This window comes from Amycolatopsis sp. NBC_01480 (assembly GCF_036227205.1).
Taxonomy (GTDB): domain Bacteria; phylum Actinomycetota; class Actinomycetes; order Mycobacteriales; family Pseudonocardiaceae; genus Amycolatopsis.
On the sequence record NZ_CP109442.1, the window covers coordinates 9,719,337 to 9,773,062 of the forward strand.

The window sequence follows — 53,726 nt, forward strand, 5'->3', positions numbered from 1 at the left end:
GCCTACCTGGCCCCCGAGCAGGTGGCAGGCGAGCCCGTCGGCCCGCCGGCCGACATCTACGCGCTCGGGCTGGTCCTGCTCGAGTGTCTCACCGGTGAACTCGCGTACCCGGGCACCATGGTGGAGGCGGCGGTGGCCCGGCTGAGCAGGTCACCGTGGATTCCTCCCGACGTACCCGCGGCCATGGCGAGCCTCATCCGGCGCATGACCGCCCGGGAGCCGGCTTCCCGCCCCACGGCGGCTGAGATCCGCGAGGCGCTCGTCACGTCGTCGCCATGGCCTCCTGCCACGACCGAACGCTCTGGGCGTCGGGCGAGGAGGCGCGTTGCGGCAGTTGCAGGCTCGTCGCTCGCCGTCGCGGCCCTCGCGACATCGCTTTTGATGGTTCGCGCGCCGGAAGCGACTCCGCCGCCGGGTCTCGTGCCATCGCCGACGACCTCGGCCGTCGCCGGGACGCTGCCGACCGCCCGGGCGACCCTGCGAGTGCTCCCTTCAGCCAGCCCACCGGCCGGGGTGGGGGCTCCGGCCAGTACGGCACCTGCGCCTGATTTCGACTCGCCCGGAAAACCGGTTGCGAAGCAAAAACCTCCGGACAAGTCAAAAAAAGCAAAAAAACCAAAGGCTGGGCATTCGTCCTGACCTGCCGGAGACCTGTGGCCACGTCGCTCGGTGCGGCCGACGTCCCGATTCGCCGTACGCCAAGAAGTTTCGTGGCATCGGGCCAGGCCTCCACCACCACTTCGCTTTGCCTGGCAGGAAACCTGCAGTGCGGCCGTCCGGAACCAGGACGCGCTGTCGGAAGGCTACTGGGACCGGACGATCGACCTTATGCCGCGGGAATCCAACCGGGATTTCCGGGAGCGTTTCCTGGTCGATCGGCCGAACGCGGTGCTGCCGTTGAGCACGACAGCGGCGGCCAGAAAGATCATCGAAACGCATACGATCTACTACTGAGTTCGCCCCCAAACGGTGGCGACTCCGGGGAACGGTCCGGGCTCTGCGCTCAGTCCTCGGCAGTGCCGGCCTCCGTAACTCGTCAAGGCGATCCGCGCCCAGTCGGCTCAGCGAGCCGCCAGGCTGCTTCGCTCGGGCAGAACTTGCCCGTGGGCTGCTTGATCCCAGGTGGTGTGCGTTGAGTCACGGCCGGGCCGAGCGCCGGCGCCACCACCGCCGCCGGTTCCGTGCTGGCACGCCGGACGCGAGGGATGGCGTTGTTCTTGGAGAACGCCCGTGGACCGCGATGCTGGCGACGGTCTGCTGCGAATGCGTCGGCGCTGACCCGCCGCGCGTCGAGGCTGAGGATGAGGCGCACCACTCGGACGACATTGGCGTCGGATGCGGCCGCCATCGACGGCATCGACTTCGCGAATGCCGTCATCGCCTCCTCGTCGTCCAGTTCCAGCTGTGCCGGCAATGCCACCCGGGCGCAGCTGAAAGCCCGCTTCGTCATCCGACGCGCCTTCGCTCGCCGAGCATCCGCCCGTCGGATTTCCGCGTCTGTCCTTATCGGAACGCATCCGCGACCACGTCGGCTTGTGATGTGTACCCGCAGTCGTCGCCACCTCGCTCCGCCCGGTCGCTCCGGTTGGACGGGACTGCCGCGAACCCGGTGTCACCGCTATCACTCGAAGGGAGATAGCGATAGGGGTAGGCGTCCTGCTTGAGGGGTGGGGGCCGTCTGGGCTGCCCGAACGAGCTGGGCTCTCGCCGGCGAAATCACTCGGCTCGGGCATTGTGGCGCGACGGCGGTACTGAGATCGTTCGAAATCGCGAACCCGGTATTTTGCGCTCGGCTGCGGAGGGAACTTTGGACGACGGCGAGCTCGGTCACCTGGGCCGGTCGGTGACGAACGGTGAGGCGTCATCCGACTTGTGTCCTGGTACGGGCGTCACCTACACCGCAGGAGGGCGCCGGGACGACGTGCCGGCGCGTCGGCACGGGACGGTCGCGGGCCGCGTGCTCCACGATCGGTTCTTGAACACGAGCTGGGTGCCGATCCGGCCGGATCGCAGCGCCGACGATATTCCGCCCCAGTGGGTACGCAGTCGTGACATCGTCGCGGTCGACCAGTGGCCCCATACCTGAGGCAAGACGCCGGCCTTCGGGATTCGGTTCGCGCTGCTCGCCCGCCGGATCGCGTGGTCAGCATCCCGCACTTCCGCAAGTGCCGGAGAATTCCGGTGGATGACACGATCCGGTGATCCAGCGAAGATCGGCACGGTTCTGCGGCACATCCGCTCGCCGATACATGATGATCTTGATGCGCGGGAAATCGGTGGATGCCGGTCACCCGCGTCGACAGGTATCCGGGGGCGAGCTGCCGTCGGGGGGCAATCAGCTCGACCTCGGATATCCTCGTACGCCACCCGCCGCGATTCGGCGTTGTTCCGAGGTGTTGCCGGGTGGCCTGCAGCAGGGCGGCATACGAATTGCGTTCGTGCTCCAGGTGCACGGAGGCTCGAGACAGTTCGCGCCCGGTTGGCTCGTGCCCGTAGTCCACGACGGCCGGCTCGGCACGCAATTCTGCTGCTGGCGCGTTGGTAAAGGATCAGGTCTCCGTGCCGAAGTGGCAGATGGAGTTGATTGCTTTGGTCAGCGTGCTCGCGGGTGTGTTGGCCTCCTGATGGTGACGCGTCAACCCGGTTTTCCGGGGCCGCGGGATCCGGCGGGGTGAGCCGAGCCGGCGGACGGAACAGGAGCGCCGGAGTGCGCGGCAGGGTTCGTATGTTTCTGGAGCCGGCCCGGGGTTCACAGGCATGACAATTCAAATGAGGCCCCGATGACGCGAGCGGTGGCCATTTATCCGGCTTCCGTTCGCCGCGTGGTCTCTGGCCAACCAGTCTCCTGAGCGGCAACGCGGCTATGTCAACAGCGACCGCGCCGGAACGTCGACGGGGTCGCAGCACGACGATGGTGTCGAGCTGTCGGTGCAAGGTGAACGCGTACGAGCACGGGTAGCCGCCGGGCAGCCGACCTGGGCGAGGAGTCGCTCTTTACCGCCTGTTCAGTGGGATCAGGAGCAGGTGGTGGGTGCGGGTCGCCCGGCGAAGCGGTCGCCCAGCCAGGCGAGCGCGGCGGGCAGTCCGGCGGTCTCGCCGGCGATGTGGTCACCAGGCACGAGAGTGAACGCGGCGCGGACGCCGGCGGCGCACCAGGCGCGGTTCAGGGCCCGCGCTTGGCCGAGCGGGACGATTTCGTCGAGGGCGGCGTGGTACTGGAACACGGGCATGGTCGGTGCCGGTCGGGTAATCAGGTTGTTCTCCGCGTACACGGCGGCGACGTCGGGGCGTGCGTCGAACTGCTGGATAGTTTCGCCGGTGGAGTAGTCGCTGAACTTCTTCAGCGGAAAACCGGCGAGGGTCTGCACCACGCACTGGGTCTTCAGGGTCGCTTCGGTGGCTTTGCCGACGGCGCTGAGGGAGCCGTCGAGGGGGAACCGGGCGGGGTAGGCCTGCTGCAGGCCGATCAGCGCGTACAGCTGCAGGCCCTCTCCGATCAGGCTGCCGTCGAGTGATTCGGCGACGTTCGCGATGTCGGCCGGCACACCGCCGGACACGTCGGTGATCAGCCGCAGGTCCGGCGCGTACGCCGGGGCCAGTGACGCCGCCCAGCTCGACGCGCCGCCACCTTGGGAGTAGCCCATGGTGGCCCACCGCGTCGCCGGGGAAATGCCCGTTCCCGGCACGGAAGCGGCCGCGCGGGCCATGTCCAGCACGGTGTGTGCCTCGGAGACCCCGGCGACGTAGGTGGGGGTGGACCCGGTGGTGTAACCCTCGTAGTCGCTGACCACGACGCCCCAGCCCTGGCCCAGCAGGAGCGTGACCGGTTCCAGTTCCTGCTCGGTGGAGGTGGCGAACTGCTTGGACGGCGCGCACTGCTGCCCAAGGCCCTGGGTGCCGACCGCGAGGTCTACCCACGGCCGGGGACCGGCGCCGAGCCAGGGCAGCCGAGGAGTGAACACCGTGCCAGTGACCGCGATGTCGGCGTCGCGGGCGTCGCGGGAGTGGTACATGACCGTGGTGGCCGTCGCGGTCAACGCGGTTGCCAGAGCCGGCATCGGCTGGGTGCGGATGACTGCGCCAGGCGGCCCGGCCGGCAGCGGCGAGAGCGGCTGGTAGAAGTCCACCGGCCCGGCGGACGCCGCGGTCGGCGACACCATCGCCGCGAGCAGCGCGGCGAGGCAGAGCAGGCTCATGACCACAGAACGACGCAACGTATCCCCATCTCACTCGATTGGCCGGCGACTGGCGGTCCCCGCTCGGTTCACCGTCACAACATCATGCGCTACGTCGGATCCGATGTCGCGGCTGGAGAAGTGCCAGCCGCGGCACGCTGCCGCGCGCCGAACAGGGCGGAGCTGTTCTTCAAGGCCCCGACGGCGACCTGGCTCAGGAAGAGCTGCTGCGGGCGCGGGTGCCGGTCGGGCGCCGGGAGAGGCCGAGAGCGCCGAATCGCTCCGCGCTCACGGCCGGTACGCGGACATCATGCGGATTCGAGGGGGCCCAGCAGCCAGCTGCCCGCGGAGCCCGGTGCGTCGTCGAAGTAGTACTCGCGGATTGCCTCCAGGAGGTCGTCGGTGGTGATGAAGCCGTCGGCGTCCCCGTCGAGCCGGCGGAACGCCTCCTGAGCGTCCGGTTCCGGGAGGTTCATCAGCCGACCGGTCCACCGCACGTGCTCGTCCGCGACCAGTTTGCCGTCGCGTCGACGTCGGCGATCTCCATGATCACGTCGAGAAACGGCCGGTACCCTGCGTCGAAGGACTCCGGGGTTTCCAGCATTCCCGCCGCGAAGGCCGCTTTGTACTCGGCCGGGCTGATCCGGCTGTCGTGGTCGGTGTCGGCGACCATGGCCAGGTGTTCCCACAGACCCAGGCACAACCCGTCCAGCCGCTGCCGGACGGGGGAACCCGGGCCGTGACCGAACTCTTCGGCCAGCCGGGTGGCTGCCGCGACGAAATCTGCCCGCGCGACGAAACCGTCACCGTCGGTGTCGTAGGTCTGGAACCGCCGAGCCAGTTTCCGGTCGAGGAACGCCGAAACTTCCATGGTCTTCCCGTCCGGAGCGCCGAGACATGATCAGGACGCGTCACAGCAAAGCCGAGTCCTGTGGCTCCGGGCAAGAGGCCAATCCGGCGATCTTGCCCACCTGGTACGACCCGTGCCCTGGTACCGGCGCACTTGGATCTCGCATCCGTTCGTGCCGGCTGTGCGCAGGCCGCGCGCGCGTCGCTGTTCACCGTCGGTCTCTGCGATGCTCCGCCGCGCAGTCCGAGTCGAAGCGCGAACGTGGACGCTACCCGCACCTGGTCGAATCGTTGATCGAAGCAGGCGCGGCGCAGGGAACCTTCGGCAAGGACCGCGGCGTCCGGCTCTCCGCGCTCGCCCGTTCGAGATGACCACCTGGTCATACCAGCGGTGGACCGGGCGGCGGGTACAGCTGTCACCGTGTATCCGACGAGCTGCTCGACATCTTTCCTGTGTGGGGCCGGACATCCAGGATCAGACGATTTCTTTGGGCATCAGCCGAGAATACTACAGGTGTGGGTCTCCGCCATGAGCCGGAGCGCCCGGAATCGGGAACACGATCTCGAGGGAAGGTGGTCGACATGGGCGGGATTGCTGCGGTGAAGGGACCGAATCGGGAGATTGCCGAGCACGCGGCCGAACACAACCAGCTGGCCTATGCGCAGGTGTACGCGACATTGAGCGTGGCCGCGGCGATTGACCGGCTGGCCTCCGTGCTGGCTGGTCGAGGTCCGGTGGCAGGCGAGCACGGATCTCACCCTGACACGGCTTGGACACACCGCTGAGAATGTCTCGTAACCCGGTGTCGGGCCGGCTGGGGCGATAGTCGATCACGTTGTTGTGGCGCGGGGTGACCACGCCGTCGCGACCGGAGTGGATTGCCCCGTTCACCTGACTGAAGCCGGGTCAGTCCCGCACGCTGGCGCCACCCGATCACGCCACGGCAAGGTCAACGGCCCCCGTCAAGTGAGCCTGGGTCCCGCGAACCCGGCCCACGAACCGCTGATCCCGAAATGGATGTACGACGAATTCGCCGCCCGCCGCAACGGCAGACAAGGATCCAGAGCCGGCGCAGAGCCAAACCCGCATCCCCAGACCCGGCGAACCCATCTGTTTCGCGGGACGGTTCTTCTGTCTCTGCGGCCGTCGCATGGTCGGCGAGCCCCGGCACGGCCATACCTACTACCTGTGCCGGCCAAGCAACAACAACCGCGGCAGGCCCGACAAGTACGTCGGCCACCCGAAGACGCTTTACCTCCGAAGACACCATCCTCGATGCCGTCGCCGGATTCCTCGCCGACCGCGTCTTCGGGCCCGAGCGGCAATCCATCCTCGCAGACCGGTTAGCGGGGATCGATGACCACGAGGCCCAGGAGCGGAGGGCGCACAGCGAGCGGATCGAGCAGAACCTGAACGACCTGGCCAAGAAGCAGAACTCCGTCCTGCAGCAAGCCATGGACGGCGACCCCGCCGATGCCTTCACCAAAGCCCTCCGCAGCCGCTACAACGACCTCGAAACTCAGCGCGTCGACCTGGCCGCAAAGCTGGCCACCGTGACCCAGGCGACCAGCGCCGAGCCTGACAAGCCGAGTTCGGAGGACCTGTCGCTGCTGGACTCGCTCCCCCCTACCTCGCCGTCAACCTGGCCAAGGCACCCACGAACCTGCTTCGGACGCTCTTCGAGGTGATCCAGCTACGCATCCAGACTCATGACCAGGGCGAACATGGCACACTGAGCATTACTTTGCCGCGGATCAGGTGCCTGAGATCGCGAGCACCGCAGAAAGGATCAGCGACCAGATGAACCCACAAGAGAAGCCCGGCACAGGCGCCGAGGAGCTTGTGGGGTTCTGATTGTGCCCCCGGCCCAGTCGGCGACCGGCCTCAGCACAGAACCGGCTGGCGGCCGAACCAGCGGGCGTGCCGTTCTACAGGTCCCGTCGAGGCAGGGGCCGAGCGGCGGGGCCTTCCAAGACGGCGCCGTCGACGTCGAAGCGGGAGCCATGACATGAGCAGTCCCAGCTGCGCTCCGCGCCGTTGAACCGTAGCAGGCAGCCGAGGTGGGTGCAGCGCAACGACACCGCGTGGACGCCACCTGCCCGATCCCGGTACACGCCTTTCTTGCCCGCCCCGTCGGGCAGTACCCGCGCGGAATCAGCCGCGAGGTCGTCGGCGCGGGTCCCCTCGGCCGGGAGCAACCGGTCGCCGATGAGGTCTTTGGCGACCTGCGCGTTCTGCTGCAGCAGCGTCGGCGCGCTCGACACGCTGACCCGGTGCGGGCTGAACAGGCCGGCATGCGGATTCTCGGCGCCGGTGATGCGGTCGGCGACGATCTGCCCGGCGACGGTGCCCATCGCCAGGCCCCACTTGGCGAATCCGGTCGCCACCCACAGTTTCGAGCTACCCGGCAGATACGAGCCGACCATCGGAAGCTGGTCGTAGGCCTTGGAGCCCTGCGCGGACCAGCGGTGGGTGATCTCGGCGACGTCGAAATGGGCGCGCGCGAACTCCGTGAGCGTCGTGTAGCGGTCGAAGTCGACGCCCGCTCCCTGGCGGGATGGCTCTGGCCTCCGACGATCACGTGCTCGCCGTGGTGGCTGATCGAGTACGACGGGCTCCCGGCGCTGATCGCCAGCTCCTCCGGTGGTGTGCCCGACGACAGCCGGCGGCCACGCAGTAGGAGCATTCGGCGTCGAGGCGGGCGAAGAACAGTCCCCGGTCGAGGATCGGGTAGTGGGTGGCCACCACGACGTGCCCGGCCTTGACCACCCCGTCGGCCGTGCGCACTCGATAGGGAGCGGTGACGGAGACGTCGCGGACGCGGCTGCCTTCGAAGATCCGCCCGCCCGCGGCCACGAACGCGGCCGCGAGCCCGCGAAGGTACTTTGCCGGGTGCAGCACGACCTGGTCGCGCAGCCGGGCGGCGCCCAAGGTGCGGAACGGCAGATCCAGCTACTCGGACCACTCCACCGGAAGACCGGCACGGCGGGCAGCGTCCGCTTCGGCGAGCACGGCGTCACGTTCCGCGGCTGCGTAGGCGAAGGTCGCGGCCGACGCCCTTTGCGCGTCGCACTCGATCTTTCCGGCTAACAGGGCGGCCCCGGCGCCGCCCATCCCGCGCGCCGATGGCCGCCGGCCCGCTTCGCGGGTGTGGTCCGTGAGCTGGCGGCGGCCGGGCACCAGGTCGTGGTCACGGGCAGCGCGGCAGAACGACCGCTCGCGGTGGAGGTCGCCGATCGGGCGGGCCTCGGCGAGGACGCGGTGCTGGCGGGGCGCACCGGCCCCGGCGAACTTGCCGCGCTGGTGGCGGCCGCGGCGCTCGTCGTCTGCGGCGACACCGGCGTGGGCCACCTGGCGACGGCCTTCGGCACGCCGTCCGTGCTGCTCTTCGGCCCGACGCCGCCCCGGTTGTGGGGCCCGCCGACCGAGGCACGCCAGCACGTCGTCCTGTGGGCGGGCGATGTCGGCGACCCGCACGCCGACCAGCCCGATGCCGGTCTGCTCCTGCTCCGCGAAGACCGGGTGCTCGCGGCCGCGAGGGCGGCGCTGGCGGAGCGGGTGGCCCATGGCTGAGCGGATCGGTGTGCTCGGCGCCGGCTACGTCGGGCTGACCAGCGCGGCCTGTTTCGCCCGGCTCGGACACCAGGTGACCTGTGTGGACACCGACGCGTCCAAAGTGGACTCCCTGCGGCGCGGGCAGGTCGGAATCGAGGAGCCCGGCCTGCCCGAGCTGGTCGTCGCGGGACTGCGGGCCTTCGCCCTCGACTTCACCACCGGCGTCGCGGACCTGAGCGGGTGCGGCGTCGTCCTGCTCTGCCTGCCGACGCCACCGGGCGCGAACGGCAGCCCCGACCTCGGGGTGCTGGAGGCCGCACTGCCCGGCCTCGGCGCCGTGCTCGCGCCGGGCGCGGTCGTGGTCACCAAGTCGACCGTCCCGGTCGGCACAGCGGAGCGGCTGCCGGCGCTGCTCGGCCGCGACGACGTGACCGTGGTGAGCAACCCCGAGTTCCTGCGGGAAGGCCACGCCGTGCACGACTTCCTGAACCCGGACCGGGTGGTGCTCGGTGCCGGGCCGGCGGACTCCGCCGCCGCGGATCGCGTCGCCGCGCTCTACGAGCCGACCGGCGCGACCGTGGTGCACACCGACCCCGCGAGCGCGGAGCTGGCCAAATACGCCAGCAACGCCTTCCTCGCGGTGAAAGCGTCCTACGCGAACGTGCTGGCCGAACTGTGCGAGACCTGGGGAGCCGATGTCCGCGAAGTGGGCCGCACCATGGGCGTCGACCCCAGGATCGGGCCGCACTTCCTCTCGCCCGGCCCCGGCTGGGGCGGCTCCTGCCTGCCGAAGGACACGCGGGCGCTCCTGCACGCGGCCGAGACGGCCGGGGTCGGATTCGACCTGGTACGCGACGCGATGCGGGTCAACGAACGCCAGTGCGCGCGGATGGTCCGGCTGGCCCGCCGAGCCGCCACCGGGACTGTCGACGGTTCACTCGCGGGCGTCCGGATCGGCCTGCTGGGCCTGGCCTTCAAGGCGGGCACCGGCGACCTGCGGGACTCCCCCGCCGTCGCCGTCGCCACCGAGCTCGCCCGCCGCGGCGCCGAACTGACCGCGCACGACCCCGCGGTCACGTCCGGTGTCGACGGCCTGCAGCTGGTCGACGACCCGTACCTGGTGGCGAAGGACGCGGCCGCGCTGGTGCTGCTGACCGAATGGCCGGAGTTCCGCGACCTCGACTGGCCCCGCCTCGCCGCGGCCTGCGAACGGCCGGTCGTCGTCGACACCCGCAACCTGCTCGACCCCACGATGCTCGCGCAGAGCGGTTTCACCTGCTTCGGGCTCGGCACCGCGCGCGACCGGTCGTAACGTGCCGGTCAGCGTTGTTCGAGCTGCTGCAGCAGGTGCCGCGCGGGCAGCGCCATGGCGCCAAGCCCCAACGTCGCGGTGACGCCGTCGTCCGACGCGACGAGCCGCTTCTCGACCTGTTCGAGCAATTCGCGGCAGCTGTCGAGGTCGACCGCGCTCGCCGGGTCCGCCGTCGAGCGGACCGCGTCAGCGAACCGGTCGAACAGGTCGGCGACCACCCGGCGGGCATCGGACCACGGGTAACCGAACGGCTCCCGGCCCTCGGTGACACCGCGGATCGCCGCCACGAGCTGCTCCGCGGGCAGCCACAAGCCGATCAGCTTCTCCAGCGGACGCTCACGGTCCCAGCCGGCCCACGGGCCGCGGCTACGCAGGTTGAGATAGCGGCCTTCCCTCGTCAGCCCGAGTGCGTCGCGGGCGGCCCCGACGAGGCTGCGCACGTCGCGCGCCTCCGCCAGCCACTCGTCGACGTCCTCGGGCGGCTCGTCCCGGCGGACCAGTTCGGCCGTGGTCTCCAGCAAGCCGGCGAGGGCCTGCCCGAGCCGGTCGGCCGCCGCCGCAAGCCGGTCACCGTGCAGCGGCGGGAAGACCAGCGCGTTCACCGCCAGCCCGACGGCGGCACCCAGCGCGGTCTCCAGCAGCCGGTCCCCGAGCAGGTCCAGGTTCTGCTCGGTGCCGTAGGAGACGACCAGCAGCCCGGTCACCCCGACCCAGACCCCGGAGCTGCCGAAGCGCCGCCACGAACCGGCCAGCAGCCCGGCGAACACGACCACCGCCAGGGTCACCGTGGGCCAGGGGACGAGTCGCGCGGCGACCCAGGCCAGCAACACTCCCGCGGTCACCGACCCGACCTGCTGCGCCCAGCTGCGCAGGGAACGGTAGACGGTCGTCTCGACCAGGAACACCGCCGCGTACGGCGCGAGGAACGGCTGGGTCAGCTGGAGGGCCCGGGTGGCGATCAGCCACGCCGCGGTCGCGGCCAGCGCCGCCTTGGCCGCCTGGATCAGGGTGTGCCGCTCCTGCCCCCGCACCCGGACGGCGCGGGCGAGCCACCCGGCCGGGGTGCGGTCGTGCCACCAGCTCACGCGGTCTCCGGCAAACCGAGGTGCACCACCTTGGTCTGGGTCATTTCGTCGAGCAACTCCGGTCCATAGCCGTACCCATTGCCGCTACGCCGCCGGGGCTGCGCGGCCCCGCCCGGCGCCCCGCCGAACACGGCGTTCACCTTGACCGTGCCGGCCGGCAGTTCTCGCCAGGCGTGCTGGGCGTGGGCCATCGAGGCGGTCAAGACGGTCGCGGCGAGCCCGTGACTGTCACTGCCCGCCTCGGCGAGCCCCTCTTCGAACGTGTCGACCACCTGGACCGGGGCGACCGGGCCGAAGGTCTCCTCCCGCATCACCCTCAGCTCACCCCAGCAGCCGGTGAGCACCGTCGCCGGGTAGTGCGCGCCGGGACCGGCCGGGATCTCCCCGCCGGTCAGCAGCCGGGCGCCGCGCTGGACCGCGTTCTCGACGTGCGAGTGCACATGGGCGCGGTGGCGGACGTCCGCCAGCGGGGCCAGGCGCCGGGAACGAGCCTGCTCGGTGAGAGCGGCGAGGAACCGTTCGGCGACCGCCTGGTGCACGTAGATCCGTTCCACCGCCACGCAGATCTGGCCCGAGTTCGCGAAAGCCCCCAGCGCGGCCTGGCCGGCGGCCCACTCCGGGTCCACGTCGGCGTCGACGACGAGCGGGTCGTTGCCACCGTTCTCCAGAAGGGCCTTCGCCCCGGTGGCGGCGGCACTGGCGGCGATCGAACGGCCGGTCGCGCTGCCGCCGACATGGGCCAGCACGTCGACGTCGTCCCGCACCGCGAGCAGCGCGCCGACCCGGCCGTCGCCCTGCAGCGTCTGCACCACGCCGGCCGGGTACACCCCGGCGAGCACGTCGCCCAGCAGCGCGCCGGTGTGGGGTGCGCGCTCACTCGGCTTGTGCACGACAGTGTTGCCGGTGACGGCAGCGGCGCCGAGCAGTCCACACGCGACAGCGACCGGGTCGTTCCAAGGCGTCAGCGCCACCACCACACCGCGCGGTTCCGGCACCATCAGGTCGGTGGCGGCGAAGTCCCCCAACAGGCTCCGTCCCCGGTGCACCGGCCCGAGCTCGGCGTACTGGTCCAGCGTCCCCGCCCCGGCGAGTACACCCTCCCGTGCTTCGTCCCGCGGGCGGCCCGTCTCGGATTCGTTGAGCGACGCCAGTTCATCGGCGTGCGCGCGCAGCCGTTCGGCGGCTGTGTGCAGCAGCACGCCGCGCTCCGCCGCCGGGGTCCGGGCCCAGCCCGGCTGCGCCCGGTGCGCGTACGCGAGCGCGGCGTCGATCTCATCCTGGCCGGCCATCGCGACCGACCCGACCCGGTCGCCACTGGCCGGGTCGCGGATCTCGATCACATCCGTCTGTACGTCCGCTGTGGTCGTCGGCATGCTCTCGGTACCTCCTCGGTCGTCTCCCTCGCCCGGCTACCCGAAGCGGCCGACCGGCACACGGGCCGTTTGACCGGAACCTCGGCGGGTAGCCGGATCCCGTGACTTCTTCCCCCGGCTACACCGTGGTGATCCCGACGACCGGCCGCACCACACTGAGGCCGTTGCTGGAGACGCTGACCACCGCCCGCGGCCCACTCCCAGCCGAGGTCATCGTCGTCGACGACCGGCCTGAACCCGGTGAGCTGGCGGTGCCGGACCAGGTGCGTGTGCTGCGCTCCCGGGGACGAGGGCCGGCGGGCGCGCGCAACCTCGGCTGGTGTGCCGCCCGCACCGAGTGGATCGCCTTCGTCGACGACGACGTGCGGCTCGCATCGGACTGGCCCGAGCAGCTCGCCGCCGACCTGGCCGGCTTGCCGCCCGAGGTCGGGGCTTCCCAGGGGCGGATCGTCGTCCCGCTGCCGCCGGACCGCCGGCCGACCGATGACGAACGGGGCACCGCGGGTCTCGGGACCGCGCGCTGGATCACCGCCGACATGGCCTACCGGCGGGCCACGCTGGTCGAGGCCGGCGGTTTCGACGAACGGTTCCCCCGCGCGTTCCGGGAAGACTCCGACCTCGCGTTGCGCGTCGTCAAGGCGGGCTCCCGGATCATGCCGGGCGAACGGGTCACCGTCCATCCGGCCCGGCGAGCCGGGTTCTTCGCCAGTCTCCGCGCTCAACGGGGCAACGCGGACAACGCGTTGATGCGGCACAAGCACGGAGTTCTGTGGCGGCAGCAGACCGGCGCCGGGCGGGGACGGCTCGGACTGCACGCGCTCACCGTGACCGCCGCCGCGGCCGCCGCCGGATTCGCCCTGACCGGGCGGTGGGGCAAGGCGCTGGCCGCCGCCGGCGCCTGGGCCGGCTTGACCGGTCAGTTCGCCGCCGGGCGCATAGCCGCCGGGCCCCGGACCCCCGACGAACTGGCGCGGATGGCGGTGACGAGCGCGCTGATCCCGCCCGCCGTCTGTTACCACCGGCTGCGCGGAGAGATCGCGGTCCGCCGGAAACGGACCGCGGTGCTCTTCGACCGCGACGACACCCTCATCACGGACGTGCCCTATCTGTCCGACCCGGCGCAGGTCCGGCCGGTGGCCGGCGCGGTGGAGCTGGTCCGCTCGCTGCGGGCCAAGGGCGTCCCGATGGGTGTCGTGACCAATCAGTCCGGTGTCGCGAAAGGACTGATCAGCCCGGAACAGCTGGCGGCCGTGAACGCCAGGGTCGAGGAGGTCTTCGGCCCGTTCGGCACCTGGCAGGTCTGCGTGCACGACGACGGCGAAGGTTGCGCCTGTCGCAAGCCGCGGCCGGGCATGGTGGTGCGCGCCGCCGCGGAATTGGGGGTCGCCCCCGGCGACTGCGTGATGATCGGCGACACCGGCGCCGACGTCGACGCGGCGCTCGCGGCGGGTGCCCGCGCCGTCCTCGTCCCCACGGAGCGGACGTTGGATGCGGAAGTCGCCCGGGCCCGGCGTGACGCGCTGGTGGCCGGCGACCTGGCCGAGGCGCTGCGCCTGACCGGGGCGCTGCGGTGAAAAGCCGGCGCGTGCTCGTCGCCCGGCTGGACAACCTCGGCGACGTCCTGCTCGCCGGCCCCTGCGTGCGGGCGGTGGCCGCGCACGCCGACCACCTCACGGTACTGGCCGGTCCGCACGGACGTGGTGCCGCCGAGCTGCTTCCCGGCGTGGACGAAGTGCTGTCCTGGTGCGCGCCGTGGATCGACCCCGGACCGGCACCGCTGGAGCCGGCCGAGGTCGACGACCTCGTCACCGACTTGCGCGAGCGGGACTTCGATGCCGCCCTCCGGCAGCTGCGACGGGTACTGATGCCGCTGGAACGACGAACGGCCCGGGAAATCGACCGAGTCGAGCGCGGCGTAGACGTGGACCTGGCCCCGCCACAGGTAGCCCTCGACCGCGGCCTGCACCCCCCTCAGCTCGCCCTCGGCCAGGCACGCCGAGCCGCCCACTTCGGCGATTTCGGGCGGCGGCTCGACCCGGCGCAGCACCTCATCGAACGGCTCGCCGACGAGGTCGATCCCCTCACGCATTTCGGCCACCGCCGCGGTGAACGCTTCCTCGTCACGGACATGGAACGCCAACTCCGAGGAGAATGACTTGACCGGTTTGAGCCACATCGGAAATCCCACACCCGGCGGCGGGGACGGGTCCTCGAGGTCCACGATGCCGAACGGTGGCAACTCGTCGATCACCGCGCTCTGCTCGAGCCGGCTCCAGTACTTGTGCTCGCACTTGAGCACCGCCTCCAGCGGCACTTGCGGCAGGCCGTACTCCGCGCACAGGATCGGGACGATCGACGCCGCCGGGAAATCCCAGTAGCTCACGATGGCCGACGGCTCGCCGTCGAACTCCTCGAGCACCCGGCGTGCTTCACCGAGCAGAGCGGTCAGGTCGATCTCGCCGTGCTGGAGCTCGTCCCGGGTCAGCAGACCATGGAACCGGCCGGCGCCGGCACTCGGCAGCCGTCGCAGAACCTGCTCGTTCTCCTCGTCGAGCCCGATGACGAAAATATCGTCGGTCACGTCGTACCTCCGTTCTCCGCTTGCTGATTCCCGGTAGGAGCGGCATCAAACGGACCATCCGGCGGTACCTGGGGCGCACGAAAGATTTCCGGAACATGACGCGCCAAGGCTGTCCAGCCGTCCGGCGCGGGCGAGGCCAACGACGTCAAGACCAAGATCACCTGACGAATCGCAACCGCCAGGCCAGGGAGCGGAAACAACGGAAACAATCGGTTACCGGGCTTCAACCGCAGCCGGCGGGGTAATCCGGCTGTACCGCCGACCAAAGTGGAGGACACCGTGACCGAGGTCAGCCGCGTCATCGACGCGTCGCCGGACGACGTTTTCGCCGTGCTCGCCGACGGCTGGTCCTACGCGGGGTGGGTCGTCGGCAGCTCCCACATCCGCGACGTCGACCAGGACTGGCCCGCCGCCGGCACCCGGATCCGCCACAGTGTGGGCCCCTGGCCGCTGCACATCCAGGATGTTTCGGTGGTGACGGCCGTCGAGCCGGGTGTGTCGCTCACCCTCGAAGCACAGGGCTGGCCGCTCGGCTCCGCGGCGATCGAGCTGACCCTGGTGCCCCAGGGCGCGGGCAAGACGATGGTGCGCATGGCCGAGCACATCGTCGGAGGACCCGGCAAAGTCCTTCCCACGGCGCTCCAAGCGCTGGTCGTGAAGCCACGCAACCGCGAAGCGCTGGCTCGCTTGGCGGACATCGTGGTCGGGCGACGCACCCGGAAGTAACGGATACCCGGCGGCGCACGCGGGTCAGCCGTAGACCGCGCGGTTCGCCGCGCGGATCACCGCGGCGTAGCCGCCGCCCAGATGGCCGGACCGGGCCAAAGCCGCGCGCGCCGCGTTGGCGCCGGGCCCCCCGTGGACCGCTCCGCCCGGGTGCGCCGAGGCTCCGGCCAGGTACAGGCGGTCGACGGGGGTGTCGGCCCGTCCCGTGCCCGGCACCGGACGGAAGAACAACTGCTGGTGGATGGCTGTCGTCCCGCCGTTGATCGCACCGCCGGCCAGTGCCGGGTTGTGAGCAGCCAGCTCGACCGGGCCCTGCGCGTAGCGGCTGGTGATCAGGTCGGCGAACCCCGGTGCGTTCACTTCGACCGTCTTCTCGATGAGCGCGACCTGATGCTTCAGCGCGGCCGGGTCCGATACCGTGCCGCGGGGCACGTGGGTGTAGGCCCATGCTGCCTCGGTACCCGCCGGTGACCGGCTGGGGTCGCTGGTCGTCATCTGCCCGAACAGCAGAAACGGCCGGCTGGGGACGCGGCCTCGCCCGAGGTCGCCGCCGAACGCCGACAGGCCGTCCAGGTCGGCGCCCAGGTGGATCGTGCCCGCCCCGCGCGCTTCGGCGGCCGTCCACGGCACCGGGCCGGAGAGCGCCCAATCCACCTTCACCGTCGCGCTGTCCCACTGGAACCGCTCAAGGTCGTCGACAAGCCGTGACGGCAGCCATTCCCCGGCGACCAGGTTCCCGTACAGCATCGGCGCCGGCACGTCCGCCAGCACCGCCCTGCGAGCCCGGACCGGGTCACCCGCGCGGTCGCGCACGCCCATCGCCCGGCCGCCCGCGACGAGCACCTCACGCACCGGGCGTCCACAAAGGACCTTTCCACCCCGGTCCTCGAGCCGGCGCACCAAGGCCGCAGTCAGCTCTCCGGCCCCGCCCTCGGGCACCGGGAAACCCGCCTCCTGCCCGGCCATCGCGAGCAGCCAGCCGAACACCGCACTGCCCGCGTTGTCCACGGACAGGTCACTGTGCGCGGCGTTCCCGGCCAGGAGCAGCTTGGCGCCTTCGCCGGTGAACAGCTCGTCACCGAAGCGGCGCGCGGGCAGCGTAAGCATCCGGGCCAGGCGCAGGGCCTCGGCAGTTCCGGTCCGGCGCAGCAGCCGCAAGGCCGGGCGGACCGGCGGGAACGGGGTGAACAACGCGTCCAGCAGCGGATCCCGGATCTCCTGCCACTGCGCGAACAACCGGCGCCAGGCGGCACCGTCACCGGGGGCGAACTCGTCGGCAGACGCCGCGGTGCGGTCGAGGTCCCGGGAGAGCACGGCGCATCGGTCGTCCGGAAAGACGTGCGCGAGCACATCGGGAGCGTGCCGCCAGTGAAGCCCGTATCGCTCGAGCTCGAGCCCCCCGATCACCGGCGATACCGCGGTGAGCGGGAAGAAGGCACTGCACAGGTCGTTGCGAAAGCCAGCTTCGGTGACCTCGTCGGTCTGCACTGAACCACCCGGGCGCCCGGTCGCCTCCAACACCAGCACCGACCAGCCGGCGTCGGCCAGGAGGTTGGCCGCGACCAGGCCGTTGTGCCCGGCGCCGATCACCACCGCGTCGGCTGTCTCCGTGCTCACTCAGGTCTCCTGGCTGGTCGGTGGGGATCAGGACTGTGACTGGTGGCTCGGACCCACGCGGGCGAGCGAGCGCAACCGGGACACGGCCCCGTCGCGGCGCGGCGGGGCCAGCGGCGGGCTAGCCCCGCCCGCCCCGGAACGGAGTCCGGCGACCAGTTCGCCCAGAGTGCTGACGGCGTCGTACCGTGGCTGCCAGCCCAGCGCGGTCCCGGCCGTGGTGATGTCGACCAGTGGCGCGCGGTCGGCCAGGTCGAGCCAGCCCGGGTGCAGGGGCAGGGCACCGGTCCGCCACGCGGCGTGCGCGGCGGCGCGGATTACCGGCCGGGGCATCGGAACGCGGCGCCCGCCGAGCGCCGCGGCGAGCGCGTCGGCGTCGAGAACCTCGGCGGCGGCCAGGTTGACCGCACCGGTGAAGCGGGCATCGAGGATCAGCCGGACGGCCTCGGCGACGTCGGAGGTGTGCACGACCTGTGCCCGCAGGTCCGGCCACAGTGGGAGCGGGAGCCGTCGATCACCGACGACGTGCGCGGGCACCATCGGGCCGAGCAGCCAGCGGGCGAACTCCCCCGCCGCCCGGCGGTGCAGGATCGCGCACGGCCGCAGCCGAGCCACCCGCACCTCGGGGTGACTCGCTTCGAACCGGTTCAGCAGGTGCTCGAGACTCGCTTTGCCACGGCTGTAGGCACTGCTCTCGATGCCGTCGCACGGCCAATCCTCGGTCACCTTGGCCCAGCGTGGAGCCGGCCCGTAGGCGGCCACCGAGGAGGCGACGACCAGGTGCGGCACGCCGGCGGCCGCGACCGCCGAGAGCAGGTGCCCGGTGCCGAGGTCGTTCGTCTGCTCCATCGGCGGGTCGTCGCGGGTGGGCGAGATCGCCCACGCCAGGTGGACCACCGCGTCGGCCCCCACGACCAGCTCGGCCAGTTCCTGCTCCGCGTGACGCTCACCGAGGTCCAAGGCCCGCCAGCCGACAGCCCCGAGATAAGGCTCGGCCGTGGTGTCCGGCAACCGGCGTGCCACTCCGACCACGTCGTGCCCCGTTCCGAGAGCGCCGAGCAGCGCCGTTCCGACGTTTCCGGTCGCCCCGGTGATGACAATCCGCACCCCTTCGCCTACCCGCCCACGGAGCCGCGGAAACGACAGTGAGCGGCCGCCGCCGGGTCCCGAGCGAGCGGAACGACCCCGGACCGGTCGTTCGACGCCGGTGTGGAGGGCCGGGCCGAGACCACGGCTGGGGATGGTGCGCCGCCGGTCACTCGGGAAGGTGCGCTGTCCGGCGGTCCATCGGGCCCCATTCCGGAGAGCCCTGCGCGTCGACCAGCTCCCGCGCCTCACGCAGCACCTCGTCCGCCACCCACGCCAACGGCTCGTCACAAGCCACCAGCGGCTCGTTGTCCGGGCCCCGGGCGACCTCACGCCCGCGCAGGAGCCACGGCCGCACGCCGGGGCCCCGGAGGGCCCGCAGGTGCTGGTAGTCATACAGCCGACGGGCCAGCCACAGCCGGGTCGAGCGACCGCGCCACCACGGCTCACACCGCAGCGAGTTGGCCGACAGCCCCGGAAGCTCGACCCCGGTCAGCCCGTCGCGGCTCGCCTGCGCCGCCAGCTCCGGGGCAAGGTCCACGCCCGGCCCCCTCGACCATCGGACGTACAGATCGTCGCCGCCGTCGGACCGGTAGAACCGCGTCAGCTCGTCGAGGTCGGCCACGGTCGGCAGCTCCTCCGAGAACATTCACCGATCCCGGAGGATGAGCACGGCAGCGGTGCTCGACCGGCCGGTGGCGAGGAGCGACCGCCCCTGCTTCGTACGGGCAGCAGCTACTTCTGCGCCGATTTCCTCGGCACGCTGGTCCGGTAGTCTTCTTCGCCGGCGACCTCGCCCTGCTCGTCGAGCACCCGATGAGCCACCCGGCGCGCCTTCGCCATGTGGCGGCCCGTCCGGATGGCTTCTTCCCTGCGTCGCGAGGTACTCGAAGCGCGTACGTGGCCTCGAACCTTGTTCTTCCATAAGCCGTTCTCGCAATAAGTCAGGATGCCGCCGTCCATTCCGGCCGGATACCTCATTTCCCGCATCGCGCGCGAGCGGCGCTGCCCGGCCAGAACCCGTCTCGGTCACTTGGCCGCGAAGCAACTCGCGTCCTGAGTGCAAGAAGAACACCGGTACGGCCCACTGCTGGACCGGTCTCCCGACGATAACCTTTCAAGCCGGCGGCCAGCAAGCGTCGGCAGAGTCCGCTAAGGACAGAGTCTTCGACAGTACCGCCCGGGACCCCGCGCTCACGCCATTCCGCCGGGTCGGGCGGCGAGGGTGTCAACGCGCACGGTGGGGTACCCGGGAACGTCCGATCCCGACGATTCCGGAGGTGCCCGTGTCGCAACCGGCCCAGCAGCAGACCCCGCCCGGCACTACCGCCGCAATGGAACCGCGGCCCGACCACGGCGAGCAGAGTTATCGCGGCTCCGGGAAGCTGACCGGCAAAGTCGCCCTGATCACCGGCGCGGACAGCGGCATCGGCCGGGCGGTGGCCATCGCCTACGCCCGTGAGGGCGCCGACGTCCTGGTCTCCTACCTCGACGAGCACGACGACGCCGAAGAGACGCGCCGCTGGGTCGCGGACGCCGGACGCAAAGCCGTGGTGATGCCCGGCGACGTCGCCGACCCGGCCCACTGCCGTGCCCTGGTCGAGCGCACGGTGGACGAACTCGGCCGCATCGACATCCTGGTCAACAACGCCGCTTACCAGATGAGCCACGAAACGCTCGAAGAAGTCAGCGACGAGGAGTGGGACCACACCCTCGCGACCAACCTCAGCGCGTTCTTCCACCTCACCAAGGCCGCCCTGCCACACCTGCGGGCCGGCGCGTCGATCATCGGCAGCTCGTCGGTGAACTCCGACAACCCCAGCCCGCAGCTGCTGCCCTACGACGTCACCAAGGCCGGCGTCGCGAATATGACCGCGGCGCTGGCCCAGCTACTGGGGCCGAGGGGCATCCGCGCGAACAGCGTCGCGCCCGGTCCGATCTGGACCCCGCTGATCCCGTCGACCATGCCGGAAGACGCGGTGGAGTCCTTCGGCCGGCAGGTGCCGCTGGGCCGCCCCGGGCAACCCGCGGAACTCGCGCCTGTCTACGTTCTGCTCGCCTCCGACGAGGCGAGCTACGTCTCCGGCGCCCGCGTCGCGGTCACTGGCGGCAAGCCGATCCTGTAGGCCGCAGGACGTGGGCGGCCCTCATCTGCCGGCCGGCCTGGGTCCCCCCACGAGGACAGCCCGACTACGCGAACTCCGTGCCGTCATCGGCAGTCGTACTCAAGGTTCCCCGCCCGGTCTGCTGCTGCAGTTCATCGATCAGGCAGGAGGCCTGCGCCCTGGTCATCACGCCTGGAACCGCTCGGCCGATTTCCTGCGCGAGTGTGCGCAAGTACGACTCCTGTGGACCGGTCATCGGCACGTCGTCGGCCGTCCACTCGCTCGGAATATTCTCCGGGTTGCTACCGACGTTTCCACCACTGTTGCTGTCCACCACTGAAATCACTCTTTCGGGTAAGACGCTTCGCCGAAGACGAGCTCATCCGCGAGAATTTCCGCGAACGCGGTGTGTACGCGAAGGTACTGCTGCACCGACATACTCGTTGCCTCACCCGCGAAAAACGGTCCCAAGCGCCGGAACGCCCAGAGACTCCAGCGCACATGCGCCTCGGCTGTGGTGACACGGGCCGATCGCGCGGCGGCGCACGGGCTCGCACCAGCGAGAATCGCCTCGTGAATCAGCATCGGCGTGGACTGCTGCTCCCATTCTCGCATCGACGCCATCGTGGACAGACGATGCAGGAACGTCGCCGGCTCCGCCGGGACCGGGTCGTCCCTCAGCGGCGGATGCGCGGCTCGCCGTGCGCCCGGCAGCGACGGTGCGTCACCAGCTCTTGCTATTGCCCGAGGATCCCAGGTGCCGGCCGTGGCCGGCTCCTCGGTGACCGAATTCGTCATCACTGTCCTCCCACAAGGCTGAACGGCCTTGGGCCGCCCGCATAGCCGTATGCCAGTCAATGCACAACCGCTGAACGTTTACCCGCCGTCAGCCGGTCAAAACCTCCGAGGCTGATCTCACTCGTTCGTATTGCGGCCGGCTGGTGGCTGCGAGAGCAACGGAATTCGCCCGCCGGCGAGCACGGTTTCGACCTGCCGCTCGGAAAGGCGATGGCACAGCCGGTACTCTTCGTCTTTCGTGGCGTTGTGGACAGTCAATTCCCGTCCATCGGCCAGTTTCTGCCGAAGGCCATCGAGCACGAGGGTGTCGTCCGGATCGATGCGCGAGTGGTCGTCGGGGTCGGCGAACTCCAGCGCGAGGATCCCGAAGTTCGCCAGGTTCTGCCAGTGGATCCGGGCGAACGACTTGGCGATCACCGCGCGCAGGCCGAGGTAGCGGGGCGTGATGGCCGCGTGCTCACGGGACGAGCCCTGCCCGTAATTGTCACCGGCGACCACCACGTGACCCGTGCCATCGGCGATCTCTTTCGCCCGGGCAGGGTAGTCCGCGTCGACCCGGGTGAAAGTGAAGTCCGCCAGTTTCGGGATATTCGAACGGAACGGCAGCGCGCGAGCTCCCGCCGGGGAGATCTCGTCGGTGGACACGTCGTCGCCGAGCTTGAGCAGCACTGGGGCTTCGATCCGGTCCGGCAGCTCCGGGAACTCAGGCAGGGCCGAGATGTTCGGCCCCTTCACCAACTCCTCGCGGGCCGCGTCGTCCGGATCCGGGGGCGGCACCAGCATGGCGGTGTTCACTGAGGACCGTTCCGGGGGTTTCACCTCAGGCGGCTCCAGGCCGAGGTCGCCCGCCAGCTGCCGCGGATCGGTGATCCTCCCGGTTAGCGCCGCCGCGGCGGCGGTTTCGGGCGAGCACAACCAGACCGAGTCCTCCGGTGTACCCGACCGGCCCGGGAAGTTGCGGGGAAAGGTGCGAAGGGAATTGTGGCCCGACGCCGGTGCCTGGCCCATGCCGATGCAGCCCATACACCCGGCCTGGTGGATGCGCGCGCCGGCCGTGATCAGGTCGGTCAGCGCGCCCGCCTTGGTCAGATCGGTCAGGATCTGCCGCGACGACGGATTGACGTCGAAGCTGACACCATCCGAGGCCTGCCTGCCCCGCACCATCGCCGCAGCCACGGCGAAGTCCCGGAAACCAGGGTTGGCGGACGAGCCGATCACGACCTGGCCGACCGGCGTCCCGGCCACCTCCCGCACCGGCACCACATTGCCCGGGGAGGACGGCTTCGCGATCAGCGGCTCCAGCCGGCCGAGGTCGATTTCGTCGAGGCGGTCGTACTCGGCGCCGGGATCCGCTTTCAGCTCGGTGAAGTAGTGCTCGCGGCCCTCGGCCCGCAGGAAGGCGCGCACGGCGTCGTCGGCGGGGAACACGGTGGTGGTCGCTCCCAGTTCGGCCCCCATGTTGGCGATCACGTGCCGGTCCATCGCGGTCAGCGAGGCGAGGCCCGGCCCGTGGTACTCGATGACCCGGTTGAGCCCGCCCTTCACGCCGTGGCGGCGCAGCATCTCCAGGACCACGTCCTTGGCCGACACCCACGGCGGCAGCTCCCCGGTGAGGCGGACTCCCCAGATCTCCGGCATCCGCAGGTACAGCGGCTCCCCCGCGATCGCGAGCGCCACCTCGAGGCCGCCGACCCCGATCGCCAGCATGCCCAGCGAGCCGGCCGCGCACGTGTGCGAGTCCGAACCGGCCATCGACCGGCCGGGACGCCCGAAGCGCTGCATGTGGGTGGGGTTGCGAGACACCGTTGCCCGCCTTGGAGAACCACAGCCCGAAGCGCCGGCACGCCGAACGCAGGAACTCGTGGTCCTCGGCGTTCTTCTCGTCGGACTGCAGCAGGTTGTGATCCACGTACTGCACACTGACCTCGGTGCGGGCCCGGTCCAGGCCGAGGGCCTCCAGCTCCTGCATGACCAGCGTCCCGGTCGCGTCCTGGGTCAACGTCTGGTCGACCCGCAGGGCGATCTCCGAACCCGCGACCGGTTCTCCGGACTCCAGATGCGCCGAGATCAGCTTCCGCGCCACCGAGGATCCCATCCGCCGCCTCCCGCGCTCGTCCTTTCCCCCCGACTCGATACCAGGAGTCGTACCCGGGCGGTTACGGCCGCACACATCGCCCGTCCCGGTCGGCGCTTCAGCCGCCCTTCGCCGCGCCGGCGACCGCCTCGGCGACCGCCGGCACCAGAGCCTCGTCGAAGACACTGGGCACGATGTGCTCCCGATCGAGATCGCCGCCCACCACTCCGGCCAGGGCGCGCGCGGCCGCGAGCAGCATGCGGGTCGTCACCCGGACGGCACCGGAGTCGAGCAGGCCCCGGAACATCCCGGGGAACACCAGCACGTTGTTGATCTGGTTGGCCATATCGCTGCGACCGGTCGCGACGACCTCAGCGTGCTCGCGCGCGGCCTCCGGGTCGACCTCGGGATCCGGGTTCGCCAGCCCGAAGACGATCGCCCGGTCGGCCATCCGCCCGATGTCCTCCTCGTCGAGCAAGCCGCCGGCGCTCACGCCGATGAAGACGTCCGCCTCGCGCACAACGTCTCGGAGGCTGCCCTGAGCCGCCCCACCGCGGTTGGTGTGTTCCGCCAGCCAAAGCTTCTCCCCAGTCAGGTCGCGCCCTCCGTGCAGGGCGCCACGACGGTCGCAGACCACGAGCCGGTCGGCGCTGAAGCCCGCGTTCAGCAGGAGCCGGGTGACGGCCACCCCGGCTGCCCCGGCGCCGGAGACCACCACCGAGGTGCCCGCGGGCTCGCGACCGGTCAGTTCGAGCGCATTGTGCAAGGCGGCCAGCACAGCCACCGCGGTCCCATGCTGGTCGTCGTGGAACACGGGCACCTCGAGTTCGTCGTGCAGCCGGCGCTCCACGGTGAAGCACCGGGGCGCGGCGATGTCTTCGAGGTTGATCGCGCCGAACGACGTAGCCAGGTCCTTGACGGTGCGGACCAGATCGTCCGGCTCACGGCTGACTGGGCAGATCGGCCAGGCGTCGACGTCGGCGAAGCGTTTGAGCAGCGCCGCCTTGCCCTCCATCACCGGCAGTGCCGCCGCCGGGCCCTGGTCGCCCAGCCCCAGCAGGGCCGAACCGTCGGAAACAATCGCGACGGAGTTGGCTTTCACCGTCTCCCGCGCGAGCACCGACGGGTCATCGGCGACCCGCTTCGCCAGCTCGGCGACCCCGGGCGTGTACTGCTCGGCCAAATCGTCGGCGTCCTCCAGCCGCACCCGGGCGGTGACCTGTACCTTTCCGCAGCTTCGAGTCATGGCCGCCGGATACCCCGCCGCGCCCGCAGCTGAACCGGAGCGCGAGCTTGTTCACCAAGGCGAGGTGCCCGGGACCGGCCACCGCCTTGCCCAGCGGCCGGAGCACCTGAACGTCGAGTGCGAGCCCGGATTCACGGTGCTCGTCGGGCCGAGGGCGACACTGGATCGACCAGTGCGACGGCACCGCCGGCTGACGTCAGTCGAGGACCAGCGCCGCGTCCGGCTCGGTCACCCGGAAGCTGAAGCTCTCTTCCAGGTAGAGCGTGAGCGTCTCGGCGTCGTGCTGGCTGTAGCCGACCGAGAGGTCCTGGCCGAGTTCCAGGACGAAGTCCCCGCCGGCCAGGCTGAGCACGACGGCGCCGGTGATGCCCGGGGTGCGTTTGACCCGGCCGCCGCCGAGCGCGCGGCGCAGGTGGTCCAGCACGAGCAGGCCGCCGTGCTCGGTGCTCTCCACGATGGCGGTGTGGCCCTCCGGGTTGATCGCCAGCGCGTAGGGTCCGTCGATCCCGTTGCAGCGCAACGTGTTCACCGCGTTCGCCACCAGGTGCGGATACCGTTCCGGGTCGATGCCCAGCGTTCCGTGCTCGTACGGGCTGGCGTCGATGATCCCGCCGATTCCGGCCTCCGGCCAGCCGTGGAACACCGCCCGGTTCTCGATGAGCCCTACCTGGGCGGCCGCCTGGTCCAGGTCGTCGAGTTCCAGGTCGTCGGCTCCGCGTTCGGCGTCCTCCAGCTCGGCGCGCTCGACGGTGAACGGCACGCGCACCTCGACCAGCGGCAGGACCCGGCGCTGCCGGACAGCGGTCTCGCGCTCCCGGGCACTTTCCGGAGCGTCGATGCGACGGGTCCGGCCGAGCGAGGTAGCCGAGTGCGCCCAGCCTTGCGGCCCTTCGACGTCGACCACCTTGCGGGCCGCGAGGTGCGTAACCAGCCGTTCCCGCGCTTCGTCGTCGATCTGGTGCCAGCCTTCGGCCGGGATCGGCGCGAGTTCGCGCATGAGGTGGTTCATCGTGTTCACCGCTCTTTCAGTCCGCCGATGCCGAGGGAACCGTCTTGCGGGGTGTCCTTGCCGGCCTTTTCCTCCTGCTTGGCGACGTAGCGCTCAGGGTCGACGTCGCCGGTGTCGATGCCGTGGCCGTCCTCGTGCTCGGCCTTGAACGCGAGGAACCTGCGGCCGAGCTCTTCGCGCAGCCCCGGGCCGGCGTGCCGGCGGAAGTCGGCGAGCGCGTCGTCCTCCTCTTCGGCCATGTGCTCGCTGTTGGCCGTGCGGGCCTGGCGTACCGCGGCCTGCCAGGCCGCGCTGCCGGCCGGGTGCCGCCTGGTTTCAGCGACCGCGTCGCGGATGTCGTTGTGGTCGCCGACGGCGTCGAGTGTCTCGTCCTCCGCGTCGGCGCCGCGCTGGATCAGCTCGGGGTAGAAGACGGCTTCCTCGGCCGCGGCGTGCAGGTCCAGCAGTGTCGCGAGGGGCGCCCACGCCCGCGCCAGCTCGTCCGGGGAGTCCAGGTCGTCCAGCTCGGCGAAGGCCCGGCGGAACCGATCGTGGTCGTCGAGGATCAGGCTGGTGATGTCGGTCATGGCCATCGAAGGTAGGCCGCCGGTCAGTGCTTCGCTTGTTGGGCCACCGTCGGGCGCTCGCCCGTTCCCGTGCGAAGACGGCACCGCCCGGGCATGATGACCTGGGTTGAGCAGCCAGCCCTGGACCTTTCCTGCCCACGGCGTGAGCCGGGCGGCCGAGCACGGGAACTGTGATGAGCGAGCTGACTGATCCTGCGACCGACCCACCGGGGACGCTCCGCATCGGACGGGCCGACCGGCCGCCGGTGGCCGTGCTGGCGGTGAGCGGCGACGTCGACACGTGCACCGCCCCGCGCGTGACGGCGGCAGTCGCCGAGGTCCTCACCGAGGCGCCGCCGGTGCTGGTGCTCGATCTGACCGCGGTGGAGTTCCTGGCCTCGCCGGGCTTGACCGCGCTGCTGACCATCCGGCGGGGCATGCCGGCCGGCACCGAGCTGCGGATCGTCGCGTCCGGACGCGCGACCCTGCGCCCGATCCAGCTCACCGGGCTGGAGCCGGGCCTGCCGCTCTACCGCACGCTGGAGCAGGCCCTGGCCGCGCCGTGAATCACGGCCCGGCCGGGCGCAGGAGCACCACCAGCGCGACGTCGTCCGGCGAGGGCCGGGCGCCCACCATCGCGGCCATGACGCGCGAACAGGCCCGCTCCGGGTCCTCGACCCGGAGCAGCTCGGTGAGCTGCCGCATCCCCTCGTCGACCGGCCGGTCCCGGCGCTCGACGAGGCCGTCGGTGTAGAACGCAGCGACGGTGCCCGGCGCCAGCGGCACCATGGTGGTGCGCCGGCGGGGCGTCCCGAGGCTCAGGCCGATCGGCGGGTCGGCCGGAGCGGTCACGAGCCCGGCCGGGCGGCCCGCCGAGACCACGACCGGCGGCAGGTGCCCGGCCAGTGACAGCGCCAGCTGCTCGTGCCCGGCGTCGAGCACGCCGTAGGCCACCGTCGCCATCACGCCGTGTTCGAAATGATTGGCCTTGCGGTCCAGCTTGCCGAGCACCTCGGCCGGGTCGTCGCAGTCCAGGGCATAGGCGCGCAGGGCGCTGCGGAGGCGGCCCATGATCACCGCCGCGTCCAGGCCGTGGCCCGACACGTCGCCCATCACGATGCCGAGCCGGTCTCCGGGCAGCCGGAAGAGGTCGTACCAGTCCCCGCCCAGTCCCGCGCCGGCACCCGGTACGTAGCGGGCGGCCGCGCGGAGGCCGTCGATCTCGGGCAGCTTGCCCGGCAGCAGGCTGCGCTGCAGCGCGATGGTCGCTGCCTGGTTCTGCCGCAGGGTCTCGGATCGCAGGACGGCCGCCAGGTGGTCGGCGAGCAACCGGACGACCTCGATGTCGGTGGTGGTGAACCGGCGCTGGTCCACGGACCCGACGTGCAGGACACCGACCAGCTCGGCGCCGGCGAGCATCGGCACGCCGAGCATCGTGCGCAGGCCGCGTTCCCACAGCAGGGAGTTCACTACCGTCGTCTCGTCGACCCGGTCGATGACGACCGGCTCGCGGCGCGCGGCCACAGTGCCGGCGAACCCGGCGCCCACCGACACCCGCACACCCTGGTAGACCTCCTCCTCGAGACCGGCCGCGGCGATGGCGACCAGGTGCTGCGAGGGAGGTTCGTGCCGCAGCACCGTCGCCGTGTCGACCCCGAGAACCGCACACGCCCGGGCGAGCGTCTCCTCGATTCCGCCGGCCCGCCCGGCCGGCCCCTCGTAGCCGGTGATCTCGCTCAGCCGGGTGCGGAACTCCGGCTCCGGCACATCGTGCGTCATGGACAGACCGTAGCCGGGCTGCCCCGACCCGCGACGGAGCAGGTCGCCCGCCGTATGGCGTCTCCGCCGGGCTCGGCAGTACCGTCGGGCCGCCGGGCGGGAACCGGTTCCCGATGCGACGATCGGTCCCGGGGCGCCCGGGCCGGGATCTGCCGGCTCTCCCAGGTGTGTGGTCGGCCGATCCGGGTATGCGGAAGCATCCGTGCAGCGCCAGTGGAGAAAGGGGCCGAAGGTGGCAGCTCCCGGCCCAGGGGCGGACGAAGCGCCCTGGATCATGGACCTGCGGGGTACCGAGCCCGCGCACCTCGCCCGGATCCGCGGCTGGGCGAGATCATCGCTGACCCACCTGGCGCCCGACCACCTCGAGGACGTCCTGATGGTGACCGAAGAGCTCGCCACCAACGCCTACGTGCACACCGACGGACCCAGCTGGGTGCGCCTGACCGCCCTGTCACTGCCGTGCCTGGTGGTGGTCGAGGTCGACGATTCCGCGCGCCTGCGCCCCCAGGTCCGCCGGCCGGACGAGACGAGCCTGCGCGGCCGCGGCATGCAGCTCGTCGACAGCCTCTCCGACACCTGGGGCGTCCACGAAAACCAGGTCGGGAAGACAGTGTGGGCGCGGCTCGGCTGCGGCATCCCGGAGCGGCCCACCTGCGGCGCTCCACCGAATTCCTGAGGGCTTCGCGCCACCGGCGGTAAGGACTCGGTGTTTTCCACGCCGCCGGCGGGTACCCGGCCGACCATGGGCGCCGAGAAGCTGGTCGTGATCGGAAGCGGGGCGACCGGGAAGGGCTTCCTGCGCGGGGAGACGGCCTCGGGCCAGATCTGCCTGCTGGACGAGAAGACCCGCCGGCATCAAGACATCGGGCTCGGCCTCGGCCACCCCATGGTCGAGCTGAGCCCCGGACGTGTCCGGGCGGCCCCGGCCCGTTTCCCGTGACGGCAGCAAGTTCATCGTCTGGTACGAGCGCGGCCGGCGCGCTGACCCACGAGGCACTGACCTGATTCGCGAACGCTGTCCACTGCCGCGGCACACCGAGGAGGCCCCATGACCCTGCTGGCGGACACCCCACCGAAACCGTTGCCGCTGCCCCGCACCTCGGAGACGCTCGGCGCGGAGCTGCGGCGGATGCTCGTGGCCGGCGCGCTCGACCTGCCGCTGACCGGCCGGGGCGCGCTGCTGCGACGGTGGCGCGAGCTGGCCGGCTTCGGCCGCCGCGATCTGGCTCTCGCCCGGCTCGCCGAAGGCCACACCGACGCGGTCGCGATCCTGGCCGAAGCCGGGCAGGCGCCCACATCCCTGTCCCTCTACGGTGTCTGGGCCTCGAAGTCGACCGGGACCGGCGCGAGATTCCACAATGGACGGCTGAGCGGGACCGTCCGGTTCTGTTCCGGCCTCACCGTCCTCGACCGCGCCCTCGTCGCGGCCGGCGACCAGCTGGCCGAGGTGGACCTGTCCGCGGCCGGGGTGGAACGCCATCCGGACGCATGGCAAGCGGTCGGCATGGACGCCTCCGACAGCGGGGACGTGGTCTTCGACGACGTCCCCGTCGAACGGCTGGTCGGGCCGCCCGGCTGGTACCTCGCGCGGCGCGGGTTCGTCCTCGGCGGCACCGGGGTGGCCGCGGTCTGGCTCGGCGGCGCCGCCGGAGTGCTCGACTCGGTGGGCGAAACCCTGCGGGTCAAGGCGGACGGCCATCAGCTCGCGCACTTCGGCGCCCTCCACGCGGCGCTGCGCGGATCCGAAGCACTGCTGGCTTCCGCCGCCGCGACGATCGAGCAGGCCCCCGGCCCGGGCTTGCTGAACGACACCTGCCGGGCGAGCGTCGAACGGACCGCCCGCGACGTGGTCGATCTCGCGCCGCGCATCACCGGCGCCGGGCCGCTGTGCCGCGACCGGCGATTCGCTCAGCAGCTGGCCGATCTCCAGGTGTTCATCCGGCAGCACCACGGCGAGCGGGATCTCGCCGCGCTGGGCCGGGCCGTGCTCGGCGAGGCCGGCGCATGAGGCCGTTCGTCCCGGAGACCGAGTGGACGCGCACGTTTCCCGCCTGGCCGGAGCAGGAGTTCCGCCACGCGCTGATCGTCGCCGCGCATCCCGACGACGAGACGCTGGGCGCCAGTGGCCTGCTCCAGCACCTGCACGCGGCGGGCACCACGGTCTCGCTGGTGGTGGCGACGGACGGCGAGGCCGCGTTTCCCGATTCGGGCGCGGCCGAGCGCCGCGAGCTGGGTCGTGCCCGGCGCGAGGAGCTGGCCCGGTCCCTGGCCGCGCAGGGGCTGCCGGTGGAGCCGGTCTGGCTGGGCCTGCCCGATTCGGACCTGACCGCCCACAGCCACGAACTCGTGGACGCGCTCCGGGCCCACGCGGTGGGTGCCGATCTGTGCCTCATGCCCTGGCCCGAGGACCCGCACCCGGACCACCAGGCCGCCGGGCGGGCCGCGCTGGCCGTCGCCCCGGACTCAGCGCACTGCTGGTCCTACCCCATCTGGCTGTGGCACTGGCGCGAACCCGACGCCGCCGGCATACCCTGGCACCTCGGGCACTCCTACCGGCTCACCACCGGCGAACGGTCGGCGAAGGCCGCCGCGATCCGCGAATTCACCTCGCAGCTTCGCCCCGGGCCCCGAGGCGAAGCACCGATCCTGCCCGCGGAGGCGCTGGCCCACTTCGACCGCCCGGTGGAAACGTTCTTCCGGCAACCACCGGAACGCTCGGCGCCGGTCGCCCGGTTCGCCGAACTGTACGACGGCGCGGACGATCCGTGGCAGGTCGAATCCCGTTGGTATGAAAGACGAAAGCGCGCGTTGCTCCTGGCCTCGCTGCCCCGGGCGCGCTACGGCACGATCGTCGAACCCGGCTGCGGGACGGGAACACTGACCAGGCAGCTGGCCGGCCGGTGCGACCGCTTGGTCGCGTTCGACCCGGTGCCCGCCGCCGTGGCCCAGGCCCGTGCGGCCGCGCCGGGCGCCGACGTCCGCCACGGACTGGTGCCGGACGCGATCCCGCCCGGCCCGGTCGACCTGTTCGTCTACAGCGAACTCCTGTACTACCTGGACGAGACGGACCTCGAGAAGACGATCGAGGCCTCGGTGGCCGCGCTGCGCCCCGGTGGCGACCTGGTAGCCGTGCACTGGTTGCCGTGGGCGCCGGAGGCCCCGCACGAGGGCGCCGCCGTGCACGAGCGGCTCGCCGCGCATCCCGCCCTCGACCCCCTGGTGACTCATCTCGACGAGCAGTTCCGCCTGGACGTGCTGAGGCGCCGGTGATCACCGCGGTCGCCGTCGTCCTGCCCGCACGCGACGAAGCCCCCTCGATTCCCGGCTGCCTGCACGCGATCCGGCGTTCGCTGCGGCGGCTGCCGGTGTCGGTCGAGCGGACCGTCGTCCTGGTCGCCGACCGGTGCACCGACGACACCGCCGACCGAGCCCGGTCCTCGGCCGAGGTGGTCGTCAGCCACGCGCCACTGACCATCGGCGAGCTCCGCGATCTGGGCTGCCGCACCGCGCTTTCACGCCTGACCGGGCATCGGGCATCGGAAGTGCTGCTGCTCAACACCGACGCGGACAGTGAAGTGGACCAGCACTGGGCAGCCCGGCACCTGGCCCGCGCCCAGCACGGCGGCCACGCCACGACCGGCCCGGCCCACCTCATCGGCCCGCCGCCAGGCGGCCCCGGCGCCGCTGCGCGCTACCGGAAACTGGTCGAAACAGCAGACCGCGAGGCCGGCAACGTCTACGGAGCCAACCTCGCGGTCCGCGCCGACGCCTACACCGCCGTCGGCGGATTCGGCCGCATCGCCACCGGCGAAGACCATTCCCTGTGGCGCCGTCTCGAAAACGCCGGATACCGGCTGGCACAGGAGCCCGGCGCCCTGGTCCGCACCAGCGCACGACTCGACGGGCGGGCACCCGGCGGATTGTCGGCGCTGCTGCGCACGCTCGCCTCAGGACGGTAACGGCGCAGGTCTACCCGCGGCCGGCGACGCCGAACCGCAGGCCGAAGTTGTCCACTGTGTCCGGTAGCCGGCCGGGCACCAGCTCGGTGCCGTGCAGCCGGAAGTCGTGGTCCTGCACCAGGTTGCCCAGCACCATCGAAGTGGTGAACAGCACCAGGTCGCGCCCGGGGCACGCGCCCGGGCCGGCGCTGAACGGGACCAGGGCCGGGTTCTCAGCGGCAGTGCCGTCCAGCCAGATGCCCGGCGCGTAACGGTCGGCGTAGGGCAGCTGCTCGGCATCGCGGTGGAAGTACGGCGTGTAGATCAGGAACGACGTGTTCGACGGCCCCCACGCGGTCTCCGCGCGGCTCTCCCGCAGCAGCGCCGGCGTGGTCGGCCACAACCGCACCGATTCCAGCACGCTCGCGCGAAGGAGGGGAAGCTGTTGCGGCTGCGTGAGATCCGCGTCGCCCAATTCCCGCCGGGCCTCGGCCAGCTCGTCCGGGTGAGTGGCCAGCAACGCCAAGGCACGGAAGACGACGATGCCCGCGGCGTCGAACGCGAACAGCCAATGCGGCAGCTGCCCGGCCGGGTCCGCGTCGCCCTCCGCCGGTGCCGAGGCGAGAGCGGCGGCGAGGCTGCCCGGGCGGCGGAGCGCTACCTGGCGACGGACGAGGTCCAAGAAGGGCTGCTCGGTCCTGTGGCGCTTCGGATGGGCGTAGGCCCAGTTGGCGTCGATCCGCAGCTTCGCCAGGGTGTCGGTGACCTCGCGGTCCTCGGCGGTGTCGCCGCCCAGGGTCACGGTGCGCACGATCGTCCACCACTGGGTGTTGAAGGTGTCCCAGTCGAGTTCGCCACCGGAGCGCAGCATCGCCTCGACCGCCTCGGCGGCCGCCTTCGCCCACGGTGCGGCCAGCTCGTGGATTTCGCGGCCGGGCTGCAGCACGGTTTCGTTGATCTTCCGCCGCTCCGCGCGCTCGGCGCCCTCGGAGATCAGCGCCCCATGGGGCTGGAAGTGGCCCAGTGCGGCCTTTTTCTCCTTGGTGGCCGGGCTGAACGGCGACGGTGTGCCGGCCAGCAGCGTCCCCACCTCATCGGGCGACAACACCAGGTCGAAGGACCGCCCGGGGACCCGCAAACGCAGCGGCCCGCTGCCGTAGCGCCGCCGCAACCGCTGGTGCAGCCTGATCGCGCGCTGGTCGAGCTGGAGTTTCTGGGCCAGCGCCATCGCCCGCGGACGCCGTTTGACGACTCCGCCCAGCAGAGTGGGCAGCATCACCTGAGCGGTCACGCGAAGGGTGTCCGTCACCGATGCCCGCGAAAGCGGTTCCATCCGCCGTTGCGCGGCCTTCATCGCCTGCTCCGAGGGAATGGCACTGGGGCCTCGTCGGGTAGCCATGGTTCCGGCTACCCGTTTCCCGAAGGGCTCCAACGTCCGGCCCGGTGTTTGCCCGCGCGTTCCCCGGGCACCCGCCCCACAAGACGAGCCGAGCGGAGAGGATGGCCATGAAGGCAGTGACCTGGCACGGCAAGCGCGACGTCCGCGTCGACACGGTGCCGGACCCGAAGATCGAGGAGCCCACCGACGCCGTCGTGCGGATCACGTCGACCGGGATCTGCGGATCCGACCTGCACCTGTACGAGGTGCTGGGCGCGTTCATGACCGAGGGCGACATCCTCGGGCACGAACCCATGGGTGTCGTCGAAGAAGTCGGCGCCGGCGTCACCGGCCTGAAGTCGGGCGACCGCGTGGTGGTGCCGTTCAACATCTCCTGCGGCCACTGCTACATGTGCGGCCACGGCCTGCAGTCGCAATGCGAGACGACGCAGGTCACCGACCAGGGTAAGGGCGCGGCGCTGCTCGGGTACACCAAGCTGTACGGGCAGGTACCGGGCGGGCAGGCCGAGTACCTGCGGGTCCCGCAGGCGCAGTACGGCCCGATCAAGGTCCCGGACGGCCCGCCGGACGAGCGGTTCGTCTACCTGTCCGACGTCGTGCCCACGGCGTGGCAGGCCGTCGAGTACGCCGAGATCCCCCAGGGCGGGTCCGTCGTGCTGTTCGGGCTCGGGCCGATCGGGCAGATGTCCGCCCGGATCGCGCGGCACCGCGGCGCGGGCCAGGTGATCGGGGTCGACCTGGTGCCGGAACGGCTCGCGCGGGCCCGGTCGCACGGCGCCACCGTGGTGGACACCCGCGACCACCGGCGCATCGGCGACGCGATCCGCGACCTCACCGCCGGGCGCGGCGCGGACTCGGTGATCGACGCGGTCGGCATGGAGGCGCACGGCGCGCCGATCGGCAAGCTGGCGCACGACCTGGTGGGCCTGCTGCCCCAGCAGGTGGGCGCGAAGATCACCGAGAAAGCGGGCGTCGACCGGCTCACCGTGCTCTACGCCGCGATCGACAGCGTCCGCCGCGGGGGCACGATCTCGCTGTCCGGCGTCTACGGCGGGATGGTCGACCCGATGCCGATGATGGACCTGTTCGACAAGCAGATCCGCCTCCACATGGGACAGGCCAACGTGCGCCGCTGGATCGATGACATCATGCCCGTCCTCACCGCCGACGGGGATCCGCTGGGCGTCGAGGGGTTCGCCACGCACAAACTGCCACTCGACGACGCGCCGCGCGCCTACGACATTTTCCAGAAGAAGCTCGAAGGGGCGCAGAAAATCCTGCTGCAGCCCGCGACCTGACCGGGAGGAGACCGCCGTGCCCGATGTGCGCGAGTACCTCACCGAAGTGCGCTATCCCTGCGACCGTGCGGAGCTGCTGCGCGCGGCCGCGGCGGGCGGCGCCGGGGACCAGCTGCTCGGACGGCTGGGAACGCTGCCCGAGCGCGACTACGACTGCGCCGACACCGTCCACCGCGAGCTGGACGGCGTGACCAGCGGCGCCGGCGGCGGGCGCCGGCCGGGAGACACCGGAACCTGACTCGTTGGCCGCCGCCGGCACCACGGCGCGTGACCGCTTTCCGAGGCCCGGTCGAGGTGATCGGCGTTTGCCGGACGTGCCGGAGGGGAACGTGGACGGCATGCGCGCAGCAGGCGAGGTGGCGGTGTGGTGGTTCGGGCTGGCCGCGTTGTGGCTGGTCACCCTGTCGACACCGGCGCTGCCGGAACTCCTCGCCGGTGCCGTGGCGGCCCTCACCGCCGCAGTGGCGGCCGTCGCCGCTCGCCACGCTCTAGGCGGGCGCTGGCGGCCGAAACGCTCTTGGTGGCGCTGGGTGGCCGCGTTGCCGGTGGCGGCGGTGCGGGAGTCGGCTCTCGCCTTACGCACGGTGTTCCGCGATCCCACTGCCGGTGGGTTCGAAGAAGTCGCCCTGCCGGACGAACCCGGGCCCGTGCGGGAGGCCCGGCTCGCCGCGGCCGCGCTCGTCCTCGGCTGCACGCCCGGCACCATGGTCGTTTCCGGCGGTTCGCGAGTGCTGCTGGTCCACCGGCTTCCGGGCAGCGGCACCCGCGCGCTGCGGCAGGTATCGCGATGACGTGGCTCCTGTTCGCCGCCCTGCTGTTGCTCGTCGGCGGCCTCGGACCGGCGCTCTGGCTCGCCGCCCGTGGCCGCCCGCGGAACGGCTCGTGGGTGTGCAGCAGGCCGGCGCGGTGACCGTGCTGGTGCTCCTGCTGCTCACGCAGGCGTACGGTCCGTCGAGCGCGGTGGTGCTGCCGCTGGTGCTGGTGGTGCTGGCGTTCGCGGGCACCCTGGTGTTCGTCCGGCTCCTGGGCCCGCGATGACCGTCCTCGCGCAGGTGCTCGTGTTCGCCGGGGTCGCCGTGGTCCTGCTGGCCTCCGCCGCGCTGGTGCGGGCGCGCGACCTGTTCACCCGGCTGCACCTGCTCTCCCCGGTCACCACGCTCGGCGCGCCGCTGATCGCCGCCGGACTCGTGCTGGTCAACGGCGTGCACCTCGGTTCCGGCGCGATCGTGGCCACCGCGGTGCTGCTGCTGGTGACCGGGCCGGTGATCCAGTCCGCGACCGCGCGGCTCGAGGCTGCCCGGCGCGAGGAGATCGACGAGGACCTGCCGTCGTGAACACGGCCGTGCTGCTCGTCGCGCTCGCGCTCGTCGCCGTGTCGGGGCTGGTGGTGATCGCCACGTCCGACCCGAAGCGGCAGGCCGCGCCGTTGTCGGTGTTCTCGTTGTGCCTGACCGTCTTGTTCGTGGTGTTCCAGGCTCCGGACGTCGCGCTGTCCGAGCTGGCCGTGGGCGCCGCGGTGGTCCCGCTGCTGGTGCTGCTCACCCTGCGCAAGGTGGACCGGAAGTGAGGGCGCGCGACGGGCTCGGCCTCGTGGGCGGTGCCGGGGTCGCGGCGATGCTGGCGGCCGCGTTCGTCCGGCTGCCCGCGGTCGGCGGGGCCTCGCACCCCTACCGCGACCTGGTGCTGCCCGCGGGGCTGGGCTCGGCCATGCCGAACCTCGTGTCGGCGGTGAACTTCGACCTGCGGGCGCTCGACACGCTCGGTGAGGAGACGATCGTCGCCGCCGCGGTGGTCGGGGTGCTCGCCCTGCTCCAGCCGTCGGACCGTCCGCCGAGCCCGCACGGCCGGGTGCTGCCCGTCATTCGCTTCACCGGGTACCTGTTGCTGCCCGTCGCCCTGGTCCTCGGGCTCGACGTGATCGCGCACGGGCACCTCACCCCGGGCGGCGGGTTCCAGGGCGGCGTGGTCCTGGCGACCGGCTGGCACCTGCTCTACCTCGCGGGCAGCCGGACGGCGCTGGCGCGGCTGCGGCCCCTCGGGCGGCTCGAGCAGGTGGAAGCGGCGGCCACAGGACTGTACGTGGTCACCGGCCTGTGCGGGCTGGTGGTGAGCGGGACGTTCCTGACCAACGTGCTGCCACGCGGCGCGTTCGGGTCGCTGGTGTCCTCCGGCACGGTGCCCGTGCTGAGCGTGCTGGTAGGCGTCGAGGTCGCCGCGGGAACGGTGGTACTGCTGTCGCGGTTCCTCGACCAGGACCGTGAGGAGGCGACGTCGTGACGGGGATCGTGTCCGGGGCCAGTTACGGCGTGGCCGGGTGGCTCCTGCTGCTCGGCTGCGCGGGCATCATCCGCAGCCGCCACCTCGTGCACACCGTGGTGTCGCTGTCGGTGGCGCAGGCCGGGACGTACGTGCTGCTGCTGGCCATCGGCTACCAGGACGGGGCCGGGGCGCCGATCATCACACCCGGGCAGCAGCAGCCCGTGGTCGACCCCGTCGTGCAGGCCATGACGCTGACCGACGTCGTCGTATCGGCCACCATCACGGCGCTGCTGCTGGCGCTGACCGTCCAGATCTCGCGGCGGCACGGCACCGTCGACCCGGACGAGCTCCGGGCCCTGCGGGGCTGACGGGTGACCGCCCTGCCCGCGCTGCTCATCGCGGTCCCGCTGCTCGCCGCGTGTGTGCTGCTCGGGCTCGGCCGCCGGCTGCCGCGCGCCGCCGCGGACTTCTTCGCGGCCGGAACCGCGGCCGCGGTCGTGGCGCTCGCGACCGTCCTGGTCACCGCCACCCGGCACGATCGGGTGGTGTCGTGGCTCGGCGGGCACCGCCCGGACGGCACGCGCTCCACCGGGATCGTGCTCGCCGCGGACTCGCTGAGCGCGGGGCTGGCGTTGCTGGCGGCCTTCCTCACCTTCTGCGCGCTCATCTACGGCTGGCGCTACTTCGAGGCCGTGGAAGCCCGCTTCCACGCGATGATGCTGCTGTTCCTCGCCGGGATGCTGGGCTTCCTGATGACCGGCGACCTGTTCACGATGTTCGTGTTCTTCGAGCTGATGGGCGGTGTCGCGTACGCGCTGACCGGCTACCGCGTCGAGGAGGCGGATTCCGTCCAGGGCGCGCTGAACTTCGGCGTGGTGAACTCCCTCGGCGCGTATTTCACGCTCATGGGCGTCGGGCTGCTTTATGCCCGCGGCGGCCAGCTCGGGCTCGCCCAGCTCGGCGTCGCGCTCTCCGGGCACGGCACCGACGCCCTGGTGGTGGCGGCGTTCGTGCTGGTCTGCACCGGGCTGCTGGTGAAGGCGGCGGTGGTGCCGTTCCACTTCTGGCTGGCCGACGCCCACGCCGTGGCCCCGACACCGGTCTGCGTGCTGTTCTCGGGCGTGATGGTGCAGCTCGGGCTCTACGGCGTGTACCGGGTGCGCACCACGGTGTTCGCCTCCGCTCCTTCCGGCGCCGCCGTGGACCGCGCGCTGCTCGTCCTCGGTGTGGTGACCGCGGTGCTGGCGGCCGTGCTGTGCCTGACGCAGCGGCACCTCAAGCGGATGCTCGCCTATTCCACGATCGCGCACACCGGCCTGTTCCTGTGCGGCCTCACCGCTTCCGGCGGCGCGGCGGGCGCCGGATTCCTCCTGTCGGTCCTGGGGCACGCGGGCGCCAAGGCCGCGCTGTTCCTGCTCGCGGGCATCCTGCTGAACCGGCACCGCAGCGTGGACGAAGACGAGCTCACCGGACGCGCCCGGTCCTCGCGCACCGAGGGGGCTCTGTTCGTGGTGGCCGCGGTGGCGCTGGCCGGGCTGCCGCCGTTCGGCACGGCGCTCGGCAAGAACGTGGTGGAGCACGCGACCCCGGGCTGGATGGCCGTGCTGCTGGTGCTCGTCTCGGCGGTCACGGCCGGCGCCGTGCTGCGCGCGGGCTTGCGGATCTACTTCGGGCTCGGCCGGGTCCCGGAGGAGAACCAGGACGACAAGTCCACCGGCAGCGGGGAAGAACCCGAGACGCGAGGCCATCTCACTCGCACTCCGGCCACGATGTTCGCCGCCGTTGTGCTGCTGCTGGCCCTTTCGCTGGCCTCGGGCACCGTGCCGTGGCTCCGCGAGACCGCGGCCATCGCGGGCGCGCAAGCGGCCGACCACGCGGGCTACCTGCACGCTGTCCTCCCGGTCCTGTCCGCCGGCCCTCCACCGGCACCCGCCGAGGTCGCGTGGACCGGCAGCGGCCTGCTGAGCGCCGGCGGGGCCGTGCTGCTCGCGCTCGTGGTCGCGGCGGCCGGGCTGTGGTCACGCCGCCGTGCTCCCGTGGCGGTGCGCGAAGCCGTGCACGCGCTGCACCGCGCGCACTCGGGCCACGTCGGCGACTACGTGGCCTGGCTGCTGGTCGGTGTCACCGCGCTCGGGGCGCTGGTGTGATTCTTTCCTTGAGTACGACCAGCGAATGTGTGAGCAGCCGGAAAGCGGATACCCGGTGGGAAAACCCGGTCGTGAGCCGGGCCAGCCCGCAGCCGAAAGGAGTTCCCCGTGGCCGTCGGCCCCGACACCGCCACACTGCGCCGCTACCGCCGCGCCGGTGACTACCTCGCCGCGGCGATGATCCACCTCAAGGACAACGTCCTGCTCACCGACCCACTGCGCGCCGAGCACCTCAAACCGCGGCCGCTCGGCCACTGGGGCACCTGCCCCGGCCTGACGCTCGTCTACTCGGCGCTCGACCACCTCGTCACCCACACCGGTCAGCGCACCCTGCTGGTCACCGGCCCCGGACACGGCGCGCCCGCGATCCACGCCAACCTGTGGCTGGAAGGCACCCACGCCGAGTACGACCCCGGCCTCTCCCTCGACGGCCACGGGCTCGCCGAACTCGTCCGCCGGTTCTCCTGGCCCGGCGGCTTCCCCAGCCACCTCTCCCCCGAGGTGCCGGGCGTGATCCACGAAGGCGGCGAGCTGGGTTACGCGCTCGCCACGGCGTTCGGCGCCGCCTTCGACGACCCCGGCCTGCTCGTCGCGTGTGTGATCGGCGACGGAGAGGCCGAAACCGGCCCGACCGCCGCCGCGTGGCACAGCCCGAAGTTCACCAGTGAGAGCGACGGCCGGGTGCTGCCGATCCTGCACCTCAACGGCTACAAGATCTCCTCCCCCACGCTCTACGAGGGCATGGGCGACGACGAGCTGACCGCCTACTTCACCGGCTGCGGCTGGAGCCCGCTGCTGGTCGACGTCCGCGGCGCCGACGACCCGGACACCCTGCTCGGCGACGCGCTCGCCCGTGCCCACGCGCAGACCGAGGGGCGGCCGCCGATGATCGTGCTGCGCAGCGAAAAAGGCTTCGGTCTCCCGGCCAGCGCGCCCGACGGCACACCGCTGGCGGGTACCTTCCACTCCCACCAGGTGCCGTTCCCGGACGCCACCGAGGACCCCGAACAGCTCGCCGCACTGGAGCGGTGGCTGCGCTCCTACCATCCCGAAGAGCTGTTCGACGAGAACGGCGTCCCCGCGCCCGATCTGCTCACGGTCCCACCTGAACCGGAGCTGAGGCTCGGCCGCGTCCCGCAGGCGAACGGCGGGCTGCTCCGCCAGGATCTGCCGCTACCGGACACCGGGAAGTTCGCGGTCGGCGTCGACCGTCCGGGCGGGGCGGACGCGAGCGCACCCGAAGTGCTGGGAGGCTGGCTCGCCGAGCTGGCCCGCGCCGCACCGGAGACGTTCCGCGTGGTGTGCCCGGACGAGCTGGAGTCCAACAAGCTCGGTGCGCTGCTGGAGGTGACCGCACGGCAGTTCGACCGCGACGTCCCCGGCCACAGCGAGCACCTCGCGCGCCACGGGCGGGTGCTGGAAGTCCTTTCGGAACACCTCTGCCAGGGCTGGCTGGAGGGCTACCTGCTCACCGGACGGCACGGCCTGTTCCCGTGCTACGAGGCATTTGTGTCCATTGTGGACAGCATGGTGAACCAGTACGCCAAGTTCCTCAAGATGTCCGGTGAGGTCCCGTGGCGGGCGCCGGTGGCCAGCCTCAACTACCTGCTCAGCAGTGACGGCTGGCGCCAGGACCACAACGGTTACAGCCACCAGGGCCCGGGTTTCCTCAACCAGATGCTGACCAAGAAGGCCGACACGGCGCGGATCTACCTGCCGCCGGACGCGAACACCCTGCTGGAGACCATGCATCGCTGCCTGTCCTCGACCGGCCTGATCAACGTCGTCGTCGCCGGGAAGCAGAACGGCCCACAGTGGCTCTCGCGCGAGGAAGCCGTGGCGTACTGCCGAGCCGGAGCCGCGGCCTGGCCGTGGGCGGGCACCACCGACGGCCCGGCCGACGTGGTGCTGGCCTGCGCGGGGACCACGCCCACCATCGAAGCCGTCGCCGCCGCCGAGTTGCTGCGTGACCGCGCGCCGGGGCTGAAGCTGCGAGTGGTGAACGTGGTCGACCTGCTCTCGCTCTGCCCGCCGGACCGCCACCCGAACGGGCTGGCGGACGAGTCGTTCGCCGAGTGCTTCGGCGAGGACGTGCCGGTGGTGTTCGCCTTCCACGGCTATCCCTCGGCCGTGCACGAGGTGCTGCACGGGCGTCCGACTGCCCAGCGCTTCCACGTGCACGGCTACCTCGAGGAGGGCACCACCACGACCCCGTTCGACCTCTTGGCGAGCAATCGGATGACCCGCCACGACCTCGCCGCCGACGCCGTGCGGCGCGCCCGCGGCTGGGCGTCGGCGGGCGGCGACCTGGCCCGCGAGCTGGTGCGCGAGCGCGATGCGCTGCTCGCCCGGTCCTATCGCGACGGTCAGGACCCGGAGGAGATCACCGGCTGGCGGTGGCGCGGATGAGGGTGCTCACGGTCAACCCCGGTTCGGGCAGCCTGCGCCTGCACCTCGTGGACGCGGCCACCGGGCAGGTGCCGGACTCCGAGGAGATCGGCCAACCGCCGCAGGAAGCCGACGTGGAGCCATTCGTAGACCGCTGCGGGGCGGTCGATGTGGTGGCGCATCGGCTCGTCCATGGCGGCCCGGGTCTCGTAGCGCCGGCCGTGGTGAGCCGCCAGGTCCGCGAAACGGTGGCCGCCGCCCGTTCCCTGGCTCCGGAACATGTCCCCGCCACCGAGGCCCTGCTGGACCGGCTGACCCGGCTGCTGCCCGACGCGCGGCACGTCGTGTGCCCGGACACCGCGTTCCACCGCGACCTGCCGGAGGTGGCGCGCGCCTACGCGGTGCCGCGGCAGTGGCGGGACCGCTGGGGCCTGCGCCGCTACGGCTTCCACGGCTGGTCGTTCGCCTGGGCCGTCCGCCGTGCCGCCGAGCTGCTCAGCCGCCCGGCCGAGGGGCTGAACCTGCTGGTGGCCCATCTGTCCGGTGGCTGCTCGGTGACCGCGGTTGCGGGCGGGCGCAGCGTCGACACCTCCATGGGCTTCACCCCGCTGGAGGGCACGATGATGGCCAGGCGGTCCGGCACCGTCGACCCCGGGATGCTGCTGTGGCTGCTGCGCGAAGGCCACCTGGACGCCGCAGAGCTGGAAGACGGCCTCTACCACCGCTCCGGGCTGCTGGGCCTTTCCGGCACCTCGGACGACACCCGCGACCTCGTGCGCGACGACGGTGAACAGGCCCGCTTCGCCCTCGCGGTCTTCGAGCACCGCGCGCGCCGCGAACTGGCGGCCATGGCGGCGAGCCTCGACCGCGTGGACGCCCTCGTCTTCACCGGTGACATCGGCTGGGACCAGCCGGAAGTCGCCGAGGCCATCGCGGACGGACTCGGCGTGCTCGGCATCCACGGCGGCCTGGCCACCGGCCGTGAGCACGACGCCGTGATCAGTCCGGCCGACGCGGCGGTCCCGGTACTGGCGATCGAATCCCGTGAGGAGCTGGCCCTGGCCCGAGCGGCGATCGAGGCTCACTGACCGTCGAGACGGCCGCAACCTCGACTGGGTCCGCCCGCACACCGACCTCACCCGCATCACCGAAGACGAAGCCCTGCTCCTGGCCGACGCCCAGACCTCGGGCGGCCTGCTCGTCGCGGCCGAAAGGCCCGGGTACCCGGTGATCGGCGAGCTGTTCCCCCCGTCCCGATACACCGTCGTGGTCGGCTGATCCCCGTACCGCGCGCGACCGCCGTCCGGAGTGAGCCGGAAGGCGCCGGCCCCGGTGACTCGCCATGGTGCGCATGATCTCCTCGGCGTCGTCGTCCGCGCCGATCGTCACGGCCTCCCCCTGCGCCAGCTCGGAGGCGTGCAGGGCCCGCGGGTCCTTGCCCTCCGCGAGGACCTTCACCACGATGTCCCGGTCGGTGACCATCCCCTTGAGGCGCCCGTCCTCGCCACACACCGGCACGGCGCCGATGCCGTCCGACGCCATCAGCCTGGCCATGTCCAGCACCGTATCGGACTCGGCGACGCAGCTGACGCCCGTGCTCATGATTTCCCTGGCTGCGGTCATGTTCAGCCTCCTTCCTCCTGGTCCCGGCCGGGTACCCATGGACACTGCGGACACACGCTCAGACCAGTTCGCCTTATTCGCAGGGACTTCGGTCACCGCCGAGGGAAGTCACCGCGTATCGGACGGCGGGGCCACCCTGCTTACCGCCGCCACCAATGAACGCCCGGCTCCTTCTCGATCCGCAGAGTGCCGCCCTGCCCTGCGAAAACTGCGGCTACACCGCGCTGCACGTCGCGCGGCTCGTCGGCGATGACGGCGCCGCCATCGGCCAGACGATGGTGTGCACCGCTTGCCACCGCCAGCGCCAGGACGACTCCTCGGCCGACGGCCGGATCCGCTGATACCGCAGCGCCCGGTGCCGCAATGGGATGCGGGCCGAATCAGCTCCGCGCGCAGGCTCAGCGGGGCAAGCGGTGATAGCCGACGGGATGATCGAGGCCGCGGTCCAGGAACACCTCGTTGAGTGCCTGGGCGATCATGTTGTGCTCGTGGTCGTCCGGCCGGAGCACGCCGAGCGCGTAAGCCTCGACTTCCAGCTCCTCCGCGACCCCGCCGATCGCGACGTATTCCGCCCATAGCTCGAAGGGGCTCAGCCCGGAGTCCCGATAGCCTTCGTACAAGCCTAGTTCAGGCATCGGAGTCCCTTCCGAGCACCTCACGCGCCGCCGTCGCCATGGTGACGCGTTGGCGGGCAGCTGTGATCGACAGTTTCCGCACAGCTTCTTCCACGGTGGTTCCTTCCCGCTCGGCCAGCACCGCGGCGGCACTCTCGAGCACGGCCCGCCGAGCCAGCGCGGCTTCGAGCCGGGCATGAGGGCGGGCCGCCCCGGCCGGACGACCGCGGCGCAGTGCGGCCACGGTGCGGCCGAACAGATCGAGTCTCGCCTCCGCCAGTCCCCTTCGAACGCGGTGGGACCGGCGGCGTAATAGTTGGGCCCGGCCTGGCCGACATGGCCCACGAGCGGGATCGACAGCACCGAATGAACTTGGCTGCCCTCGGCCACGTCACCGAAGGCAGCGGCCGCGTCCGCCAGGTCCACGACCAACGTCCGCCGCCCTTCACGGGCCGCGTCCACGCAAGGACCGCGATCGGCCGTGTACTGACTCTCGTCCAGACTCGCGGCAGTACGGTCGCTCGCGGCGAGTGTGCGGAAACACCGGCTGTCCCAAGCTGTCAAGCTGACCGACAACACCCCCGGAACGGCGTCGGGAACCGCTTCGATCACAACCCGCACGAGCTGCCCCCGCTCGGCCGGCGCCGCGCCGCGGTCTGCCGCCTTCAGCGCCGCGGCCAAGTCGGGACCGGCGTCCACGGCGGGCCCTGCCTCGGCCGGTCCGCACTCGGGCTGCCGGTATCCCATAACGCTCCTCCGTATTCGCCGCCGGCAATGGCGCTATGCCGGTCCTACCCGTTCGAGTGCCGAGTAAACCTCAGCGAGGAGGAAGACTGGCGGTTCACCGGCCGGCGACCGGGGCACCCATTCCTGTGGAGAGCAAACGTCCTGGCCCGTTCAGGTGGCTGCGGTATGTCTACGGCGGTCGCCTTCCCCCGCGTTACCGTGAATGGGTGCTGCACGACGCCACCGCGAAGACCTGGCTGCTGCGATTCACCTTGCGGATCCTCGCCGAAGCACTGCCCTGGCTCGTCGCGGCGTTCCTCGTCCTCACCTTCTACACCCTGGTGCTGGTGCCGGTGCCGGTGCCGGTGCCGGTGCCGGTGGTACTGGCGGCGCTCGTGCTGAGCCTGCTGCTCACCCTTTTTCTCACCGTGACCAGCGCCGACGAGCTGGCCGAGGTCCGGCTCACCCGACACGGCTTTCCGCCGGGCACCGGCAAAGCGGTACGCAAGCGCCTTGGCCGTCCCGGCACGTGGCCGTAAACAGCGGCCCGGCTTCGGTCCGTCGTCCGGTGACGCATGTCGAAAGGTTCCAGGAAGCCTTGAGGTCCCCCCCCCCCCCCGGGAGTGGACACCGAGTTAGCAGGACCTTGGTTCTGTTGGAAGGATGTCCATATGCCTCCTCGCAAGCGTTGGTCGTACACGGCCGAGTTCAAGGTCGAGGCTGCGCATCGTGTGATCGATTCCGAGCGCACGATCGCTGCGGTTGCCCGCGAACTGGGGATCGACGCAGGAATGTTGAGTTACTGGGTCAAGGACGAGCGGCGCAGGATCGCCGCCGCCGAGGTCCACGGGGACGCACCGCTGGAGACGGCTGAGCGGGCCGAACTACAGCGGCTACGACGGCAGGTCGGCGAGCTGGAGAAGGACAATGCCTTCCTGGTAAAGCTTCGGCGTACTTTGCCGCGATGCAGAAGAATCCGCACGGTTCGCTCTGATGGCCAAGTACGCCGGCCCCGACCAGCGCGCCGAGACGGGCGGCACCACCGCACCGCAGGGCACGCGGTTCTCGGTGCTGCGCATGGCGCGGCTGCTGGAGGTCTCGACATCGGGCTACTACGCGTACGTGAAACGCGCCGCGGCGACGGTGCCGACGCCGCGGCAGGAGCGCCGCGCCGATCTGGCGGTGAAGATCCTGGACGTGAATGCCGAGTCCGACGGCACCTATGGGTCCCCCGCGGGTCACCGCCGAGCTGCGGGACCGCGGCGAGACGGTGAACGAGAAGACTGTCGCGGCGATCATGGCCGAGATCGGGATCGAGGGCATCAGCCCACGCACGTTCAAGGTCCGCACCACCGTCGCCGATCCGACCGCCTCATTCCCGCCGGATCGGGTGCGGCGACACTTCGACCAAGGCCGGCTGGATGCCGTCTGGTTCACCGACATCACCTATCTCACCTGCGGTGAGGGCGACATGTACTTGTGCGCAATCCGGGAAGGGCACTCTCGCCGCGTGCTCGGGCATGTCGTCGCCGACCATATCGGTGCGGACATGGTCGGCCAGGCCATCGACGCCGCCGTCGCCTGCCGCGGCCGCAGCGTCGCCGGCACGGTGCTGCATTCCGATCGTGGCGGCGAGTTCACTGCGGCGCTGACCGCCGCAGCCTGCGCCCGCCACGACCTGCAACGGTCGATGGGCGACACCGGGATCTGCTGGGACAACAGCCCCGCAGAATCGTTCTGGTCGACGTTCAAACACGAATACTATTACCGCCATACCTTTGCCACCAAGACAGAACTCGTTGCTGCGGTTGACAAATGGATCGAACGATACAACAATAAAAGGCGTCACTCCGCAATCGGAATGCTCAGCCCTGTCTGCTACGAGCAGTCCCTGACAGACACAGCGAAAGCTGCTTGAAGACCTGTCCACTGTTCGGGGGGAACCTCATCCGTCGCCTCCCCGGAATCGAGAACAGCACAAAGTCCAGTCACGAGCACTCCAACCTGCGGAAACAGCAGTACCGACAGCCTCAGACACGGGATGCCCGCGCCGATTTGATTCAGGCAGCCCACGGCAACCCGCAACCGGGAAATTCCCGCGCGGCCACAGCCAACTGCTCCATTGCGCGGTTGCGGCGGCGCGTCACCGTCGGCTGACTCACCCCGAGCAACTCCCCCACCTGCCGATCCGTCGCCACCCCATCACGCCCCATCGGATCTCCGAAATACCGGGTCACCAGGAGCGTGATCGCCTGCTCGTCCAGATAGTTCTGCTCCACCGCCCACGACAACAGCTCCAGGAACTCCTCCGAGGCATCCATCTCCGCCTCCGGCTGGGTCAGAGGCCCGCGGAATCCCTCCGCGTCGATGCTGGCCACATCCGCGGCCGCCTGCGCGTAATCAACTCCGAGCGCTCGCAGCGCAGCCCGCTGCGTCTCCCGCACCAGATTTGCCGCGACGTGGTGCCTCCGTCGCAACGGATAGCAGCGAACCTGCTCCCACAAATGCCCGATCACCGAAGCCTGGATGTCGGCGTTGTTCTCGCTCGCCGACACCCCGCCCCCGGGCACACCCCGGCGCGCGCCGAACGACCCCACCGCGGCCCGGCTCGCGCGGATCACCCGCCCCGTGATCCCCGGGACCGCCGGCAACATCGCGCTCACCACGATCTCCGCCGCCGTCACGCCCTCGCTGCCGAGCACGCCTGCCCGGCGAAGGAGGGCGAAGAGGACCGCATCGTGATGCGCGTACTCGCGGGTGGCCAGCACCGCATAAAACCCCTCGGACCCGTCTATACCGTCGAGATCCGGATCTTGAGCAGCCCAGGCTTGCAAGGCAAGATCAAATCGTCGACGGGACGCTGGGCGACGAAGCTGCCCCTGCAACGCAGTGACCGGACTCGACGAACTGGGAGACGTGAAGCTGTGGGCGGCCATGACCGCTCCTTCCGACGCGACGACAAGATCGCCACGAGTTTCGGAAGGCCTCCTTGCCCACCTCCTGTATCCGTTCCTTGCTCCGCGCCGTGGGCAAGCTCAACTTCACCTGAATAGACCACAAGTGACACATGCGCGGATGAATTCCCGGGGAGAACTCAAGGGCAGCTACTACCGGAGCTACTGGTCGACTATTGCAGCACCGGATTCCCCATGAATCTATTCGTCTTCTCCTCAGCCTGTCTCGGAAAACCTCTGTCCCGGTGATCTGCGAGACCGACGAGACTGGTCTCGCACATCGTCTCGATGGTCCCGACAGAGGTCTCGGGGCGGGGAGAGCAAGTGGACGAGACCGAGAACAGCCTGGTGGAGAAGCACGAGACTCCCACCTCAACGGTTCCTGACTAGCGTTCGCGAGACATCGCGGACGAAAGCCGGCCGCGGGAGAAGCGACAATCTTGGTGCTACGATCAACAGCGCTCACGTAACGAAACCTGGCACTACACGGGACATGTCGAGCTCATTCATGGAGCAAGCGCGGAAAGACTGCGTTCAAAGCTTGCTCAAGCGTCAGCGGACCTCTTGCGCTGGGCCGCTGACGCCACCATTGTCGATCCCACCAAGGATGCGTAGCCGTCATGAATTCACCCGAAGGCTTGGTCGTAAATCCGCCGGCCCCGTCGTTCGACCGGCTCCGCACAGGCACCGGAACCGTCGCGGTCTCGGGCCCGTCTGGGCTCTCGGATCACGCTGTCTCGCCGCTGGGCATGCCCCTCGCCTTGCTCCGGGACGAAGTCCGAGTCGCCTTCCTCGGGCGCACATCCACCGAGGATCAGCAGGACCCCCGCCAGTCCCTCATGCGCCAGCTCGGCAACGCCAAGACCGCCTTGCCCCAATCCTGGGTCGTCGTCGCACACTTCTACGACGTCGAGTCCGGCCGCATGGAACTGGACCAGCGCGGTCGCGGTGGGCACTACGACCGGTTCGACATCCCGATCGCCCGCGACGGCGGGATCGCCGACCTGCTCTCCGAGGCCGCCCAGCCCGACCGGCGGTTCGACGTAGTGATCTGCGAGAGCATCGCGCGTGTCGCCCGACGCGCCTACGAGGGCCTCTCGGTCGAACGAGACCTCGAACGCTGCGAAGTCTCGCTCTTCGCCGCGAACGAGACCATCAGCGTCTCGGGCAGCCGAGCCCAGCGGATCCTCCAGCGCCGCCTCAACCAGTCCGTTGCCGAGTACGAGGTCCTCAACACCCTCGAGCAGTTCTGGGGCGGCCTCTGTACCCACCTCCGCGAAGGCTGGAACATCGGCAAACCGTGCTACGGCTACAAGGCCAAGACCTACCGCCATCCCAACCCGTCGAAAGCTGCGAAGGGCACGACGAAGACCCGGCTCGAGCCCGACGGGCCGTGCGGAGAGACCGTCACCCAGATGGCCTCGTGGGCCTACTACGACTCACTCGGCGTCGACACCATCGCCGATCTGCTCAACGCCGACCTGGCCAAGTTCCCGCCGCCGACGCCACCAGGGAAGACGCGGGCACGCGGCAGCTGGAGCAGTTCCAGCGTCAGCGACATCCTGCGGAACCCGAAGTACACCGGCTACCAGGTCTACAACCGGCGCGCCACCCGCTCACGCCGAGGCAAGGTGAACGATCCCATCAAATGGGTCTGGTCGCGCGAGCCGGCCCACGAGCCGCTGATCCCGAAGTGGATGTATGACGAACTCACCGCGCGCCGCGGCGCCAGACGGCGCTCCAGGATCAGCGCAGAGCCCAACCGCCACCCCCAGACACGCCGGACCTACGCGTTCCGCGCCATGGTCTTCTGCCCCTGCGGCCGTCGCATGGTCGGCGAGCCCCGGCACGGCCGTACCTACTACCTGTGCCGGCCAAGCAACAACCGCGGCAGGCCGGACAAGTACAACGGCCACCCGAAGACCCTCTACCTCCGCGAGGACGCACTTCTGGACGCTGCCACCGGCTTCTTGGCGGACCGCGTCTTCGGCCTCGAACGACGCTCCATCCTCGAAGCGCAGCTGGCGGCCGTCGACGACCACGAGGCTCGGGAGAACGAGGCCCGAGGCGCGCGGCTGGTTCAGGCCATGGACGACCTGTCGAAGAAGCAGAACTCCGTCCTCCAGCAAGCCATGGACGGCGACCCCGACGACGCGTTCACCAAGGCTCTCCGCAGCCGGTACAACGAGCTGGAAGTCCAGCGCGCCGAATTGGCCGCGAAACTGTCCACGGCGAACGAGCCGACCAGCACAGGCCCAAAGGTTCCGACCGCTGAAGAAGTCTCTCTGCTGGACTCGCTGCCTTACCTCGCCGTCAACCTGATCCAGGCCCCGGCGGACTTGCTTCGCGCGCTCTTCGAGGTGGTTCAGCTGCACATCCAGGTCCACGAAGAAGGAAATCGTGCAACACTGACCGTCACCTTGCCCGCTGACCAGATACCCCAGGTCACGGGCACTGCAGAGAGGATCGGCGACCAGATGGACCCGCAAGAAGCACCCGGTGCGGATGCCCGGGAGCGCTTGTGGGGTTCTATATCGTGCCCCCGGTGAGATTCGAACTCACACTGGACGGGTTTTGAATCCGTTGCCTCTGCCAGTTGGGCTACGGGGGCGTGGCTGCCGGAAACTCTACGCGATCAGCCCGGCCGCGCGAGCGCCGGGGTCGGGCTCCCCGGCGACGACCGGAAAGCGTTGCGCGGCACGGCCTTGTGCGTCAGGTGAAGGCCTTGACCATCAGGTCGGCAACCTGGTCCAGGTACTCCGGGGTGACCGGTTCGCGGCGGGCGTGGAGGCGCCAGAAGATCGGGGCGGCGAAGACGTCCAGGGCCAGTTCGCGGTTGATGTCCGGGGGGACTTCGCCGCGGGCGACGGCTCGGTCGAGGACCTCGTTGCCCAGGGCGCGGCGGGGGGCGGCGATGTCGTCGGTGAGGCCCCGCGCCAGGGATGCGTTGGTGCGGGCGACGCCGAGCAAATCGGTGAAGATCGGGCCGATGCGGGGGTCGCCGAGCCAGTCCAGGACCGCGTCGAGGACGGCGCGCAGGTCGCCGCGGAAGGAGCCGGTGTCGGGGATCGACGCCATCGGCACGCCCAGCTCCGCGAAGGTGCTGACGGTCATTTCCAGCTTCGACGGCCAGCGCCGGTACAGCGCGCTCTTGCCCACGCCGGCGCGGCGCGCGACGGCGTCCATCGACAGGGACTGGTAGCCCTTCGCCGCCAGCTCGTCCAGGACGGCCTCGACGATGGACTCCGTCAGGTCCTGCCGAAGGACGGCGGCGCCCGTGGGGGTTCGGCGCTTGATTTCCGGCATGGGCGGCGATGTTAGCACTGGACAGCACCGTCCCGTCCCGCCTACAGTTCGTCGGGACGGAACGGTCCCGACCTGCCCAGGTGGAAGGAGACTCGCGTGCCCGACTATCCCGGGAATCCCGGCGACACCCTGATCTTCGAGAACGACCGGGTGCGCGTCTGGTCCATGACGCTCGCCCCCGGCCAGCTGTTCGACTTCCACCAGCACCACCACGACCACGTGGTGCTCTGGCCCGAAGCCGGCCTCGCGCAGGCACAGGAGCTGGGCGACCAGGAGTGGGGCCTGACCCAGGAGGCCCGGCCCGGCTTCGTGCTCTACCGGACGGTCGGGCACCGCGAACCCCTGACACCGCACCGGATCCGCAACATCGGGGAGGACACTGTGACGCATTACGTGGTGGAGCTGCTGGAGAAGTCGCCGAGGGCCGAGTCCGAGCCGTGGGTGTTCAACGACCGCGGGGAGATCCGATGACCGGCGCACTGCCGCGGACCGGGCGCGAGGTCGTGGAACGGGCCCGCGAGCTGCGGCCGCTGCTGGCCAAGGACGCCGTACGCATCGACGCCGAGGGCGCCGACCCCACGGAGAACATGCGCCTGCTCGGCGAGGCCGGGCTGCACCGGATCAGCGTGCCGGCCGAGTTCGGCGGGCTGTGGGAAGGCGGCCTGTACGGCGGCTGGCGCGAGACCGTCGAGGCGATCACGGAGATCGCCGCGGCCGACGGCTCCACCGGCCAGTGCTGGGCCACCACCGCGCTGGTCGCGCGCGAGCTGTACGGCTCGGACCTCGACGCCGGGACCAAGCGGCAGCTGGCCGGCGAGCTGATGCACGAGGGGCGCCGGTTCGTCGCGTCGAACGCCGAGACCGGCGGCACCGGCCCGGTGACCGGGCGCCGGGTGGACGGCGGCCTGGTGGTCAGCGGCACCAAGACGTTCAACACCGACAGCGGGGGCGGCGGCCGCGACCTGGCCTGCGTCAGCTTCGCGCTGGCCGGCCCGGACGGCGCGAGCGCCCGCCACCACGCGCTGATCCGGCTCGACGACCCCGCGCTCGAGGCCCGCGGCGACTGGGACAACATGGGCCAGCGCGGCACTTTCAGCCAGACCATCGTCTACCGCGACGTGTTCGTGCCCGACGGCTGGCACTTCGCGTCGCACGAGCCGGACCCGTACTTCCTGTGCGCGGTGATGCTGCTGCACGCGGCGATCCTGCAGGGCATCGGCGAAGGCGCGTTCGAGGCGGCCGTCGGCTACCTGCGCGAGCTGGACCGGCCGAGCATGCCGAGGTTCGGCTCGGCGTCCGCCGACCCGCTGATCCACCGGCAGCTCGGCGAGATGTCGAGCGAGCTGGCCGCGGGCCGGGCGCTGATGGTGGCCACCGCCGCCGAGCTGGCCGATCCGCCCGTGGACGCCGGCGAGATGGGCATCCGCGGGTTCCGTTCGAAAGTGGCCAGCACCCGTGCGGGCCTCGACGTGTCCTCGCGGCTGCACGACCTCACCGGCGCGCGCAGCACGTCCAACCGCTACCGGTTCGACCGCTTTTGGCGCAACGCCAGAACTTTCGGCTCACACGACTCGCTCGACGTGAAGAACGCGCTCATCGGCGACTACGAGCTCGCGGGGAAGTTCCCGATCCTCTCCGACTACGTGAAGTTCTGATGCCCCATCCGTCGGAACTCCTGCCACCGCAGGATTACGCGGCCATGGCACCGCGGGCGCTCACCGAACCGCATGCCGTGGCCGCGCTGCCGGGCGCGCTCAGCCACCTCAACCTGGCCTACGCGACGATGATCGGCTGGCGGCCGCTGCGGCTGGACCTGCATGTGCCCGCCGGCTCGCCCGGCCCGCACCCGGTGGTGGTGTACGCGCACGGCGGCAGCTTCGTCGGCGGGATCCCGGCGCTCGGGCCGTGGACTTCACTTCCCGTGCAAGGGATCGCGGTCGCGTCGGTGGCCTACCGGCTGGCCGGGGAGGTGCCGTTCCCGGAGCCGGTCGAGGACCTCCGGGCGGCGATCCGGTGGGTGCGCGCGGCCGCCCCGCGATTCGGCCTCGACCCCGCGCGGGTCGCCGGCTGGGGCAGTTCCGCGGGCGGCTACCTGATGACCATGGCGGCTTTGGCCGGGGAAACGGCGCTGGGGCGGGAATTCGGCGAGCACCGGGACCACTCCCCCATGCTGTCCGCGGTCGTCGACCACTACGGACTAGAGCGTGTCTGCTAAAGATCGGTAGGTTGGTGCGGGATGCTCTGTAGGTGTTGCGCGCGGACGAGATTTCTGACGGGTTGTGGGCGTTGATCGCGCCGGTGTTGCCGGCGGGCGGGCATCAGGGACGCCCGTGGAATGACCATCGGTTGACGCTGGAAGGGATCGTCTGGCGCTATCGCACGGGATCTCCGTGGCGGGACGTCCCCGATCATTTCGGGGCGTGGCAGTCGGTCTGGGAGCGGCATCGCCGCTGGTCTGACGATGGAACGTATGTGCGGATGTTCGCCGCGGTGCGGGCGGCTGCTCCCGAGCGTGATGAACAGTTACGCAATCTGCTGTCGATCGATTCCACCATCGCTCGTGCGCATCAGCATTCGGCTGGCGCGCTGCACGATGCCCACGCAGGGGGCTCGATCGAATGACACGAATCTGGCCCGCGAACCAGCCGACCACGCGCTGGGCCGTTCCCGCGGTGGGATGAGCACCAAGATTCACGCACTGACCGACCGGTTCTGCTGTCCGTTGACGGTATTGCTCTCGCCCGGCCAGGCCGGTGACAACCCGTATCTCAAGCCGCTGCTGGCGGCGCATCGGCGAGGTGACACCGAGGCGTTCCGGTTGCTGGCGGACAAGGCGTACTCCCATCCCAGCACCCGCACTTACCTGCGGGCAAAGAAGATCGCCCACACGATCCCGGAGCGAACCGACCAGGAGAAACGCCGCAAGGCCAAGGGATCAGCCGGTGGACGACCACCCGCGTTCGACGCCGAGACCTACAAGGACCGCAACACCGTCGAACGCGGCTTCGGCCGACTCAAACAGTGGCGCGCTATCGCTACCCGCTACGACAAGTACGCCACCACCTACCTCGGCGGCCTCCTGCTCGCATGCACGCTCATCCACCACCGCGCCCGCAATTAGCAGACACGCTCTAGCCGACCCGGCCCGGCTGCGAGAAGAC

At 70.9% G+C, this 53,726-nt stretch carries 58 protein-coding genes, 1 tRNA gene and 9 pseudogenes (1 of these 68 only partly in view); 39 read left to right on the forward strand and 29 right to left on the reverse strand.

Annotated features, from left to right (window positions below; all coding sequences use genetic code 11):
* Together OG371_RS45225 and OG371_RS45230 are read left to right on the forward strand one after the other, a co-directional pair.
* Positions 1 to 639, forward strand: the 3' portion of a protein-coding gene (locus OG371_RS45225) for a serine/threonine-protein kinase (protein WP_329063588.1). Its footprint begins 555 nt before the window's first position; the window shows 639 of its 1,194 coding nt (coding positions 556-1,194); its start codon lies beyond the left edge, outside the window; its stop codon occupies positions 637 to 639.
* Between the two features lie 189 nt (positions 640 to 828).
* The gene (locus tag OG371_RS45230; RefSeq protein WP_329063590.1) at positions 829 to 954 is read left to right on the forward strand and encodes a hypothetical protein; all 126 of its coding nucleotides are present in this window, start codon (positions 829 to 831) and stop codon (positions 952 to 954) included.
* Positions 955 to 1,036: 82 nt separating this feature from the next.
* Here the strand turns inward: OG371_RS45230 and OG371_RS45235 are convergent, their stop codons facing one another.
* Positions 1,037 to 1,450: a hypothetical protein gene (locus OG371_RS45235; RefSeq protein ID WP_329063592.1), complete on the reverse strand. Its 414-nt coding sequence runs from the start codon at positions 1,448 to 1,450 to the stop codon at positions 1,037 to 1,039.
* 357 nt (positions 1,451 to 1,807) lie between these two features.
* Here OG371_RS45235 and OG371_RS45240 point away from each other — a divergent pair, with 357 nt between their 5' ends.
* Positions 1,808 to 2,086 (forward strand): hypothetical protein, encoded by a 279-nt coding sequence (locus OG371_RS45240; protein ID WP_329063594.1) that lies wholly within the window; start codon positions 1,808 to 1,810, stop codon positions 2,084 to 2,086.
* A 928-nt stretch (positions 2,087 to 3,014) separates the two neighbouring features.
* Here the strand turns inward: OG371_RS45240 and OG371_RS45245 are convergent.
* From OG371_RS45245 to OG371_RS45255, 3 genes are all read right to left on the reverse strand, one after another.
* Positions 3,015 to 4,196, reverse strand: a complete 1,182-nt coding sequence (locus OG371_RS45245) for a lipase family protein (RefSeq protein ID WP_329063596.1) — start codon at positions 4,194 to 4,196, stop codon at positions 3,015 to 3,017.
* Between the two features lie 287 nt (positions 4,197 to 4,483).
* Complete coding sequence (locus OG371_RS45250; protein WP_329063598.1) at positions 4,484 to 4,651, reverse strand: EF-hand domain-containing protein; 168 nt, start codon at positions 4,649 to 4,651, stop codon at positions 4,484 to 4,486.
* Positions 4,651 to 5,046: an EF-hand domain-containing protein gene (locus OG371_RS45255; protein WP_329063600.1), complete on the reverse strand. Its 396-nt coding sequence runs from the start codon at positions 5,044 to 5,046 to the stop codon at positions 4,651 to 4,653. Before OG371_RS45255 ends, OG371_RS45250 begins: the two co-directional genes overlap by 1 nt.
* A gap of 560 nt (positions 5,047 to 5,606) precedes the next feature.
* On the opposite strand from OG371_RS45255, the gene OG371_RS45260 reads away from it, so the two are divergent.
* Positions 5,607 to 5,810, forward strand: coding sequence for a hypothetical protein (locus OG371_RS45260; RefSeq protein WP_329063602.1), 204 nt, complete (start codon positions 5,607 to 5,609; stop codon positions 5,808 to 5,810).
* Between the two features lie 228 nt (positions 5,811 to 6,038).
* Positions 6,039 to 6,713 carry a hypothetical protein gene (locus OG371_RS45265; RefSeq protein WP_329063604.1) on the forward strand — a complete coding sequence of 225 codons (675 nt, stop codon included), beginning with the start codon at positions 6,039 to 6,041 and terminating at the stop codon, positions 6,711 to 6,713.
* A 240-nt stretch (positions 6,714 to 6,953) separates the two neighbouring features.
* Here the strand turns inward: OG371_RS45265 and OG371_RS45270 are convergent, their stop codons facing one another.
* The 3 genes and pseudogenes from OG371_RS45270 to OG371_RS45280 form a co-directional block, all read right to left on the reverse strand.
* The gene (locus OG371_RS45270) at positions 6,954 to 7,379 is read right to left on the reverse strand and encodes a Rieske 2Fe-2S domain-containing protein (RefSeq protein WP_329073439.1); all 426 of its coding nucleotides are present in this window, start codon (positions 7,377 to 7,379) and stop codon (positions 6,954 to 6,956) included.
* Positions 7,356 to 7,565: pseudogene (locus tag OG371_RS45275) on the reverse strand (FAD-dependent oxidoreductase); the annotation flags it as partial. The gene OG371_RS45270 and the pseudogene OG371_RS45275, both read right to left, overlap by 24 nt.
* Positions 7,566 to 7,602: 37 nt before the next feature.
* Positions 7,603 to 7,956, reverse strand: coding sequence for an FAD-dependent oxidoreductase (locus tag OG371_RS45280; RefSeq protein WP_329063605.1), 354 nt, complete (start codon positions 7,954 to 7,956; stop codon positions 7,603 to 7,605).
* 168 nt (positions 7,957 to 8,124) lie between these two features.
* Between OG371_RS45280 and OG371_RS45285 the strand changes: the two are divergent.
* Together OG371_RS45285 and OG371_RS45290 are read left to right on the forward strand one after the other, a co-directional pair.
* Positions 8,125 to 8,598: pseudogene (locus OG371_RS45285) on the forward strand (glycosyltransferase family 9 protein); the annotation flags it as partial.
* Positions 8,591 to 9,892: a UDP-glucose dehydrogenase family protein gene (locus OG371_RS45290; protein ID WP_329063607.1), complete on the forward strand. Its 1,302-nt coding sequence runs from the start codon at positions 8,591 to 8,593 to the stop codon at positions 9,890 to 9,892. The pseudogene OG371_RS45285 and the gene OG371_RS45290, both read left to right, overlap by 8 nt.
* An 8-nt stretch (positions 9,893 to 9,900) precedes the next feature.
* Here OG371_RS45290 and OG371_RS45295 read toward each other — a convergent pair whose 3' ends face one another.
* Positions 9,901 to 10,977, reverse strand: coding sequence for an FUSC family protein (locus OG371_RS45295; protein WP_329063609.1), 1,077 nt, complete (start codon positions 10,975 to 10,977; stop codon positions 9,901 to 9,903).
* Positions 10,974 to 12,350 (reverse strand): aldehyde dehydrogenase family protein, encoded by a 1,377-nt coding sequence (locus OG371_RS45300; RefSeq protein WP_329063611.1) that lies wholly within the window; start codon positions 12,348 to 12,350, stop codon positions 10,974 to 10,976. The genes OG371_RS45295 and OG371_RS45300 overlap by 4 nt, the downstream gene beginning before the upstream one ends.
* Before the next feature lie 101 nt (positions 12,351 to 12,451).
* On the opposite strand from OG371_RS45300, the gene OG371_RS45305 reads away from it, so the two are divergent.
* A complete protein-coding gene (locus OG371_RS45305) occupies positions 12,452 to 13,924 on the forward strand; it encodes an HAD-IIIA family hydrolase (RefSeq protein WP_329063613.1) in 1,473 nt (490 codons plus the stop codon).
* Positions 13,921 to 14,193: pseudogene (locus OG371_RS45310) on the forward strand (glycosyltransferase family 9 protein); the annotation flags it as partial. The gene OG371_RS45305 and the pseudogene OG371_RS45310, both read left to right, overlap by 4 nt.
* Here OG371_RS45310 and OG371_RS45315 read toward each other — a convergent pair.
* A pseudogene (locus OG371_RS45315) lies at positions 14,179 to 14,931 on the reverse strand (ATP-grasp domain-containing protein); the annotation flags it as partial. The pseudogenes OG371_RS45310 and OG371_RS45315 overlap by 15 nt on opposite strands.
* Before the next feature lie 279 nt (positions 14,932 to 15,210).
* On the opposite strand from OG371_RS45315, the gene OG371_RS45320 reads away from it, so the two are divergent.
* Positions 15,211 to 15,657: an SRPBCC family protein gene (locus tag OG371_RS45320; protein WP_329063614.1), complete on the forward strand. Its 447-nt coding sequence runs from the start codon at positions 15,211 to 15,213 to the stop codon at positions 15,655 to 15,657.
* 24 nt (positions 15,658 to 15,681) lie between these two features.
* Here OG371_RS45320 and OG371_RS45325 read toward each other — a convergent pair whose 3' ends face one another.
* The 4 genes from OG371_RS45325 to OG371_RS45340 form a co-directional block, all read right to left on the reverse strand.
* Positions 15,682 to 17,274 carry a phytoene desaturase family protein gene (locus OG371_RS45325; protein WP_329063616.1) on the reverse strand — a complete coding sequence of 531 codons (1,593 nt, stop codon included), beginning with the start codon at positions 17,272 to 17,274 and terminating at the stop codon, positions 15,682 to 15,684.
* Positions 17,275 to 17,301: 27 nt separating this feature from the next.
* Complete coding sequence (locus OG371_RS45330; protein WP_329063618.1) at positions 17,302 to 18,378, reverse strand: NAD-dependent epimerase/dehydratase family protein; 1,077 nt, start codon at positions 18,376 to 18,378, stop codon at positions 17,302 to 17,304.
* 148 nt (positions 18,379 to 18,526) lie between these two features.
* The gene (locus tag OG371_RS45335) at positions 18,527 to 19,006 is read right to left on the reverse strand and encodes a DUF6098 family protein (protein WP_329063620.1); all 480 of its coding nucleotides are present in this window, start codon (positions 19,004 to 19,006) and stop codon (positions 18,527 to 18,529) included.
* An 86-nt stretch (positions 19,007 to 19,092) separates the two neighbouring features.
* Entirely contained in the window at positions 19,093 to 19,320 is a 228-nt protein-coding gene (locus OG371_RS45340) for a DUF2188 domain-containing protein (protein WP_329063622.1), read from the reverse strand.
* 371 nt (positions 19,321 to 19,691) lie between these two features.
* Between OG371_RS45340 and OG371_RS45345 the strand changes: the two genes are divergently transcribed.
* Complete coding sequence (locus OG371_RS45345; RefSeq protein WP_329073440.1) at positions 19,692 to 20,483, forward strand: SDR family oxidoreductase; 792 nt, start codon at positions 19,692 to 19,694, stop codon at positions 20,481 to 20,483.
* Positions 20,484 to 20,547: 64 nt separating this feature from the next.
* Here the strand turns inward: OG371_RS45345 and OG371_RS45350 are convergent, their stop codons facing one another.
* The 6 genes and pseudogenes from OG371_RS45350 to OG371_RS45375 form a co-directional block, all read right to left on the reverse strand.
* On the reverse strand, positions 20,548 to 20,799 hold the full coding sequence (locus tag OG371_RS45350) for a DUF3072 domain-containing protein (RefSeq protein WP_329063624.1): 252 nt from the start codon (positions 20,797 to 20,799) through the stop codon (positions 20,548 to 20,550).
* 5 nt (positions 20,800 to 20,804) lie between these two features.
* A complete protein-coding gene (locus OG371_RS45355; RefSeq protein ID WP_329063626.1) occupies positions 20,805 to 21,260 on the reverse strand; it encodes a hypothetical protein in 456 nt (151 codons plus the stop codon).
* A 117-nt stretch (positions 21,261 to 21,377) separates the two neighbouring features.
* Positions 21,378 to 23,355: pseudogene (locus tag OG371_RS45360) on the reverse strand (aconitate hydratase).
* Positions 23,356 to 23,452: 97 nt separating this feature from the next.
* On the reverse strand, positions 23,453 to 24,580 hold the full coding sequence (locus tag OG371_RS45365) for an NAD(P)-dependent malic enzyme (protein WP_329063628.1): 1,128 nt from the start codon (positions 24,578 to 24,580) through the stop codon (positions 23,453 to 23,455).
* A gap of 196 nt (positions 24,581 to 24,776) precedes the next feature.
* Entirely contained in the window at positions 24,777 to 25,589 is an 813-nt protein-coding gene (locus OG371_RS45370) for a family 1 encapsulin nanocompartment shell protein (protein ID WP_329063629.1), read from the reverse strand.
* Between the two features lie 5 nt (positions 25,590 to 25,594).
* Positions 25,595 to 26,155 (reverse strand): hemerythrin domain-containing protein, encoded by a 561-nt coding sequence (locus OG371_RS45375; protein WP_329063631.1) that lies wholly within the window; start codon positions 26,153 to 26,155, stop codon positions 25,595 to 25,597.
* 173 nt (positions 26,156 to 26,328) lie between these two features.
* On the opposite strand from OG371_RS45375, the gene OG371_RS45380 reads away from it, so the two are divergent.
* Positions 26,329 to 26,700 carry an STAS domain-containing protein gene (locus OG371_RS45380; RefSeq protein WP_329063633.1) on the forward strand — a complete coding sequence of 124 codons (372 nt, stop codon included), beginning with the start codon at positions 26,329 to 26,331 and terminating at the stop codon, positions 26,698 to 26,700.
* Between the two features lies 1 nt (position 26,701).
* Here OG371_RS45380 and OG371_RS45385 read toward each other — a convergent pair whose 3' ends face one another.
* Positions 26,702 to 27,913, reverse strand: coding sequence for a PP2C family protein-serine/threonine phosphatase (locus tag OG371_RS45385; RefSeq protein ID WP_329060881.1), 1,212 nt, complete (start codon positions 27,911 to 27,913; stop codon positions 26,702 to 26,704).
* 232 nt (positions 27,914 to 28,145) lie between these two features.
* Here OG371_RS45385 and OG371_RS45390 point away from each other — a divergent pair, with 232 nt between their 5' ends.
* The 5 genes from OG371_RS45390 to OG371_RS45410 all read left to right on the forward strand — a co-directional run bounded on the left by OG371_RS45390 (position 28,146) and on the right by OG371_RS45410 (position 31,872).
* Complete coding sequence (locus tag OG371_RS45390; protein ID WP_329063635.1) at positions 28,146 to 28,589, forward strand: ATP-binding protein; 444 nt, start codon at positions 28,146 to 28,148, stop codon at positions 28,587 to 28,589.
* A 66-nt stretch (positions 28,590 to 28,655) separates the two neighbouring features.
* Positions 28,656 to 28,853, forward strand: a complete 198-nt coding sequence (locus tag OG371_RS45395; RefSeq protein ID WP_329060877.1) for a hypothetical protein — start codon at positions 28,656 to 28,658, stop codon at positions 28,851 to 28,853.
* A 108-nt stretch (positions 28,854 to 28,961) separates the two neighbouring features.
* Entirely contained in the window at positions 28,962 to 29,921 is a 960-nt protein-coding gene (locus tag OG371_RS45400; protein WP_329063636.1) for an acyl-CoA dehydrogenase family protein, read from the forward strand.
* Positions 29,918 to 31,183 (forward strand): PIG-L family deacetylase, encoded by a 1,266-nt coding sequence (locus tag OG371_RS45405; RefSeq protein ID WP_329063638.1) that lies wholly within the window; start codon positions 29,918 to 29,920, stop codon positions 31,181 to 31,183. Before OG371_RS45400 ends, OG371_RS45405 begins: the two co-directional genes overlap by 4 nt.
* Positions 31,180 to 31,872, forward strand: coding sequence for a glycosyltransferase (locus tag OG371_RS45410; protein WP_329063640.1), 693 nt, complete (start codon positions 31,180 to 31,182; stop codon positions 31,870 to 31,872). The genes OG371_RS45405 and OG371_RS45410 overlap by 4 nt, the downstream gene beginning before the upstream one ends.
* Positions 31,873 to 31,882: 10 nt before the next feature.
* On the opposite strand, the gene OG371_RS45415 is transcribed toward OG371_RS45410, so the two are convergent.
* The gene (locus OG371_RS45415; protein WP_329063642.1) at positions 31,883 to 33,250 is read right to left on the reverse strand and encodes a cytochrome P450; all 1,368 of its coding nucleotides are present in this window, start codon (positions 33,248 to 33,250) and stop codon (positions 31,883 to 31,885) included.
* A gap of 107 nt (positions 33,251 to 33,357) precedes the next feature.
* Between OG371_RS45415 and OG371_RS45420 the strand changes: the two genes are divergently transcribed.
* The 13 genes and pseudogenes from OG371_RS45420 to OG371_RS45480 all read left to right on the forward strand — a co-directional run.
* Positions 33,358 to 34,548 carry a zinc-dependent alcohol dehydrogenase gene (locus OG371_RS45420; protein ID WP_329063645.1) on the forward strand — a complete coding sequence of 397 codons (1,191 nt, stop codon included), beginning with the start codon at positions 33,358 to 33,360 and terminating at the stop codon, positions 34,546 to 34,548.
* A 16-nt stretch (positions 34,549 to 34,564) separates the two neighbouring features.
* Complete coding sequence (locus OG371_RS45425; protein ID WP_329063648.1) at positions 34,565 to 34,786, forward strand: DUF2795 domain-containing protein; 222 nt, start codon at positions 34,565 to 34,567, stop codon at positions 34,784 to 34,786.
* A 100-nt stretch (positions 34,787 to 34,886) separates the two neighbouring features.
* Positions 34,887 to 35,339 (forward strand): hypothetical protein, encoded by a 453-nt coding sequence (locus OG371_RS45430; RefSeq protein ID WP_329063650.1) that lies wholly within the window; start codon positions 34,887 to 34,889, stop codon positions 35,337 to 35,339.
* Positions 35,336 to 35,458: a hypothetical protein gene (locus OG371_RS45435; protein WP_329063652.1), complete on the forward strand. Its 123-nt coding sequence runs from the start codon at positions 35,336 to 35,338 to the stop codon at positions 35,456 to 35,458. The genes OG371_RS45430 and OG371_RS45435 overlap by 4 nt, the downstream gene beginning before the upstream one ends.
* Positions 35,431 to 35,586 (forward strand): hypothetical protein, encoded by a 156-nt coding sequence (locus OG371_RS45440; protein ID WP_329063654.1) that lies wholly within the window; start codon positions 35,431 to 35,433, stop codon positions 35,584 to 35,586. Before OG371_RS45435 ends, OG371_RS45440 begins: the two co-directional genes overlap by 28 nt.
* A complete protein-coding gene (locus OG371_RS45445) occupies positions 35,583 to 35,882 on the forward strand; it encodes a cation:proton antiporter (protein WP_329063656.1) in 300 nt (99 codons plus the stop codon). The genes OG371_RS45440 and OG371_RS45445 overlap by 4 nt, the downstream gene beginning before the upstream one ends.
* Positions 35,879 to 36,115 carry a Na(+)/H(+) antiporter subunit B gene (locus OG371_RS45450; protein WP_329063657.1) on the forward strand — a complete coding sequence of 79 codons (237 nt, stop codon included), beginning with the start codon at positions 35,879 to 35,881 and terminating at the stop codon, positions 36,113 to 36,115. Before OG371_RS45445 ends, OG371_RS45450 begins: the two co-directional genes overlap by 4 nt.
* Positions 36,112 to 36,825: an MnhB domain-containing protein gene (locus OG371_RS45455; protein ID WP_329063660.1), complete on the forward strand. Its 714-nt coding sequence runs from the start codon at positions 36,112 to 36,114 to the stop codon at positions 36,823 to 36,825. The genes OG371_RS45450 and OG371_RS45455 overlap by 4 nt, the downstream gene beginning before the upstream one ends.
* Positions 36,822 to 37,175 (forward strand): sodium:proton antiporter, encoded by a 354-nt coding sequence (locus OG371_RS45460; protein WP_329063662.1) that lies wholly within the window; start codon positions 36,822 to 36,824, stop codon positions 37,173 to 37,175. The genes OG371_RS45455 and OG371_RS45460 overlap by 4 nt, the downstream gene beginning before the upstream one ends.
* A gap of 3 nt (positions 37,176 to 37,178) precedes the next feature.
* Positions 37,179 to 38,954, forward strand: coding sequence for a complex I subunit 5 family protein (locus tag OG371_RS45465; protein WP_329063664.1), 1,776 nt, complete (start codon positions 37,179 to 37,181; stop codon positions 38,952 to 38,954).
* Positions 38,955 to 39,062: 108 nt separating this feature from the next.
* The gene (locus tag OG371_RS45470) at positions 39,063 to 41,363 is read left to right on the forward strand and encodes a phosphoketolase family protein (RefSeq protein WP_329063666.1); all 2,301 of its coding nucleotides are present in this window, start codon (positions 39,063 to 39,065) and stop codon (positions 41,361 to 41,363) included.
* On the forward strand, positions 41,360 to 42,430 hold the full coding sequence (locus tag OG371_RS45475; RefSeq protein ID WP_329063668.1) for an acetate/propionate family kinase: 1,071 nt from the start codon (positions 41,360 to 41,362) through the stop codon (positions 42,428 to 42,430). Before OG371_RS45470 ends, OG371_RS45475 begins: the two co-directional genes overlap by 4 nt.
* A gap of 13 nt (positions 42,431 to 42,443) precedes the next feature.
* Positions 42,444 to 42,620: pseudogene (locus OG371_RS45480) on the forward strand (selenide, water dikinase SelD); the annotation flags it as partial.
* A gap of 189 nt (positions 42,621 to 42,809) precedes the next feature.
* Here OG371_RS45480 and OG371_RS47570 read toward each other — a convergent pair.
* Positions 42,810 to 43,004: pseudogene (locus tag OG371_RS47570) on the reverse strand (CBS domain-containing protein); the annotation flags it as partial.
* A gap of 116 nt (positions 43,005 to 43,120) precedes the next feature.
* On the opposite strand from OG371_RS47570, the gene OG371_RS45490 reads away from it, so the two are divergent.
* Complete coding sequence (locus OG371_RS45490; RefSeq protein ID WP_329063670.1) at positions 43,121 to 43,306, forward strand: hypothetical protein; 186 nt, start codon at positions 43,121 to 43,123, stop codon at positions 43,304 to 43,306.
* Positions 43,307 to 43,363: 57 nt separating this feature from the next.
* Here the strand turns inward: OG371_RS45490 and OG371_RS45495 are convergent, their stop codons facing one another.
* Complete coding sequence (locus OG371_RS45495) at positions 43,364 to 43,600, reverse strand: hypothetical protein (protein ID WP_329063673.1); 237 nt, start codon at positions 43,598 to 43,600, stop codon at positions 43,364 to 43,366.
* On the reverse strand, positions 43,593 to 43,823 hold the full coding sequence (locus OG371_RS45500) for an ANTAR domain-containing protein (RefSeq protein WP_329063675.1): 231 nt from the start codon (positions 43,821 to 43,823) through the stop codon (positions 43,593 to 43,595). Before OG371_RS45500 ends, OG371_RS45495 begins: the two co-directional genes overlap by 8 nt.
* 628 nt (positions 43,824 to 44,451) lie before the next feature.
* Between OG371_RS45500 and OG371_RS45505 the strand changes: the two genes are divergently transcribed.
* Complete coding sequence (locus OG371_RS45505) at positions 44,452 to 44,844, forward strand: DUF5313 family protein (protein ID WP_329063677.1); 393 nt, start codon at positions 44,452 to 44,454, stop codon at positions 44,842 to 44,844.
* Between the two features lie 132 nt (positions 44,845 to 44,976).
* A pseudogene (locus OG371_RS47575) lies at positions 44,977 to 45,153 on the forward strand (transposase); the annotation flags it as partial.
* A 45-nt stretch (positions 45,154 to 45,198) separates the two neighbouring features.
* Here OG371_RS47575 and OG371_RS45510 read toward each other — a convergent pair.
* Complete coding sequence (locus tag OG371_RS45510) at positions 45,199 to 45,384, reverse strand: hypothetical protein (RefSeq protein WP_329063679.1); 186 nt, start codon at positions 45,382 to 45,384, stop codon at positions 45,199 to 45,201.
* A 143-nt stretch (positions 45,385 to 45,527) separates the two neighbouring features.
* Here OG371_RS45510 and OG371_RS45515 point away from each other — a divergent pair, with 143 nt between their 5' ends.
* A complete protein-coding gene (locus OG371_RS45515; RefSeq protein WP_329073441.1) occupies positions 45,528 to 46,223 on the forward strand; it encodes an IS3 family transposase in 696 nt (231 codons plus the stop codon).
* Positions 46,224 to 46,365: 142 nt separating this feature from the next.
* Here OG371_RS45515 and OG371_RS45520 read toward each other — a convergent pair whose 3' ends face one another.
* Positions 46,366 to 47,241 (reverse strand): hypothetical protein, encoded by an 876-nt coding sequence (locus OG371_RS45520; protein ID WP_329063681.1) that lies wholly within the window; start codon positions 47,239 to 47,241, stop codon positions 46,366 to 46,368.
* A 767-nt stretch (positions 47,242 to 48,008) separates the two neighbouring features.
* Here OG371_RS45520 and OG371_RS45525 point away from each other — a divergent pair.
* Positions 48,009 to 49,808, forward strand: coding sequence for a recombinase family protein (locus OG371_RS45525; protein ID WP_329063684.1), 1,800 nt, complete (start codon positions 48,009 to 48,011; stop codon positions 49,806 to 49,808).
* Here OG371_RS45525 and OG371_RS45530 read toward each other — a convergent pair.
* Positions 49,797 to 49,870, reverse strand: a tRNA-Leu gene (locus tag OG371_RS45530). The genes OG371_RS45525 and OG371_RS45530 overlap by 12 nt on opposite strands.
* A 101-nt stretch (positions 49,871 to 49,971) precedes the next feature.
* Positions 49,972 to 50,565 (reverse strand): TetR/AcrR family transcriptional regulator, encoded by a 594-nt coding sequence (locus tag OG371_RS45535; protein WP_329063685.1) that lies wholly within the window; start codon positions 50,563 to 50,565, stop codon positions 49,972 to 49,974.
* A gap of 96 nt (positions 50,566 to 50,661) precedes the next feature.
* On the opposite strand from OG371_RS45535, the gene OG371_RS45540 reads away from it, so the two are divergent.
* From OG371_RS45540 to OG371_RS45555, 4 genes and pseudogenes are all read left to right on the forward strand, one after another.
* A complete protein-coding gene (locus OG371_RS45540) occupies positions 50,662 to 51,036 on the forward strand; it encodes a hypothetical protein (RefSeq protein ID WP_329063687.1) in 375 nt (124 codons plus the stop codon).
* A complete protein-coding gene (locus tag OG371_RS45545; protein ID WP_329063690.1) occupies positions 51,033 to 52,220 on the forward strand; it encodes an acyl-CoA dehydrogenase family protein in 1,188 nt (395 codons plus the stop codon). The genes OG371_RS45540 and OG371_RS45545 overlap by 4 nt, the downstream gene beginning before the upstream one ends.
* Entirely contained in the window at positions 52,220 to 52,780 is a 561-nt protein-coding gene (locus OG371_RS45550) for an alpha/beta hydrolase (protein WP_329063692.1), read from the forward strand. Before OG371_RS45545 ends, OG371_RS45550 begins: the two co-directional genes overlap by 1 nt.
* A gap of 32 nt (positions 52,781 to 52,812) precedes the next feature.
* A pseudogene (locus tag OG371_RS45555) lies at positions 52,813 to 53,686 on the forward strand (IS5 family transposase).
* Positions 53,687 to 53,726 lie beyond the last annotated feature (40 nt).

Excerpts from the sequence above, each read along its gene's own strand:
- OG371_RS45230 (WP_329063590.1), top strand. The coding sequence starts at position 829 with ATGCCGCGGGAATCCAACCGGGATTTCCGGGAGCGTTTCCTGGTCGAT.
- OG371_RS45235 (WP_329063592.1), bottom strand. The coding sequence starts at position 1,450 with ATGACGAAGCGGGCTTTCAGCTGCGCCCGGGTGGCATTGCCGGCACAG.
- OG371_RS45245 (WP_329063596.1), bottom strand. The coding sequence starts at position 4,196 with ATGAGCCTGCTCTGCCTCGCCGCGCTGCTCGCGGCGATGGTGTCGCCG.
- OG371_RS45250 (WP_329063598.1), bottom strand. The coding sequence starts at position 4,651 with ATGAACCTCCCGGAACCGGACGCTCAGGAGGCGTTCCGCCGGCTCGAC.
- OG371_RS45255 (WP_329063600.1), bottom strand. The coding sequence starts at position 5,046 with ATGGAAGTTTCGGCGTTCCTCGACCGGAAACTGGCTCGGCGGTTCCAG.
- OG371_RS45260 (WP_329063602.1), top strand. The coding sequence starts at position 5,607 with ATGGGCGGGATTGCTGCGGTGAAGGGACCGAATCGGGAGATTGCCGAG.
- OG371_RS45265 (WP_329063604.1), top strand. The coding sequence starts at position 6,039 with ATGGATGTACGACGAATTCGCCGCCCGCCGCAACGGCAGACAAGGATC.
- OG371_RS45270 (WP_329073439.1), bottom strand. The coding sequence starts at position 7,379 with ATGGGCACCGTCGCCGGGCAGATCGTCGCCGACCGCATCACCGGCGCC.
- OG371_RS45290 (WP_329063607.1), top strand. The coding sequence starts at position 8,591 with ATGGCTGAGCGGATCGGTGTGCTCGGCGCCGGCTACGTCGGGCTGACC.
- OG371_RS45300 (WP_329063611.1), bottom strand. The coding sequence starts at position 12,350 with ATGCCGACGACCACAGCGGACGTACAGACGGATGTGATCGAGATCCGC.
- OG371_RS45335 (WP_329063620.1), bottom strand. The coding sequence starts at position 19,006 with ATGTTCTCGGAGGAGCTGCCGACCGTGGCCGACCTCGACGAGCTGACG.
- OG371_RS45340 (WP_329063622.1), bottom strand. The coding sequence starts at position 19,320 with ATGGACGGCGGCATCCTGACTTATTGCGAGAACGGCTTATGGAAGAAC.
- OG371_RS45345 (WP_329073440.1), top strand. The coding sequence starts at position 19,692 with ATGGAACCGCGGCCCGACCACGGCGAGCAGAGTTATCGCGGCTCCGGG.
- OG371_RS45355 (WP_329063626.1), bottom strand. The coding sequence starts at position 21,260 with ATGACGAATTCGGTCACCGAGGAGCCGGCCACGGCCGGCACCTGGGAT.
- OG371_RS45365 (WP_329063628.1), bottom strand. The coding sequence starts at position 24,580 with ATGACTCGAAGCTGCGGAAAGGTACAGGTCACCGCCCGGGTGCGGCTG.
- OG371_RS45370 (WP_329063629.1), bottom strand. The coding sequence starts at position 25,589 with ATGAACCACCTCATGCGCGAACTCGCGCCGATCCCGGCCGAAGGCTGG.
- OG371_RS45375 (WP_329063631.1), bottom strand. The coding sequence starts at position 26,155 with ATGACCGACATCACCAGCCTGATCCTCGACGACCACGATCGGTTCCGC.
- OG371_RS45380 (WP_329063633.1), top strand. The coding sequence starts at position 26,329 with ATGAGCGAGCTGACTGATCCTGCGACCGACCCACCGGGGACGCTCCGC.
- OG371_RS45385 (WP_329060881.1), bottom strand. The coding sequence starts at position 27,913 with ATGACGCACGATGTGCCGGAGCCGGAGTTCCGCACCCGGCTGAGCGAG.
- OG371_RS45395 (WP_329060877.1), top strand. The coding sequence starts at position 28,656 with ATGGGCGCCGAGAAGCTGGTCGTGATCGGAAGCGGGGCGACCGGGAAG.
- OG371_RS45400 (WP_329063636.1), top strand. The coding sequence starts at position 28,962 with ATGACCCTGCTGGCGGACACCCCACCGAAACCGTTGCCGCTGCCCCGC.
- OG371_RS45405 (WP_329063638.1), top strand. The coding sequence starts at position 29,918 with ATGAGGCCGTTCGTCCCGGAGACCGAGTGGACGCGCACGTTTCCCGCC.
- OG371_RS45415 (WP_329063642.1), bottom strand. The coding sequence starts at position 33,250 with ATGGCTACCCGACGAGGCCCCAGTGCCATTCCCTCGGAGCAGGCGATG.
- OG371_RS45420 (WP_329063645.1), top strand. The coding sequence starts at position 33,358 with ATGAAGGCAGTGACCTGGCACGGCAAGCGCGACGTCCGCGTCGACACG.
- OG371_RS45430 (WP_329063650.1), top strand. The coding sequence starts at position 34,887 with ATGCGCGCAGCAGGCGAGGTGGCGGTGTGGTGGTTCGGGCTGGCCGCG.
- OG371_RS45435 (WP_329063652.1), top strand. The coding sequence starts at position 35,336 with ATGACGTGGCTCCTGTTCGCCGCCCTGCTGTTGCTCGTCGGCGGCCTC.
- OG371_RS45445 (WP_329063656.1), top strand. The coding sequence starts at position 35,583 with ATGACCGTCCTCGCGCAGGTGCTCGTGTTCGCCGGGGTCGCCGTGGTC.
- OG371_RS45475 (WP_329063668.1), top strand. The coding sequence starts at position 41,360 with ATGAGGGTGCTCACGGTCAACCCCGGTTCGGGCAGCCTGCGCCTGCAC.
- OG371_RS45490 (WP_329063670.1), top strand. The coding sequence starts at position 43,121 with ATGAACGCCCGGCTCCTTCTCGATCCGCAGAGTGCCGCCCTGCCCTGC.
- OG371_RS45495 (WP_329063673.1), bottom strand. The coding sequence starts at position 43,600 with ATGCCTGAACTAGGCTTGTACGAAGGCTATCGGGACTCCGGGCTGAGC.
- OG371_RS45510 (WP_329063679.1), bottom strand. The coding sequence starts at position 45,384 with ATGCGCAGCACCGAGAACCGCGTGCCCTGCGGTGCGGTGGTGCCGCCC.
- OG371_RS45515 (WP_329073441.1), top strand. The coding sequence starts at position 45,528 with ATGGGTCCCCCGCGGGTCACCGCCGAGCTGCGGGACCGCGGCGAGACG.
- OG371_RS45520 (WP_329063681.1), bottom strand. The coding sequence starts at position 47,241 with ATGGCCGCCCACAGCTTCACGTCTCCCAGTTCGTCGAGTCCGGTCACT.
- OG371_RS45525 (WP_329063684.1), top strand. The coding sequence starts at position 48,009 with ATGCCCCTCGCCTTGCTCCGGGACGAAGTCCGAGTCGCCTTCCTCGGG.
- OG371_RS45535 (WP_329063685.1), bottom strand. The coding sequence starts at position 50,565 with ATGCCGGAAATCAAGCGCCGAACCCCCACGGGCGCCGCCGTCCTTCGG.
- OG371_RS45545 (WP_329063690.1), top strand. The coding sequence starts at position 51,033 with ATGACCGGCGCACTGCCGCGGACCGGGCGCGAGGTCGTGGAACGGGCC.
- OG371_RS45550 (WP_329063692.1), top strand. The coding sequence starts at position 52,220 with ATGCCCCATCCGTCGGAACTCCTGCCACCGCAGGATTACGCGGCCATG.